General features: G+C 60.6%; 52 protein-coding genes and 2 pseudogenes (1 of these 54 running past the window's edge). 32 read left to right on the plus strand and 22 right to left on the minus strand.

What is annotated here, in order from left to right; all coding sequences use genetic code 11:
• The 3 genes from BLO97_RS10225 to BLO97_RS10235 all read left to right on the plus strand — a co-directional run.
• Positions 1–648: the 3' portion of an MraY family glycosyltransferase gene (locus tag BLO97_RS10225; RefSeq protein WP_092345781.1), read on the plus strand. It extends 369 nt beyond the left edge of the window; the window shows 648 of its 1,017 coding nt (coding positions 370–1,017); its start codon lies off the left edge, out of view; its stop codon occupies positions 646–648.
• A 116-nt stretch (positions 649–764) separates the two neighbouring features.
• Complete coding sequence (locus tag BLO97_RS10230; protein WP_092345783.1) at positions 765–2,759, plus strand: polysaccharide biosynthesis protein; 1,995 nt, start codon at positions 765–767, stop codon at positions 2,757–2,759.
• A gap of 114 nt (positions 2,760–2,873) precedes the next feature.
• Positions 2,874–3,209: a ComEA family DNA-binding protein gene (locus tag BLO97_RS10235; RefSeq protein ID WP_092345785.1), complete on the plus strand. Its 336-nt coding sequence runs from the start codon at positions 2,874–2,876 to the stop codon at positions 3,207–3,209.
• Positions 3,210–3,347: 138 nt separating this feature from the next.
• Here the strand turns inward: BLO97_RS10235 and BLO97_RS10240 are convergent.
• The 3 genes and pseudogenes from BLO97_RS10240 to BLO97_RS10255 all read right to left on the minus strand — a co-directional run bounded on the left by BLO97_RS10240 (position 3,348) and on the right by BLO97_RS10255 (position 6,454).
• Positions 3,348–4,856: pseudogene (locus BLO97_RS10240) on the minus strand (IS66 family transposase).
• An 18-nt stretch (positions 4,857–4,874) separates the two neighbouring features.
• Positions 4,875–5,227: pseudogene (tnpB, locus tag BLO97_RS32245) on the minus strand (IS66 family insertion sequence element accessory protein TnpB).
• Between the two features lie 123 nt (positions 5,228–5,350).
• A complete protein-coding gene (locus BLO97_RS10255) occupies positions 5,351–6,454 on the minus strand; it encodes an acyltransferase family protein (RefSeq protein ID WP_170862067.1) in 1,104 nt (367 codons plus the stop codon).
• Between the two features lie 393 nt (positions 6,455–6,847).
• On the opposite strand from BLO97_RS10255, the gene BLO97_RS10260 reads away from it, so the two are divergent.
• Entirely contained in the window at positions 6,848–7,699 is an 852-nt protein-coding gene (locus BLO97_RS10260; protein WP_092144866.1) for an urea carboxylase-associated family protein, read from the plus strand.
• A gap of 198 nt (positions 7,700–7,897) precedes the next feature.
• Here the strand turns inward: BLO97_RS10260 and BLO97_RS10265 are convergent, their stop codons facing one another.
• Both BLO97_RS10265 and eat read right to left on the minus strand, forming a co-directional pair.
• A complete protein-coding gene (locus BLO97_RS10265) occupies positions 7,898–8,065 on the minus strand; it encodes a DUF2897 family protein (RefSeq protein ID WP_014337248.1) in 168 nt (55 codons plus the stop codon).
• Positions 8,066–8,185: 120 nt separating this feature from the next.
• On the minus strand, positions 8,186–9,550 hold the full coding sequence (gene eat, locus BLO97_RS10270) for an ethanolamine permease (protein ID WP_092144864.1): 1,365 nt from the start codon (positions 9,548–9,550) through the stop codon (positions 8,186–8,188).
• Positions 9,551–9,944: 394 nt separating this feature from the next.
• On the opposite strand from eat, the gene kdpF reads away from it, so the two are divergent.
• From kdpF to BLO97_RS10300, 6 genes are all read left to right on the plus strand, one after another.
• On the plus strand, positions 9,945–10,034 hold the full coding sequence (gene kdpF / locus BLO97_RS10275) for a K(+)-transporting ATPase subunit F (RefSeq protein WP_063322338.1): 90 nt from the start codon (positions 9,945–9,947) through the stop codon (positions 10,032–10,034).
• A gap of 8 nt (positions 10,035–10,042) precedes the next feature.
• Positions 10,043–11,737 (plus strand): potassium-transporting ATPase subunit KdpA, encoded by a 1,695-nt coding sequence (gene kdpA / locus BLO97_RS10280; RefSeq protein WP_092345791.1) that lies wholly within the window; start codon positions 10,043–10,045, stop codon positions 11,735–11,737.
• Positions 11,738–11,747: 10 nt separating this feature from the next.
• On the plus strand, positions 11,748–13,802 hold the full coding sequence (gene kdpB, locus BLO97_RS10285) for a potassium-transporting ATPase subunit KdpB (RefSeq protein ID WP_092222928.1): 2,055 nt from the start codon (positions 11,748–11,750) through the stop codon (positions 13,800–13,802).
• Positions 13,803–13,991: 189 nt separating this feature from the next.
• Entirely contained in the window at positions 13,992–14,537 is a 546-nt protein-coding gene (kdpC, locus tag BLO97_RS10290) for a potassium-transporting ATPase subunit KdpC (RefSeq protein ID WP_063322335.1), read from the plus strand.
• A gap of 132 nt (positions 14,538–14,669) precedes the next feature.
• The gene (locus BLO97_RS10295; RefSeq protein ID WP_092345793.1) at positions 14,670–17,321 is read left to right on the plus strand and encodes a sensor histidine kinase; all 2,652 of its coding nucleotides are present in this window, start codon (positions 14,670–14,672) and stop codon (positions 17,319–17,321) included.
• A 64-nt stretch (positions 17,322–17,385) separates the two neighbouring features.
• Positions 17,386–18,084, plus strand: a complete 699-nt coding sequence (locus tag BLO97_RS10300; RefSeq protein ID WP_092345795.1) for a response regulator — start codon at positions 17,386–17,388, stop codon at positions 18,082–18,084.
• Between the two features lie 178 nt (positions 18,085–18,262).
• On the opposite strand, the gene BLO97_RS10305 is transcribed toward BLO97_RS10300, so the two are convergent.
• Positions 18,263–19,300 carry a patatin-like phospholipase family protein gene (locus BLO97_RS10305; protein ID WP_003199314.1) on the minus strand — a complete coding sequence of 346 codons (1,038 nt, stop codon included), beginning with the start codon at positions 19,298–19,300 and terminating at the stop codon, positions 18,263–18,265.
• Between the two features lie 207 nt (positions 19,301–19,507).
• On the opposite strand from BLO97_RS10305, the gene BLO97_RS10310 reads away from it, so the two are divergent.
• The 3 genes from BLO97_RS10310 to BLO97_RS10320 all read left to right on the plus strand — a co-directional run bounded on the left by BLO97_RS10310 (position 19,508) and on the right by BLO97_RS10320 (position 21,811).
• Complete coding sequence (locus BLO97_RS10310; RefSeq protein WP_057448452.1) at positions 19,508–19,798, plus strand: hypothetical protein; 291 nt, start codon at positions 19,508–19,510, stop codon at positions 19,796–19,798.
• 105 nt (positions 19,799–19,903) lie between these two features.
• Positions 19,904–20,665 carry a CHAD domain-containing protein gene (locus BLO97_RS10315; protein ID WP_092144852.1) on the plus strand — a complete coding sequence of 254 codons (762 nt, stop codon included), beginning with the start codon at positions 19,904–19,906 and terminating at the stop codon, positions 20,663–20,665.
• 348 nt (positions 20,666–21,013) lie between these two features.
• On the plus strand, positions 21,014–21,811 hold the full coding sequence (locus BLO97_RS10320; protein ID WP_092345797.1) for an acyl-CoA thioesterase: 798 nt from the start codon (positions 21,014–21,016) through the stop codon (positions 21,809–21,811).
• 27 nt (positions 21,812–21,838) lie between these two features.
• Here the strand turns inward: BLO97_RS10320 and BLO97_RS10325 are convergent, their stop codons facing one another.
• The 3 genes from BLO97_RS10325 to BLO97_RS10335 form a co-directional block, all read right to left on the minus strand.
• Positions 21,839–22,213 carry a terminase gene (locus BLO97_RS10325; RefSeq protein WP_092144848.1) on the minus strand — a complete coding sequence of 125 codons (375 nt, stop codon included), beginning with the start codon at positions 22,211–22,213 and terminating at the stop codon, positions 21,839–21,841.
• Positions 22,214–22,461: 248 nt separating this feature from the next.
• On the minus strand, positions 22,462–23,943 hold the full coding sequence (locus BLO97_RS10330) for a methyl-accepting chemotaxis protein (protein WP_072340551.1): 1,482 nt from the start codon (positions 23,941–23,943) through the stop codon (positions 22,462–22,464).
• Between the two features lie 153 nt (positions 23,944–24,096).
• The gene (locus BLO97_RS10335) at positions 24,097–24,906 is read right to left on the minus strand and encodes a TatD family hydrolase (protein WP_092345799.1); all 810 of its coding nucleotides are present in this window, start codon (positions 24,904–24,906) and stop codon (positions 24,097–24,099) included.
• A 236-nt stretch (positions 24,907–25,142) separates the two neighbouring features.
• Here BLO97_RS10335 and BLO97_RS10340 point away from each other — a divergent pair, with 236 nt between their 5' ends.
• The 3 genes from BLO97_RS10340 to BLO97_RS10350 all read left to right on the plus strand — a co-directional run bounded on the left by BLO97_RS10340 (position 25,143) and on the right by BLO97_RS10350 (position 27,657).
• Positions 25,143–26,564 carry an MltF family protein gene (locus BLO97_RS10340; protein WP_063322327.1) on the plus strand — a complete coding sequence of 474 codons (1,422 nt, stop codon included), beginning with the start codon at positions 25,143–25,145 and terminating at the stop codon, positions 26,562–26,564.
• 100 nt (positions 26,565–26,664) lie between these two features.
• Positions 26,665–27,099 carry a DoxX family protein gene (locus BLO97_RS10345; RefSeq protein WP_092222939.1) on the plus strand — a complete coding sequence of 145 codons (435 nt, stop codon included), beginning with the start codon at positions 26,665–26,667 and terminating at the stop codon, positions 27,097–27,099.
• A gap of 249 nt (positions 27,100–27,348) precedes the next feature.
• Entirely contained in the window at positions 27,349–27,657 is a 309-nt protein-coding gene (locus BLO97_RS10350; RefSeq protein ID WP_063322325.1) for a hypothetical protein, read from the plus strand.
• An 8-nt stretch (positions 27,658–27,665) separates the two neighbouring features.
• Here the strand turns inward: BLO97_RS10350 and greB are convergent, their stop codons facing one another.
• From greB to BLO97_RS10365, 3 genes are read right to left on the minus strand one after another with little or no spacing between them, the layout of a single operon-like run.
• Complete coding sequence (gene greB / locus BLO97_RS10355) at positions 27,666–28,163, minus strand: transcription elongation factor GreB (RefSeq protein WP_092144836.1); 498 nt, start codon at positions 28,161–28,163, stop codon at positions 27,666–27,668.
• A gap of 34 nt (positions 28,164–28,197) precedes the next feature.
• On the minus strand, positions 28,198–30,702 hold the full coding sequence (locus BLO97_RS10360) for an ABC transporter permease (RefSeq protein WP_092345801.1): 2,505 nt from the start codon (positions 30,700–30,702) through the stop codon (positions 28,198–28,200).
• Entirely contained in the window at positions 30,702–31,385 is a 684-nt protein-coding gene (locus tag BLO97_RS10365; protein ID WP_063322323.1) for an ABC transporter ATP-binding protein, read from the minus strand. Before BLO97_RS10365 ends, BLO97_RS10360 begins: the two co-directional genes overlap by 1 nt.
• Positions 31,386–31,395: 10 nt before the next feature.
• On the opposite strand from BLO97_RS10365, the gene BLO97_RS10370 reads away from it, so the two are divergent.
• From BLO97_RS10370 to BLO97_RS10380, 3 genes are all read left to right on the plus strand, one after another.
• Positions 31,396–32,001: an arylesterase gene (locus BLO97_RS10370; RefSeq protein WP_063322322.1), complete on the plus strand. Its 606-nt coding sequence runs from the start codon at positions 31,396–31,398 to the stop codon at positions 31,999–32,001.
• A 56-nt stretch (positions 32,002–32,057) separates the two neighbouring features.
• A complete protein-coding gene (locus tag BLO97_RS10375) occupies positions 32,058–32,351 on the plus strand; it encodes a hypothetical protein (RefSeq protein WP_003199347.1) in 294 nt (97 codons plus the stop codon).
• A gap of 166 nt (positions 32,352–32,517) precedes the next feature.
• The gene (locus tag BLO97_RS10380; protein WP_063322321.1) at positions 32,518–33,489 is read left to right on the plus strand and encodes a L,D-transpeptidase family protein; all 972 of its coding nucleotides are present in this window, start codon (positions 32,518–32,520) and stop codon (positions 33,487–33,489) included.
• A gap of 140 nt (positions 33,490–33,629) precedes the next feature.
• On the opposite strand, the gene oprI is transcribed toward BLO97_RS10380, so the two are convergent.
• A complete protein-coding gene (gene oprI / locus BLO97_RS10385) occupies positions 33,630–33,881 on the minus strand; it encodes an outer membrane lipoprotei OprI (RefSeq protein WP_003183784.1) in 252 nt (83 codons plus the stop codon).
• Positions 33,882–34,516: 635 nt separating this feature from the next.
• Between oprI and BLO97_RS10390 the strand changes: the two genes are divergently transcribed.
• Positions 34,517–34,798, plus strand: coding sequence for a GNAT family N-acetyltransferase (locus tag BLO97_RS10390; RefSeq protein ID WP_003199362.1), 282 nt, complete (start codon positions 34,517–34,519; stop codon positions 34,796–34,798).
• Positions 34,799–34,962: 164 nt separating this feature from the next.
• Here the strand turns inward: BLO97_RS10390 and BLO97_RS10395 are convergent, their stop codons facing one another.
• Positions 34,963–36,039, minus strand: a complete 1,077-nt coding sequence (locus tag BLO97_RS10395) for a 3-deoxy-7-phosphoheptulonate synthase (RefSeq protein WP_003199364.1) — start codon at positions 36,037–36,039, stop codon at positions 34,963–34,965.
• Between the two features lie 267 nt (positions 36,040–36,306).
• On the opposite strand from BLO97_RS10395, the gene BLO97_RS10400 reads away from it, so the two are divergent.
• From BLO97_RS10400 to cysB, 4 genes are all read left to right on the plus strand, one after another.
• A complete protein-coding gene (locus tag BLO97_RS10400) occupies positions 36,307–37,260 on the plus strand; it encodes a putative 2-dehydropantoate 2-reductase (protein WP_063322320.1) in 954 nt (317 codons plus the stop codon).
• A gap of 20 nt (positions 37,261–37,280) precedes the next feature.
• The gene (locus tag BLO97_RS10405; RefSeq protein ID WP_092222945.1) at positions 37,281–38,186 is read left to right on the plus strand and encodes a 5'-nucleotidase; all 906 of its coding nucleotides are present in this window, start codon (positions 37,281–37,283) and stop codon (positions 38,184–38,186) included.
• Between the two features lie 96 nt (positions 38,187–38,282).
• Entirely contained in the window at positions 38,283–38,783 is a 501-nt protein-coding gene (locus BLO97_RS10410; protein WP_014337270.1) for a universal stress protein, read from the plus strand.
• A 110-nt stretch (positions 38,784–38,893) separates the two neighbouring features.
• Positions 38,894–39,868, plus strand: coding sequence for an HTH-type transcriptional regulator CysB (gene cysB, locus BLO97_RS10415; protein WP_003199376.1), 975 nt, complete (start codon positions 38,894–38,896; stop codon positions 39,866–39,868).
• Positions 39,869–39,875: 7 nt separating this feature from the next.
• Here cysB and BLO97_RS10420 read toward each other — a convergent pair whose 3' ends face one another.
• Both BLO97_RS10420 and BLO97_RS10425 read right to left on the minus strand, forming a co-directional pair.
• Positions 39,876–40,358: a GreA/GreB family elongation factor gene (locus BLO97_RS10420; RefSeq protein WP_092345923.1), complete on the minus strand. Its 483-nt coding sequence runs from the start codon at positions 40,356–40,358 to the stop codon at positions 39,876–39,878.
• Positions 40,359–40,360: 2 nt separating this feature from the next.
• Positions 40,361–40,747, minus strand: coding sequence for a hypothetical protein (locus BLO97_RS10425; RefSeq protein ID WP_092144832.1), 387 nt, complete (start codon positions 40,745–40,747; stop codon positions 40,361–40,363).
• A gap of 120 nt (positions 40,748–40,867) precedes the next feature.
• Between BLO97_RS10425 and earP the strand changes: the two genes are divergently transcribed.
• Both earP and BLO97_RS10435 read left to right on the plus strand, forming a co-directional pair.
• Positions 40,868–42,001 (plus strand): elongation factor P maturation arginine rhamnosyltransferase EarP, encoded by a 1,134-nt coding sequence (gene earP / locus BLO97_RS10430; protein WP_092222948.1) that lies wholly within the window; start codon positions 40,868–40,870, stop codon positions 41,999–42,001.
• A 48-nt stretch (positions 42,002–42,049) separates the two neighbouring features.
• Complete coding sequence (locus BLO97_RS10435) at positions 42,050–42,619, plus strand: elongation factor P (protein ID WP_003199385.1); 570 nt, start codon at positions 42,050–42,052, stop codon at positions 42,617–42,619.
• 222 nt (positions 42,620–42,841) lie between these two features.
• On the opposite strand, the gene BLO97_RS10440 is transcribed toward BLO97_RS10435, so the two are convergent.
• The 3 genes from BLO97_RS10440 to BLO97_RS10450 form a co-directional block, all read right to left on the minus strand.
• Complete coding sequence (locus BLO97_RS10440) at positions 42,842–43,855, minus strand: alpha/beta hydrolase (protein WP_092345803.1); 1,014 nt, start codon at positions 43,853–43,855, stop codon at positions 42,842–42,844.
• A gap of 35 nt (positions 43,856–43,890) precedes the next feature.
• Positions 43,891–44,310, minus strand: a complete 420-nt coding sequence (locus BLO97_RS10445; RefSeq protein ID WP_003199389.1) for an organic hydroperoxide resistance protein — start codon at positions 44,308–44,310, stop codon at positions 43,891–43,893.
• A 343-nt stretch (positions 44,311–44,653) separates the two neighbouring features.
• Positions 44,654–45,115, minus strand: coding sequence for a MarR family winged helix-turn-helix transcriptional regulator (locus BLO97_RS10450; protein WP_092345805.1), 462 nt, complete (start codon positions 45,113–45,115; stop codon positions 44,654–44,656).
• Positions 45,116–45,262: 147 nt separating this feature from the next.
• Here BLO97_RS10450 and BLO97_RS10455 point away from each other — a divergent pair, with 147 nt between their 5' ends.
• A complete protein-coding gene (locus BLO97_RS10455; protein WP_063322314.1) occupies positions 45,263–46,012 on the plus strand; it encodes a sulfite exporter TauE/SafE family protein in 750 nt (249 codons plus the stop codon).
• On the opposite strand, the gene BLO97_RS10460 is transcribed toward BLO97_RS10455, so the two are convergent.
• Complete coding sequence (locus BLO97_RS10460; RefSeq protein WP_027912697.1) at positions 46,002–46,856, minus strand: LysR substrate-binding domain-containing protein; 855 nt, start codon at positions 46,854–46,856, stop codon at positions 46,002–46,004. The two genes, BLO97_RS10455 and BLO97_RS10460, sit on opposite strands and share 11 nt — an antisense overlap.
• Before the next feature lie 97 nt (positions 46,857–46,953).
• Here BLO97_RS10460 and BLO97_RS10465 point away from each other — a divergent pair, with 97 nt between their 5' ends.
• Both BLO97_RS10465 and BLO97_RS10470 read left to right on the plus strand, forming a co-directional pair.
• Positions 46,954–47,172, plus strand: coding sequence for a DUF1127 domain-containing protein (locus tag BLO97_RS10465; protein ID WP_063322313.1), 219 nt, complete (start codon positions 46,954–46,956; stop codon positions 47,170–47,172).
• Positions 47,173–47,236: 64 nt separating this feature from the next.
• The gene (locus BLO97_RS10470; protein WP_092345807.1) at positions 47,237–48,466 is read left to right on the plus strand and encodes a winged helix-turn-helix domain-containing protein; all 1,230 of its coding nucleotides are present in this window, start codon (positions 47,237–47,239) and stop codon (positions 48,464–48,466) included.
• Positions 48,467–48,520: 54 nt separating this feature from the next.
• On the opposite strand, the gene BLO97_RS10475 is transcribed toward BLO97_RS10470, so the two are convergent.
• Positions 48,521–49,867, minus strand: a complete 1,347-nt coding sequence (locus tag BLO97_RS10475) for a class II 3-deoxy-7-phosphoheptulonate synthase (RefSeq protein WP_003199400.1) — start codon at positions 49,865–49,867, stop codon at positions 48,521–48,523.
• Positions 49,868–50,009: 142 nt separating this feature from the next.
• On the opposite strand from BLO97_RS10475, the gene BLO97_RS10480 reads away from it, so the two are divergent.
• Both BLO97_RS10480 and BLO97_RS10490 read left to right on the plus strand, forming a co-directional pair.
• The gene (locus BLO97_RS10480) at positions 50,010–50,765 is read left to right on the plus strand and encodes a spermidine synthase (protein ID WP_003199402.1); all 756 of its coding nucleotides are present in this window, start codon (positions 50,010–50,012) and stop codon (positions 50,763–50,765) included.
• A gap of 707 nt (positions 50,766–51,472) precedes the next feature.
• Positions 51,473–53,146, plus strand: a complete 1,674-nt coding sequence (locus BLO97_RS10490; RefSeq protein ID WP_003199404.1) for a DEAD/DEAH box helicase — start codon at positions 51,473–51,475, stop codon at positions 53,144–53,146.
• A gap of 109 nt (positions 53,147–53,255) precedes the next feature.
• Here BLO97_RS10490 and BLO97_RS10495 read toward each other — a convergent pair whose 3' ends face one another.
• Positions 53,256–54,023 carry a DODA-type extradiol aromatic ring-opening family dioxygenase gene (locus BLO97_RS10495; protein ID WP_092144822.1) on the minus strand — a complete coding sequence of 256 codons (768 nt, stop codon included), beginning with the start codon at positions 54,021–54,023 and terminating at the stop codon, positions 53,256–53,258.
• A gap of 104 nt (positions 54,024–54,127) precedes the next feature.
• Between BLO97_RS10495 and BLO97_RS10500 the strand changes: the two genes are divergently transcribed.
• Positions 54,128–54,781 (plus strand): thiopurine S-methyltransferase, encoded by a 654-nt coding sequence (locus tag BLO97_RS10500; protein WP_092144819.1) that lies wholly within the window; start codon positions 54,128–54,130, stop codon positions 54,779–54,781.
• Positions 54,782–55,039 lie beyond the last annotated feature (258 nt).

Raw genomic sequence — 55,039 nt, forward strand, 5'->3', positions numbered from 1 at the left:
TTGTTTGGTCTTGAACTTGATTTGGCTTGGTTTGGGCACGTCTTGGCAGTGTTCTACCTGGTCTGGATGCTCAACCTCTATAACTTCATGGACGGTATCGACGGTATCGCTAGCGTCGAGGCGATTTGCACTTGCCTCGGAGCTTGTTTGCTTTACTGGTTGGCTGGCTTCGATAGCTTGATCGTGGCGCCACTGGTACTCGCAATGGCAGTGGGGGGATTTTTATACTGGAATTTCCCGCCCGCACGAATTTTCATGGGGGACGCAGGGAGTGGGTTCCTCGGGATCATTCTCGGTTTGTTGTCGTTGCAGGCAGCCTGGGCTTCACCCAAACTGCTTTGGGTCTGGCTAATTTTGTTGGGGGTGTTCATCGTCGATGCGACCGTCACCTTGATCCGACGCCTTCTACGAGGCGATAAGGTGTATGAAGCCCACCGCAGTCACGCATACCAATTCGCTTCGCGTCAGTATGGCCGTCATTTGCCGGTAACCGTGGCGGTGGTGGTGATTAACCTGTTCTGGCTCCTGCCTCTGGCGGCATCTGTCGTTTTGTGGAACATGGATGGCGCATTGGCTTTGATAGTGGCCTATCTCCCGTTGGGGTTGCTTGCCGCCAGGTTCCATGCTGGTGAGCTGGAGACGCCCTGATTTCATGGTAAGGTTCGCGTTTTTTCCTTATCGGTTGTCTAGGGGACGGAATTATAATTGCGTGCTTTATAGGAATGCATTTGTTTTAGGAGCTGGCCAAGGTGCGTGAAGGGGTTATGGATAAAATAAGATCGGCTTTGTTGGGGCTGCCTAGACGCCACAAGCGCGCAATCCAAGTAGCCACCGATGTGGTTTTGGTTTGGGTCGCCTTGTGGCTGGCATTTGTCGTTCGACTGGGTGTCGAGGCGTTGGCCAGCCCAATCGAGACACATTTGTGGCTTTTCGTAACCGCTCCGCTGATCGCTATTCCTATTTTCATTCGCTTTGGCATGTATCGCGCGGTCATGCGCTATTTCGGTAACGACGCGCTGATCACGATTTGCAAGGCGGTCAGCCTTTCGGCCTTGCTGCTGGCTTTGGTGGTGTATTGGTACAGCAACCACAAAACCGTGGTGCCACGCTCCATCATTTTCAACTATTGGTGGCTGAGCCTGATCATGATTGGCGGCTTGCGCCTGATGATGCGGCAGTACTTCCTGGGGGACTGGTTTACCGCAGCCCAGCATGTGCCCTTCACCAACCGTGACGACGGTCTGCCCAAGGTTGCTATTTATGGTGCCGGGGCCGCAGGTAACCAGCTCGTGGCCGCGCTGCGCATGGGGCGGGTGATGCGACCGGTCGCGTTCATCGATGATGACAACAGCATCGCTGACCGCGTGATCGCTGGACTACAGGTCTACGCGCCCAAGCATATCCAGAAAATGATCGACACAACCGGCGCGCAGGAAATTCTGCTGGCGGTGCCTTCCTCGTCACGTGGGCGCCGTCGGGAGATCTTGACGCTGCTTGAAGGTTTTCCCCTGCATGTACGCAGCGTCCCTGGGTTCATGGACCTGGCCAGCGGCCGGGTCAAGGTAGATGACATCCAGGAAGTGGACATCGCTGACCTTCTAGGGCGCGATCCGGTTCCCGCGCAACCTGATCTGCTAGAGCATTGCATCACTGGCCAGTCGGTCCTGGTCACTGGAGCCGGTGGCTCGATCGGCTCCGAGCTTTGTCGGCAAATACTGGCACTGAAGCCGACTACGCTGCTGCTGTATGAGCATAGCGAATTCAATCTCTATAGCATCCTGTCTGAGCTTGAGCCTCGAGTGGTTCGGGAGTCGCTGTCGGTTCGGTTGCTGCCTATCCTTGGATCGGTACGAGATCAGGACAAACTGCTGGACGTGATGAAGACCTGGAATGTCGACACGGTCTATCACGCCGCCGCTTATAAGCATGTCCCGATGGTCGAACACAACATTGCCGAAGGCGTCCTGAACAATGTGATCGGGACGTTGAATACGGCACAGGCTGCGTTGCAGGCAGGCGTATCGAACTTCGTGCTGATCTCCACGGATAAAGCGGTGCGCCCAACCAATGTAATGGGCAGCACCAAGCGGCTTGCAGAACTGACCTTGCAGGCCCTTAGCCGCGAACTGGCCCCCGTGTTATTCGGTGACAAGGCCAACGTTTCAAGGGTCAATAAAACCCGTTTCACCATGGTTCGGTTCGGCAACGTGTTGGGGTCATCCGGTTCGGTTATTCCTCTGTTCCACAAACAGATCAAGTCCGGCGGGCCGTTGACCGTCACGCACCCAAAAATCACGCGTTACTTCATGACCATTCCCGAGGCCGCTCAGTTGGTCATACAGGCGGGGTCCATGGGGTTGGGCGGAGACGTGTTTGTGCTGGACATGGGCGAACCGGTAAAGATCGTCGAGCTGGCGGAAAAGATGATTCACCTGTCTGGCTTGAGCGTCCGTTCGGAAAAGAACCCCCACGGCGACATTGCAATCGAGTTCACTGGCCTGCGTCCAGGCGAGAAGCTTTACGAAGAATTGCTGATTGGCGACAACGTCGTCGCCACCCAGCACCCGATGATCATGAGTGCCAATGAGGACCATCTGTCTTGGGACACGCTCAAGATCAAGCTAGCTGAGTTGCTGGCCGCCATCGAGCGCGATGACTACACCAGGGTCCGCCAGCTGCTTCGGGACACTGTCAGTGGTTACGCTCCAGACGGCGAGATTGTCGACTGGATCTATCAGCAACGCCGTCTCGAACCCTGATTGTTACATACGCTGTAACGTACACATTTTTGACAGCGGCACCTCATCGCCTAAGTTTGAGAGGCAGCTTCGGAAAAGCTGCTTCTCTCTTAACGATGTCATGGAGCGTCATTTATGCGTACAGGCTATTTCTACTCTCTGGTTTTTGCCTTTCTCACCAGCGCCTCGATTGCTGCTATCGCCGCCCCAGTGGTCAAGCCTGAGGTGGTTGCTACGCCGCAAGCAGTGGAGCAGCCAGCCAAAACGCAGAGTACCAAGGTGGATTTGAACGGGGCGGATGCTGCCACGCTGCAGCGCGAGCTGTCAGGGATAGGGAAGGGCAAGGCCGAGGCGATTGTTGCGTATCGGGAGAATAATGGGCCCTTCTCTTCGGTGGACGAATTGCTGGAGGTCAAGGGGATCGGCAAGGCGATTCTCGACAGGAATCGTGACAAGCTGGAAGTTAATTGAGCGCATGAAAAAGAAGGGCCGATCGAATGATCGGCCTTTTTTATATGGTGCGTCAGGCATGGCGCGTAGCGCCGTGACTGGCGCTGTTCGGTTGTAAGCGCTCCATAAACCCCACCGACTTGAAAGTGGGCGGCGCCGTCAGCTAGACGATGTCGGCGAACAGTTCCATGGCAGCAGGGCCTCGTAATCCTCAACCGAGGATGCCATTGGCAAGCGCTCAAGTGCGTGGCGCAGCCACACATAAGGCTCTTGGCCGTTGGCTTTGGCAGTCTCGACCAGGCTGTAAAGTTGAGCGCTGGCCTTCGCGCCTCTAGGCGTGTCGCTAAAAAGCCAGTTCTTTCTCCCGATCACGAAGGGGCGGATGGCTCGTTCGGCGGCGTTATTGTCGATAGGCAGGTAGCCTTCCTCGACATACCGTTCAAGCTTGTCCCAGTTGTTTGCCAGGTGGGTAACTGCCTTGCCAAGTGCATTCTGTGTAGTCACATAAGGCAGGATTTTGCGCAACCACTCTCTGAGTTGTCCCATTACGTGGCAGCTCAAGTCCTGGCGAGCTTTTTTGCGCGCCTCATCGCTTTTCTCTTTGTAAGCGATTTCGATACCGTACAGTTTGCTGATCAATTTCAATGCAATATCTGCGCGTCCCGTCTTGCCTTTGGGTTGCATTTTTTGTGCTTCAACGAACTTGCGACGAGCATGGGCCCAGCATCCCAGGCGCTCAATGCCAGGTTGAGCACCCAGCGCGTTGTAACCGGCGTAATCATTGGCCATGAGATAGCCACGATAGCCCTTGAGCAGACGTGCAGGTACTTCCTGCGCTCGGCCGGTGGAGTAGTCGAAAAGAATCACCGGCTTATCGGGCGGGCCGCCGGTTTGAACCCACATCCATGACTGGCTGCTCGGCTCTCGGCCAGGCTCTTTGAGCACCTGCACGCGAGTTTCATCGCAGTGGATGACACGGCTGGCCAACAGGTTGTCGCGCATTTCAGGAGTGGCTGGAAGTGCTCGCCGCACTGGATAACCCAGCGTGCCAAGGTCTGACGAGGAATATCGATGCCGTGGCGACCCAGTGCATTTTCAAAGCGGTGAAGCGGCAAGCCGTCCACGTATTTGGTGGTCAGCAGCATCGCCAGAACGCTTGGGCTGGCCATGCTTTTTTCAATCAACTGGGCCGGTTTATTGGCAGTGACCGGCGCCGTTTCGCAGTCGCGACAGCCGTAAACCTGACGTACGTGTTTGATGACCCGAATCTGCATCGGCACGATTTCAAGTTGCTCGCTGACTTCTTCGCCAATCACGTGTTTACGACAGCCACAGAAGCAGGTCAGTTCATGTTCGGGAAGTGCGTGGATGACTTCGATACGTGGCAGGTCAGCAGGCAGCGGCTTGCGTTTACCCCGACGCCTGATGGGTGAGACGACCTCTTCATCAGCATCTTCGCCGACAGGTTCGGCAACGCTTTCCGCTTCGTTGAAAAGGGCCATCTGTGGCATGGCAGAATCGACCGCTTGCTCAGACTTTCGACCAAACAAGCGCTGACGTAGCAGCGCGTTTTCTTCCTCAAGCAAACCAACCCGCGACTGCATCTTCGCAAGCATCTGCTTGAGCAATTGGGGATCGTCGGGGGAGATTATCGGGCATGGAGTGCATGCCCGGGATTATACCGAATCAGGCCACAAATCGAGGCGTCAAAACCTGATGAAGGCGGTTACGCCAGAGGTCAAAGCCGTCGAGCATCCAGTTGAGTTCTTGAACAGTCAGGACAATCGCCTCGTCGGTGGCATCAGGCGAAGTTTGGAATCGCTCGGACTCCAGGCGCTTTAGCCAAAGGCAGAACGCTCCCAGTACAAAATCTTCACTCGATTACGTGGCTTATTGAGGAAGACGAAGAGCACTGGGTCGAAAACGGCGACCTTGATGTCCAGCTCGACCAAGGCAGCCAGGCCGTCGATGGATTTTCGGAAGTCGACCGGCTTGGGGTACAGATACACTTTTTCGACTTTGGCGTCGGGTCGCATCATGGCGAACGGGCTCCTGAGAGAATCGGGAGCACAGTATCCGACATCAGCTAAGCGCTTGGATGTGGGGTTTATGGAGCGCTTACGATGCAAATCCGCCTCTACTCGATACTATTGCTCAGTCTCTCATTGTCCTGTTGTCGTCCTAACAGATAAATTATTTTGTCTCGATTGATTGGTTAAATGCCTCCCAAGATTAATGAAAGGCTTTTCAATGAGGCGGTAAATAAAATAACTTAAGGTGATCGTGAGTGGTAAGGTAATGATGCAGAAAAACTGTAATTTTTCATACGGTGTTGGACTGCTATAAAACAAGGGGAGAAGGTATTCTGAAGTGTAAAATAAGGCTGCACCATGCAGTAGATATACTGAGTACGAAATATCACCGATGAACTTTAATGCTGGTGTGGTATATTTTTGCGACTTTATATTCAGATTTAGTACTGACCAGCAAGCGATTCCGCATGTGAAGGTGAAGAATGCTCTATTGAACCCTGTGACGATGTTAATTTGATTGCCGTCGACAGGCCAGTATATGAAAGCTATGCAAGCAAAGACGAGTGCGGTCATGGGGTATAGGTTGTTCGCACTTACATGCGATTTTCTCATCATGCCGATGCCCACACCTATGGCGAAAAGAAATGCTTGGTTAAATGGGTTTATATATGTTACCCATTGTTGGGCTAGGCTCTGTTCGGGGGTTAATAAGTGGCTTGAGAAGTAAAAGTATATAGAGCCAAGGGCTAGGCTGGCGCAGAGATATGACCATTTATGTTTTGCGGATGCGACGAGGAATGGAAATAGAGCATAAAAAACCATTTCGTTTCCAATTGACCAGCCACCGACGGGAATGTAGTTTTTAGGATGATAATATCCAAAAGTAAGGGTGAGGTTGGATATGTATTTTTCCCAGTTGATAGTAAAATTTTGTGTTGCTAAATATAGATAAAGGCCCGTTAAAAGCGTGGCAATCCAGTAGAGAGGAGCAATTCTGAAAAAACGCTTTGTGACGTAGGTGAGTAGATTCTGGCGGGAAAACTTTAAGTCGGAGTATGCAAGATAGAGTGATATGCCGCTGATGATATAAAATGTCGATACTGCATATACCCCCAGTCTTCCTAGCGTGGTGCTGCTGTCGGGAGTTCCTATGCTCCAGCTCATGAAGTGATAAAACATCACGCATAAGGCAAGAAGGCCTCTCATGTAGTCAATGGAGTTTACTCGATGCATTAGTTGCTCGTCCGGCGTTGGTAATGCTGATATTAAGATGAAGCCCATTAGGCGGTGGGTAGTATCGCAGATTCTCGGCTTTTAACCCACACCGACTCATAGCTTGAAAGCGGCTTCGAAGATGTGACGCATAGATCCATGGTCATTGAGTGGTCTAGGTGGCACGAAGTGTGATTACCTAATGCGGAGAACCAACTGCTGAACAGTCCTGAGGCTTTTGAGCATGAACAGCGGACCTTCCTTATCCACTGATCAATCTGAAGTTACGCGCAGGCATAAGCATTGAGCTCTTGCTGTGGGGTTGCTCGCGGCGGTCGAAGGCGACAGAAGCGCGAGCAACTGCTTCTTCAACTGCTAACTCCCACCCATCACCCCTGATCAAGGACCCGCGCCATGTACAAAGACTACCCAGCCGCCTACCAGGTCAGCAAAGGTTCAGCCCTGCAGGTGGACAAACCCTTCTACGACCGCATCCGCACCCAGCAGGACAAGCGCACCCTGATCGAGCAGTTCGAAGTGCCGATCCGTACCGGTAAGGCCTGGCACGTACCCGCCGGTCATGTGTTCCGAGTCACGACTCCGGTGGGCCCGCAGGTAGGAGACTTCAACGTCTGGAACGCCCACGATCCACGGGAACGCCTGTGGGCGGCGCGCACGCGTCAGCTTCAGGGCGCCCACGTCAGTACCCATGATCGGTTGTGGTCGAACCTGCCATTCCTGCGGCCATTGGTGACCATCACCGATGACAGTCTGGCCGGTTATGGCATCGATGAGCATGGTGGCCGACTGCACGATCTGCTGGGTACGCGCTGTGATCCCTATGTGAACAAGATGCTGACGGGGGAGGATTTTCATCATCACTGTCACTCGAACCTGACCCGTGCGGTGTTGCCTCACGGCCTGACTGAGTTCGATGTGCACGACGTGCTGAATATCTTCCAGTGCACCGGGCTTAATCATGACGACATGTACTTCATGAAGGCCTGTCCGGCGCAGAAGGGCGATTACCTGGAGTTTTTTGCCGAGATCGATCTGTTGTGCGCCCTGTCCACCTGCCCGGGTGGTGACTTGTCGCTGGCGATGTGGGGGCCGGATGCGCAGGATCCCCTTAGCGTCTGTCGTCCTCTGGGGGTGGAGATCTATCGGTTGGAGGATTCATTGCTGGAGGGCTGGAGCCAACCTGAGCGGGCGGCATACAAAGGGTTGCATGGCTTGCAGATTGCCAAGGCGGATTGGGAGAAGTAAGGCGGCAGGGGCTCTTGTGGCGAGGGAGCTTGCTCCCGCTGGGCTGCGCAGCAGCCCCCAAATCATGACTCAATCAGCCTGGCGCACCGCGTCGGCAGGTTTGAGGGGGCGCTTCGCGCCCCAGCGGGAGCAAGCTCCCTCGCCACGGGTACGGAGTGTGAAGCTTCCTCACCACAAGAGTGGTGTGTGAGGCAGCGGTTAACGATCCTTGGCCTCCTTCGCATCCATTTCCGCATTGCGCTCGGCAACGCGCTTGCGTTGCTCATCGGTCAACTCGACCTTGTGGGCGGTGTCGCGCAGCATCATCAGACCACCAACGATCGAGCCGATTGCAACAATCAGAATCAACCAGGCATACCAGGGCATAGGGCTCTCCTTGAGGGGGCGATGGACGGACGAACATTTCGCCGATCCATCGCACCTACCACTTATGAGCGAAGGTTGCTCGCAGTGGTTCAATACTACGCCCGTTCGGTCGGCTTCACCTCAAAGCCCGGTCAGCATCGCATCGGCGGGAGCGTCTGCACGCAACTGTGCGGTGAGGATGAAGTAGACGAAACCCACCACCATGAAGCCAAGGAAGATCAGCCCGATCAGCGCGTTGAACCAGGCCATCGCCACCAGGCACACCACGGCCAATACCAGGGCGATGCCGGGTACCAGCGGATAGCCCGGTGCGCGGAAGGTGCGTTCCAGGTTGGGTTCGGTTTTACGCAGTTTGAACAGGCTGAGCATGCTCATGATGTACATGACGATGGCACCGAACACGGCCATGGTGATCATCGCCGCAGTCAGGGTCATGCCGCCGAGGTTGATCAGGCCGTCGCTGTAGATCGCTGCGATGCCGATCAGCCCACCGGCGATGATCGCCCGGTGCGGCGTCTGGAAGCGTGACAGCTTGGCCAGGGAGGCGGGCAGGTAACCGGCGCGGGCCAGGGCGAAGAACTGGCGCGAGTAGCCAAGGATGATGCCGTGGAAACTCGCCACCAGGCCGAACAGGCCGATCCACACCAGCATGTGCAGCCAGCCGGAGCTTTCGCCAACCACGGTTTTCATGGCTTGGGGCAGGGGATCGTTGATGTTCGACAGGGTGCGCCAGTCGCCGACGCCACCGGCAAAGAACATCACGCCCATCGCCAGGATTACCAGGGTCAGGATGCCGCTGATGTAGGCCTTGGGAATCGTGCGTTTCGGGTCCTTGGCTTCTTCGGCGGCCATGGCCGCGCCCTCGATGGCCAGGAAGAACCAGATGGCGAAGGGGATCGCGGCAAACATGCCGGCGATGGCCGGTGCGCCGAACACATCGGAACCGGCCCAGCCGTTCAGGGCAAAGCTGCTGAAACTGAACGCCGGGGCCACGACGCCCATGAACACCAGCAGTTCGGCCACCGCCAGGACGCAAACAATCAGCTCGAAGGTCGCGGCCAGTTTGACCCCGAGGATGTTCAGGCCCATGAACACGATGTAGGCGCCGACCGCTGCGTGTTTCGGGTCCAGGGCCGGGAACTGCACGTTCAGGTAGGCGCCGATGGCCAGGGCAATGGCTGGCGGGGCGAAGACGAATTCGATCAGTGTCGCCAGGCCGGCAATCAACCCGCCTTTCTCGCCGAAGGCGCGACGGCTGTAGGCAAACGGCCCGCCGGCATGGGGAATGGCGGTGGTCAGCTCGGTGAAGCTGAAAATGAAGCAGGTGTACATGGCCGCCACCATGAAGGACGTCACCAAAAAGCCCAGTGTCCCGGCCACGCCCCAGCCATAGCTCCAGCCGAAATACTCGCCGGAAATCACCAGGCCGACGGCAATACCCCATAAATGCAGGGTGCCCAGGGTGGGTTTGAGTTGTGTGTTCATCGGTGGCTCCCCTCGATCCATAGCAAAAGCGCTGGGGAGGGCAGTGCAGTGGGCGTGCCAGGGTGGCGGGGGCGGTCGTAATGGGTGAAATCGTGTCGTATCGGGGATGTTCCTTGCTTGATGTGCGCCTGTTGTGCGCCAGTTGGGGGCGTTGGCGCTGGTAATGCCGCCTTCGCGAGCAAGCCCGCTCCCACACTGGACTTGCGGTGAGCTCACACCGCGACCTCCTGTGGGAGCGGGCTTGCTCGCGAAGAGGCCCGCCCAGCCAATCATCCAGCCGATTTTTTTTACAGATTCTTTATCCCCCAACCGATCTCTCGATCTCGTTCCTTTACAGCCTACCTGCCGACAATCACTCCACACACGGCACGACGCCGTACCACGGAGAAATCCCATGAATGTTCTGGACGGGGTGTCGCTGCTGCTGGCAGGGGCGCTGTTCATTTATCTGCTGGTTGCGCTGTTGCGCGCCGATCGGAACTAGGAGCGGATATGCACGGTTATGACTACGGGCTGATCCTCGGCTTTTTCGCCCTGGTGCTGATTCCGGCACCGTTTCTGGGGCGTTTTTACTACCAGGTGATGGAGGGCCAGCGCACTTGGCTTTCACCGATCCTCGGTCCGGTGGAGCGCGGTTGCTATCGCCTGGCCGGTGTCGATTCCACCGCTGAGCAGAGCTGGCAGAAATACACCCTGGCCCTGCTCGCGTTCAACCTGGCGGGTTTTGCATTGCTGTTTGTGATCCTGCTGCTGCAGGGATATCTGCCCCTCAACACTGAGCAACTGCCGGGTATGGAGTGGACCCAGGCCTTCAACACGGCCGTGAGTTTCATGACCAACACCAACTGGCAGTCCTACAGCGGTGAAGCGTCGTTGAGCTACCTGAGCCAGATGGTCGGCCTGACCGTGCAGAACTTTGTCAGCGCCGCAACGGGACTGGCCGTGCTGGTGGCGCTGTGTCGCGGCATCGGGCGCAAGTCCGCCGCAACGCTGGGTAACTTCTGGGTCGACATGACCCGCGCCACCCTCTATGGGCTGTTGCCGCTGTGCCTGCTGCTGGCATTGTTCCTGGTCTGGCAGGGCGTGCCGCAGACCTTTGCGCACTATGTGCACGGGGTCACGCTGCAGGGCGCCGACCAGGTCATCCCGTTGGGGCCGGCCGCCAGCCAGATCGCGATCAAGCAACTGGGCACCAACGGTGGCGGTTTCTTCGGCGTCAACTCGGCGCATCCGTTCGAAAACCCGACGGCCTGGAGCAACCTGTTCGAAGTCGCCTCGATCATCCTGATTCCCGCCGCGCTGGTGTTCACCTTCGGCCATTACGTCAAGGACTTGCGCCAGAGCCGGGCGATCATCGCCTGCATGCTTGCTTTGTTCCTGATTGGCGGCGCCACGTCGCTGTGGGCCGAATACCAGCCCAACCCTGCCTTGGACAACCCGGCCGTCGAGCAAGCCGCGCCGCTGGAAGGCAAGGAAGCACGCTTCGGCACCACGGCCACGGTGCTGTGGTCGGTGACCACCACGGCAGCGTCCAACGGCTCGGTCAACGCCATGCACGACAGCCTCAGCCCGCTCAGCGGCATGGTGTCGCTGGTGAACATGATGGTCGGCGAGGTGATCTTCGGCGGCGTCGGGGCCGGGCTCTACGGGATGCTGTTGAACGTACTGATCGCAGTATTCCTGGCCGGCTTGATGATCGGTCGCACCCCGGAATACCTGGGCAAGAAGCTGGGCGCCCGGGAGGTGCAGCTGTTGGTGGCAACCCTGCTGGTGATGCCCGTGAGTGTGCTGGTGTTGGGTGCCGTCGCCGCGAGTCTGCCGGGGCCGGCCGCAGCGGTGAGCAACCCGGGTGCCCACGGTTTCAGCCAGTTGTTGTACGCCTACACCTCGGCGGGAGCGAACAACGGTTCGGCATTCGCCGGGTTCGGCGCCAACACACCTTTCCACAACCTGATGCTGGGCCTGGGCATGTTGATCGGTCGGTTCGGCTACATCCTGCCGGTGCTGGCGTTGGCCGGCAGCCTGGCCTTGAAGAAGACCGCGCCGATTGGCCAGAACAGCTTCCCCACTCACGGCCCGCTGTTCGTGACCTTGTTGACCGTGACCATTCTGTTGGTGGGCGGCTTGACCTTCTTGCCGACCCTGGCGCTGGGGCCGATTGCCGAACACCTGAGCATGGGCTTCTGAGGACCTGATGATGAATATGCCGATGAGCAAAACCGTCGCCGCCAAGGCACCGGAACAACCGAAGACCCACCTGTCGGCCCTTTGGCGGCCGGCGCTGGTGCAAGCCTTCGTCAAGCTCGATCCACGCCAGTTGCACCGCGCGCCGGTGATGCTGGTGGTGGAACTGACCGCGATCCTCACCACTGTGTTGTGCTTCATCCCCGACAGCGCCGTGCCGACATTTGTGGCTGCGCAAATTGCGTTGTGGCTGTGGTTCACCGTGCTGTTCGCCAACTTCGCCGAAGCCTTGGCCGAAGGCCGCGGCAAAGCCCGGGCCGACAGCCTCAAGGCCGGCAGCGAAGGTCTCAACGCACGTCGCCAGACCGCCAGCGGCTTTGAAATCATCCCCGCCACCCGGCTGCGCAAAGGCGACGTGGTGCGCGTCGAGGCCGGCGACATGATTCCCGGCGACGGTGAGGTGATCGAAGGCATCGCCGCGGTCAACGAGGCGGCGATCACCGGCGAATCGGCGCCGGTCATCCGCGAGTCCGGCGGCGATCGCTCGGCCGTCACCGGCAACACGCGGCTGGTCTCCGACTGGTTGCTGATCCGCATCACCAGCAATCCCGGCGAGTCCACCCTGGACCGCATGATCGCCTTGGTCGAAGGTGCCAAGCGCCAGAAAACGCCGAACGAGGTGGCGCTGGATATTCTGTTGATCGGTCTGACGCTGATCTTCCTGTTGGTGGTGGTGACGCTGCAACCGTTCGCCCATTTCGCCAACGCCAACCTGCCGCTGGTGTTTCTGGTGGCGCTGTTGGTGACGTTGATTCCCACCACCATCGGCGGGCTGCTGTCGGCCATCGGCATCGCCGGGATGGATCGGCTGGTGCGCCTGAACGTGATCGCCAAGTCCGGCCGCGCGGTCGAGGCGGCGGGGGACGTGCATGTGTTGATGCTGGACAAGACCGGCACCATCACCTTTGGCAATCGTCGCTGTACAGCGGTCTATGCCGCCGCCGGTGTGAGTGCCAAGGAACTGGCCGAAGGCGCGCTGTTCGCCTCGTTGGCTGACGACACCGCTGAGGGCAAGTCCATCGTCGAGTACCTGCGAGGTTTGCATCCACAGTCCGAGCCTGGCGTCGAAGCGCTGAGGGCCGTGCCGTTCAGTGCTGAAACCCGTTTGTCCGGCGTCGACTATCAGGGCCGCATCTACCGCAAGGGCGCCGTGGATTCGTTGCTGGACTTCATCGGCCTTGCACGCAATGAGTTGCCACAGGCATTGGCGCGGGAGGTCGACAAGATCGCCCAGAGTGGCGGCACGCCGTTGCTGGTGTGCGTGGACGGCAAGCTGCTCGGCGCGATCCACCTCAAGGACGTGGTCAAGCCGGGCATTCGCGAGCGCTTTGCCGAGTTGCGCAAGCTGGGGATCCGCACGGTGATGGTCACCGGCGACAACCCATTGACCGCTGCGGCGATTGCCGCCGAGGCCGGTGTCGATGACGTGCTGGCGGAGGCCACGCCGGAGAAAAAACTGGCGCGTATCCGTCATGAGCAAAATGACGGTCGGCTGGTGGCCATGTGCGGCGACGGTGCCAACGACGCCCCGGCCCTGGCCCAGGCCGATGTCGGCATGGCGATGAACGACGGCACCCAGGCCGCGAGGGAAGCGGCCAACATGGTCGACCTCGACAGCGACCCGACCAAGTTGCTCGATGTGGTGCAGATCGGCAAGGAACTGCTGGTGACCCGTGGCGCACTGACCACCTTTTCCATCGCCAACGACATCGCCAAGTACTTCGCGATCCTGCCGGCGCTGTTCGCTTCGATTTATCCACAGCTCGGCGTGTTGAATGTGATGCACCTGAGCAGCCCCCAGAGCGCGATTGTGTCGGCCATCGTCTTCAACGCCTTGATCATCGTCGTGCTGATCCCCCTGGCCCTGCGTGGCGTGCGCGTGCAAGCGGCAAGTGCGGCGGCGCTGTTGCGACGCAATCTGCTGATCTATGGCCTGGGCGGGATCGTGGTGCCGTTCGTGGGGATCAAGGCGATCGATATGTTGCTGACGGCGCTGCACCTGGTTTGAGGTGTGAGTGCATGTAGCTACTGAACTTTGTGGCGAGGGGATTTATCCCCGCTGGGCTGCGGAGCAGCCCCCAGGCCTGATACCCCGGGGTGTCAGGCAAAACGACGGCGATTGTTTTGGGGTTGCTGCGCAACCCAGCGGGGATAAATCCCCTCGCCACAGATGTATTTTCAACTGAGGAATTGTTGAATGCTTACCTTCATTCGCCCGGCCTTGAGCCTGTTACTACTGATGACCCTGATCACCGGTGTCGCGTACCCGCTGGTGGTCACCGGCGTGGCGCAAGTCGCGTTTCCCGCCCAGGCCAACGGCAGCCTGGTCGTCGATGCCGACGGCAAGGTCCGTGGCTCGACGCTGATCGCCCAGGATTTCACCGGCGATGCGTGGTTTCATCCACGGCCGTCGGCCGGTGCCTTCGCCACGGTTGCCAGCGGCGCCAGCAACTTCTCCCCAAGCAATCCGGCTCTGGCCTCGCGGGTGATCGATGACGCCCAAAAACTCCAGGTGCCCGGCCAGGGCCCGGTGCCGCTGGCCTTGCTGACCACCTCCGCCAGCGGGCTGGATCCGCACTTGCCTCCGGCGGCGATTGCCTATCAACTGGCGCGTGTCGCCGCAGCGCGCAACCTGCCGGCCTCGACCTTGCAGCAACTGCTCGACGACAACACCGAGCAATCCTTGGTGGGCCCGCCAGTGGTGAATGTGCTGGCGCTGAACCTGGCGTTGGAAAAACTGTAGAACCTGTGGGAGCGAGCTTGCTAGCGATGAGCGTGTATCAGTCGCTCTCAATGTTGGCTGACCTTCCGCTATCGCGAGCGAGCTCGCTCCCACAGGATGGCTGAACCTATTCGAAACAAGAGAATCCCCAGCATGAGCGACTCCGGCCGCGCCGACGCACTGTTAGCCAATCTGCCCCGTAACGATCGTGGCCGGCTCAAGGTCTTCCTGGGCGCGGCGCCCGGTGTCGGCAAGACCTACGCCATGCTGCAAGCGGCCCACACTCAACTGCGTCAAGGCGTGAAAGTCGTCGCCGGCGTGGTGGAAACCCACGGTCGTGCCGAAACCGAAGCACTGCTCGGCGGTCTGGTGCAGCAACCGTTGGTGCGTTCGGAATATCGCGGCGTCATGCTCGAAGAAATGGATCTCGACGGCCTGCTCGCGGCCCGCCCGGCCCTGGTGCTGGTGGACGAACTGGCCCACAGCAACGCCCCCGGCAGTCGTCATGCCAAACGCTGGCAAGACATCCAGGAACTGCTCGCCGCCGGCATCGATGTCTACACCACCGTCAATGTCCAGCACCTGGAAAGCCTCAACGACCAGGTGCGCGGCATCACCGGAGTGCAGGTGCGCGAGACGCTGCCGGACTGGGTCTTGCAGGAAGCCGATGAACTGCTGTTGATCGACCTGCCATCGCGCGAGCTGCTGGAGCGCCTGCGTGATGGCAAGGTCTATGTGCCGGAGCAGGCGCGAGCGGCGATCGATGCGTTTTTCACCCAGACCAACCTGACCGCGTTGCGTGAGCTGGCCATGCAGACCGCCGCCGCCCAGGTGGACAACGATTTGGCCCAGGGTTATCGGCAACTGGGCCAGGCCGCGCCGGCGGTGCGCGGACGCTTGCTGGTGGGGGTAGGCGCCGACGTGCAGGCCGAGCGTCTGGTGCGCCACGCCAGCCGCGTCGCCCAGCGCCGGCATCTGCCGTGGAGCCTGGTCCACGTAGACAGCGGCGTCGCGCACGACGAGTCATCGCGACAATATCTGCAAAATGCCCAGCAGTTGGCTGAACGCCTCGGCGGCGAAGTGGTGCTGTTGCGGGCCGGCGAAGTCGCCAAGACCTTGATCCAGCACGCCACCGAACGTCGCGCCACGCTACTGTTGGTGGGCCAGTCCCGGCCGCGTTTGCGGCGACGATTGTTCGGCGGTGGCTTGGCTTCACGCTTGCTGCGCGATGCCCGGGGACTGGAAATCAACGTGCTGGACAGCGATGAACAGCCCCGTCCCGCCCGCGTGCGTTCGAACGCCGTCCAGACTGGGTTCGACTATGTGCTGGCGCTGACGGCGACCGTGGCGGCCAGCGCGTTGGCCTGGGGTATTTCAGGGTGGCTGGCGCTGCCCAATATCTCCCTGGTGTTCCTCATGGCAGTGTTGCTGGTGGCGGTACGCAGCAGCCTCGGTCCGGCGCTGGCCTGCGCGGCGCTGTCGTTCCTGGCCTATGACTTCCTGTTCATCCCGCCGAATTTTTCCTTCACCATCCAGCGCGAAGAAGACGTGCTGACCCTGGTTTTTTTCCTGCTGATGGCGGCCCTGACCGGCAATCTGGCGGCCCGTCAGCGCCGACAATTGCAAGCCTTGCGCGACACCCAGCAGGAAACCGGCGAACTGCTCGACCTGTCGCGCAAACTCACTGCCGCCACCGACCGCCAGGCGGTGATCAGCGCCGCCGCGCAGCACCTCAACGGCCTGCACGACTTGCAGCTTTGCCTGCTCAATCGCGACGGCCAGCACGATTGGAAGGTCGAGACGGGCGAGCCGTTGACATTCACCGAGGCCGAACGTGCGGCGGCCGATTGGGCTTGGCAGCATGACCAGCCCGCCGGTGCCGGCACCGGGACGTTGCCCTCCGGACGCTGGTGGTGGTGGCCGCTGTCGGCGGAAGGTGGGCCACTGGGGTTGCTGGGGGTGTGCCCGAACGAAGGCAAGTCGCTGAGCGGCCAGCGTCGGCGTTTACTGGCGGCGCTCAGTCAACCATTGGCCCAGGCGTTGGCCCGGGCGCAACTGGCCCAGGACCTGGAAGCGGCGCGCCTGCACGGTGAAACCGAGCAACTGCGCAGCGCCTTGCTGGCTTCGGTGTCCCATGACTTGCGCACGCCGCTGACGTCCATGCGCGGCAGCATCGACAGCCTGTTGGCGCTGGGGGAGGCGATCCCTCTGGCCGATCGCCGTGAACTGCTCGAAGGCACCCGCGATGAGGCAGAGCGGCTGGATCGCTACATCCAGAACCTGCTGGACATGACCCGTCTTGGCCACGGCGCTCTGAAGCTGGCGCGAGACTGGGTGTCGCCAGCCGATATCGTCGGCAGCGCGCTGAACCGCCTGCGGGCGGTGTTGGCACCGCTGGCGCTCAGTGTCGAGGTGCCCGCTGAATTGCCCTTGCTGTATGTCCATGCGGCGTTGATCGAACAGGCCCTGGTAAACGTGCTGGAGAACGCTGCGCGATTCTCACCCGTTCACGGGCGACTGCTGCTGAGCGCCGGCGTGACCGACAGCGAAGTGTTTTTTGCGGTGGCTGACGAGGGGCCCGGGATCCCTGAGCAAGAGCGAGAGAACATCTTCGACATGTTCTATACCGCCGCGCGCGGCGATCGGGGCGGGCAGGGCACGGGGTTGGGATTGGCCATCTGCCAGGGCATGGTCGGTGCCCATGGCGGGCGAATCAGCGTGGCCGATGGCCTCGACGGGCTCGGCACCTGCATCACGTTGCACCTGCCCTTACAGGCACAACCGGGCATGGACGATGAAGCTTGAGCGGCGCTGCGTTACTCTCGTCCTACCTGCTTGCCTTTTCACCTGATTGCAACGAACGAGCGCCATGAGCCAGACCGCGACCCTTTTGGTCATCGATGACGAACCGCAGATCCGCAAATTCCTGCGCATCAGCCTGAGTTCCCAAGGTTACAAGGTGCTGGAAGCCGGCACCGGTGCTGAAGGGCTTGCCCAAGCGGCGCTGAACAAGCCCGATCTGCTGATACTCGACCTGGGCCTGCCGGACATGGACGGCCAGCAGGTGTTGCGCGAGTTTCGCCAATGGTCGACGGTGCCGGTGCTGGTGCTCTCGGTGCGGGCCAGCGAAGCGCAGAAGGTCGAGGCGTTGGACAATGGTGCCAACGATTACGTGACCAAGCCGTTCGGGATCCAGGAGTTTCTCGCCCGCATCCGCGCCTTGTTGCGCCAGGCCCCGGCTGGCGAGCCGCAGGAAGCCGCGCTGAAGTTCGGCCCGCTGACGGTGGACCTGGCGTATCGACGCGTGCTGCTGGACGGCAGCGAAGTGTCCCTGACTCGCAAGGAGTACGCCGTGCTGGCGCAACTGGCGCGGCACCCGGGGCGGGTCATTACCCAGCAGCAACTGCTCAAGGACATCTGGGGCCCGACCCACACCGAAGACAGTCACTACCTGCGGATCGTGGTCGGCCACCTGCGCCAGAAACTGGCCGACGACCCGACCCGACCGCGGTTCATTGTGACCGAGGCGGGGGTGGGGTATCGGTTGTTGGGGGAGGGTGGGGCTTAGCCTCGAACAGGCTTCAAGTCGTGCACTCATGTGGCGAGGGAGCTTGCTCCCGCTGGGCTGCGCAGCAGCCCCGATACAGCCAACTCAATGAACCTGATACACCGAGCGTGCGGTTTTGGGGGCGCTTCGCACCCCAGCGGGAGCAAGCTCCCTCGCCACAAGGGCTCAGCGATCGTGCTCAGTTCTGGTCACTCTCATACCGATCCAAAGTATCGCTGGCAATCTCCCGCCCCAGTGCGATCAACTCCGGTGCCTTGTAGAACTCGAAGAACCGGCACACCCGTTTCGGCACGTTGATCAGCACGTCCGGCGGGTAGCCGGCGATCTTGTACTGGGCCAGCGAGGTCTGCATCACTTCGAAGCTCTGGTTGATCAAGTCCAGCAACGAGGCCGGGCCGACGTTGTCGATGATGAACGAACCGGTGGCGGATTTCGGTGCGCCTTCGTTCTCTGGCGCGGCGGCCGGTTGTTGGCCTTCGGGCTCGGCCGAGTCGATCCACGGGTTGATGTCAGCGGCTTCGGCCTTCAAGGCTTCCTGCTCCAGCAGCAACAGCTGCTCGGCCTGCTTGCGGCGAAACGGCAGGCGCGATCCCAGGGAGCTGACCAGGGTGTCGAAGCGCCGCCGGAACGCGGCGGGGCGCGGGATCACCGGTAACCGATATTGTTTCTGGTTGGTGGCGTTGAGGTTGACCGCGATGATCAGGTCGCAGTGGCTCGATACCACCGGCACGATCGGCAATGGGTTGAGCAGGCCGCCATCCACCAACATGCGGTTGCCTTGCATCACGGGCGTGAACAGGCTGGGAATCGCCGCCGAGGCGCGCATTGCCTGATGCAGGCAACCTTCCTGGAACCAGATTTCCTGCTGGTTGGTCAGGTCGGTCGCGACGGCGGTGTAGGGGATACGCAATTGTTCAATGTTGATTTCGCCGACGATCTTGCGGATCTGTCCGAAGACCTTTTCGCCACGGATCGCCCCCAGGCGAAAACTGACGTCTACCAGGCGCAGGACGTCCAGATAATCCAGGCTTTCAATCCAGTTGCGGTACTCCTCAAGCTTGCCCGCCGCATAGATCCCACCCACGACCGCGCCCATGGAACAACCGGCGATGCAGGCAATGTCGTAGCCACGTCGTTCGATTTCTTCGATCACCCCGATATGGGCATAGCCCCGGGCGCCACCCGAACCCAATACCAATGCGACACGTTTTGTCATGACCCGGCCTCTTGTCGAACAGATTTCAACAATGCACCCATCGACGACTTGGCTCAATCGTTGTGGCGCACGCGTCGTTTTTTGACACGCCGTGACGGCATTTGCGTATGCTCGGCCACATTTGAATTTACGCGGTCAAGCAAGGCACTTTTCGCCGTTGCCACCGTCTTAATAGCACGACTGTTGACCTGACTTGAGGTGTTATTGATGAAAGCTCGGATCCGCCTGCCCTTGGTGGCTTCTTTGATGGTTTTGGCCCTGGCCGGTTGCGCAGGCAAAACCGCTTACCGCGACAGTTGTGGCAGCCAGCTCGACAGCGCCTGGCGTGAACTGGACCTGGCCAAGGCCGAAGGTTTTGCCGGCACCGTCAGCTACTCCAAGGCCCTGTCCCTGCTGACGGGCGCCAAGACCCAGCAGCAATTCGAAGCGTTCGAAGGCTGCGCCAAGAAAGCCGAGAAGGCGCGTTTCTACATTCGTGAGTCCCGCGCAGGACGATAACGGCAGCGACAAGCCATGAGCTGCAAGCTACAAGTGAAGGGCGCACACCGCTCCTCTCTTGAAGCTTGCAGCTCGACGCTTGGAGCTGCGTACGGAGTACGCCCCATGATCGATCGGCTGGTGGCCCGGATACTGGGCCTGGAAGTCCGCCTGTTGGCCTGTCAGGCCCGCTTGAATGCCCATACCGACAGCGAAGCGCTGCATGACTTGCGGACCACGGTACGCCGTTTGCGCAGCCTGCTTCGTCCATTGCGTGGTTTGCCCGGCGTCGAACAGCTGGAAACGGCTGCTTCGGCGGTCGGCAGCCTGACCACGCCATTGCGCGACCGGGAAGTGTTGGCCGCCTACCTGGAGCAGCATGGCCAGGCCGAGGCGGCGCGGCGACGCCAGGTGCAAATGGCCGAGGCTTACCCCGCCGTGGCCGCGAGTGTTGAACTGGCGCAGTTGCTGATGATCCTCGATGCCTTCCCGCGCTTCATTCGTGCCTCCCAGCGCGAGGGGTTGCTGAAGGGTTTGCGCAAACGCATCGAAAAGCGCTTGGAAAAACAGTGGAAGAAACTCGGCGAAGCCCTGCGCGATCCGGCCCATGACCGCCATCGATTGCGCCTGCTGATCAAGCGCGTGCGCTACGCCATCGAAGCCTACCCTGAACTCGACCGACTGCCCGAAGCGGCCCTGCCCCGGCTCAAATCCGCCCAGGCCGCACTGGGCGACTGGCACGATTGCTGGCAGTGGCTGGCCAGGGCCAAGGAAGAAACCGATCTGCACGCTTGTGTGCCAACCTGGCACGCTGCCATGGAAAAGGCCGAGGCCAAGTCCGACAAGGTGCTCGACAAGCTGATTGCCAGTTGCTTCGAAAAATCCTGAACCCAGCACATCCCCGCTCCCAGCGGTAATGCTGTTCACTTAAGAAAATGATGCACCTGTGGCGAGGGAGCTTGCTCCCGCTCGGCTGCGAAGCAGTCGTAAACCGGCGGGTGCGGTGTGTCTGATGCTGCGCATTTGGCAGATTCAGGGGCCGCTTCGCAGCCCAGCGGGAGCAAGCTCCCTTGCCACGGGTTTGTTGATTGCCTTAAGTGAACACCATTACGCTCCCACAGGGGAAATTCAAGATCCTCGGCTTTTCTGTCAGTCTCTTTGGCCGGAATGAGCCCTGTGCCGCCAGCCCGGGCTGGTTAAGATCCCTTCATCCTTTTCCCTGTTTTCGAGGTCGTCATGCGCTTTTCCGATTTGATCGATGCCGTGCGCCGGCAGCCAGGTGCGGTGAGCATCGCGCCTGAATGGGGCCAGGGGCGGGCCAGTTTTGGCGGGTTGGTGGCGGCGCTGCAATATGAGGCGATGCGTGCCCAAGTGCCGGCGGATCGCCCGGTGCGCTCGCTGGCGATCACCTTTGTCGGCCCGGTCGAACCCGATGTGCCTGTCAGTTTCGAAGTCGACGTATTGCGTGAAGGCAAGGCAGTGAGCCAGGTGCTGGGGCGCGCGGTGCAGAACGGCCAGGTGGTGACCGTGGTGCAAGGCAGTTTCGGCGCATCGCGCTCATCCGTGGTGGCGGTGCAGGCCGATCCCGCGCCAGAATTCAAAAGCGTGGAGCAATGCCAGGAACTGCCTTATGTCAAAGGCGCTACGCCGGAATTCATGCGTCACCTGGCAATGCGCTGGAGTGTTGGCGGCTTGCCGTTCAGCGGCAATAAATCCCGGAGCATGGGCGGCTGGGTGCGCTTGCGCGGTGATGTGCAGGAGGAGCCGCTGAACGAAAGTCATATCCTGGCCTTGGTGGACGCCTGGCCGCCGGCCTTGTTGCCGCACCTTTCGCAAATGGCCCCGGGCAGCACGCTCACGTGGACCATCGAGTTCGTCCAGCCGCTGCTGGACCTCACGACACTGGACTGGTGCAAGTACCTGGCCGAGATCGAGCATGCCCAAGACGGTTACGGCCATGTCGCCGCGAAGTTCTGGAGCGCCGATGGCCGCTTGATCGCCCTGAGTCGGCAGACGGTCACGATCTTTGGCTAAGGCTGCTCCGATCAAGATTTGCTTCGGTCAAGGCTTGCGGTTGTGACGGTGGCGCTCCCGCCAGGCGCGCCACCAGCCACCGCTGAGAAAGAACCGCGGAAAAGTCAGGAACTGTTCCACCAGCAGGCGTGACACGGCATCCTTGCGATCGCTGAACGGCTCGGAGGCCTGGGTCTCCAGGCTGTGTCCGTGACGTTGCAAGCCGAGTGCCGCGAGCAGACCGATGATGCCGATGGCGACATCGCCCAGGCTCAAGCTGAACACCCCCGACACAATCAGCAGAAAAGCGATGATGAACAGCGGCACGGCAATCAGGTGCAACACCAGGTTGGTGGGGTGGCGATGATTGTCTGGGTAGGCGCGCCATTGCCAGGCTGGAAGATTGGGGTGACGTTTGCCCATGATGCTATTCCTTGAACGAAACCGAATAACCCAAGGATAGGTCCGTGCGACCGGGGCGGCGAATGGCGGTTGGCTATCGAGGCGATAGGTGGCCATACAGTTTTGCTGTTGTGACGGGGGTGGGGGAAAGGCTTGCCCGCGATGCAGGCGCCTCGGTTCACCAAGGACCGCATCGCACCCATCGCGGGCAAGCCTTGCTCCCACAGAGGGAATCCCTTCACCACAAGGGAGTCGGGCAAGCCGGCGTTCTACAGTTTGAGCTGCCCGATCGCCTTGCTCAACTCGCCCGCCAACGTCGCCAGTTCATGGCTGGTGGTGGCTGAGTCGACGGTTTGGCGCACGGTGTTCTCGGTCACGTCGCGAATACTCACCACCGCCCGGTTCATTTCCTCGGCGACATGGCTTTGCTGTTCGGCCGCGACAGCGATCTGGGTGTTGCTCTCGCGCATTTGCGCCACCGCTGCGGTGATCTGTGCCAACGCATCGCCGGCCTCGCGGGCCTGTTGCACGCAATCGTCGGCCTTGAGCGAGCTCTCCTGCATGAAGTCCACCGCGTCTCGGGTCCCGGCCTGCAGGGCCGAAACCATGGTGGTGATTTCATCCGTGGAGGTCTGTACCCGCTTGGCCAGGTTGCGCACCTCGTCGGCCACCACGGCAAAGCCTCGGCCCATTTCTCCGGCCCGCGCCGCTTCGATGGCCGCGTTCAGGGCCAGCAGATTGGTTTGTTCGGCGATGCTGTGGATCACACTGACCACGCCGTTGATTTTCTGGCTGTCTTCGGCCAGGCGCTGGATCATTTCGGCGGTCTGCTGCACACCCGAAGACAACCCGGTGATCGACTGTTGCACCCGGGCGACCACGTCGTGACCGTTGCCGGCCAGGGTGTCGGCGGTTTTCGACAGGTCGCGGGTGGCGCCGGCATGCTGGGCGATGTGATAAACCGTGGCGGACATTTCGTTGATCGCCGTGGCTGCCTGATCGGTTTCGCTTTGCTGGCCGAGCATGCCGTGGCGAACATCGTTCATGCTCGACGCCAGGCGCGCGGCACCACTGTCCAACTGCCGGGCGGTGCTGGCAACGGTGTCGACCACCCGTTGATAACCGGCCTGCATGGCGTTGAACGCCGCCGCCATCTGGCCCACTTCGTCCTCGCAGGCCAGGGGCACGCGGGCGGACAGGTCGCCGGTTTTTTCCACGTGCAGCATCACGTCTTTGAGTGTGTTGAGCTGGCTGAGCAAAAAACGGATCAACAACTGCGAAGCGCCGAGCATCGCCAGCATCAACACGAACACGGCTGCTGCGTATTGACTGAAGCGTTCACTGAACACTTGGCTCAGGCTCACACCTTGGGCCAACACGGCGAGTCGTTGGCTTTCACCTCGATGGATCACTTGGGCGCCCAGCAGCGGGTCGTCGCCAAACAGCAGCGCGGTATCGAGTTCGACCCAGCCGTTGGCCTGGGCCAGCGAAGGCAACGGTTGTTCGTTGAGAACGGGGACCTGGTCGCGCGGGAATGCCAGGAGATAGTCGACCTTGGGCAAGGGCGTTCCGGCAGGCCAGGCATCCAGCAGGTGCGCCTGGGCCTGGGCGTTCGCCTGGGCCGCGTGGTTACGCGCCTGCTGTTCGAGGTGCACCGCGTAGAGCACCAGCAGCAAGGTGGTGACAAAGGCGACCGCATTGACCGCCCAGAATTTGTATTTCAGCGAGATATTGCTAAGCCAGGCACCCATGGAAGGTCTTCTCTGATAGCGGAAACAGCATTGGCAAGGTGCCATTATTCTGCCGCTACTCAGGTGACGGGATTTTGATGTGGGTCAACAGGCAACGAAGTCCCTGGGTCTTGATGTGGGCCAATAGTAACCAGCTCCCACAGGGGATGTGTGTTATTCGGAGATGGCCGGCAACCCAAAGAACGCCCGGGCGCAGGCGGTGCTGTGGGCTGCCAGGTCTTCCTGGGTTTCGCCCCGGTGCAAGGCTACTTCACGCAGGACCTCCGTCAGGTAGGCCGGTTCGTTGCGGCCATTCTTGGGTTTGGGCCGCAGCGTGCGGGGCAGCAGGTACGGCGCGTCGCTTTCGAGCATCAGTCGACCGCGGGGAATTTCGCGCACCAACGGGTGCAGGTGCGTGCCCCGGCGTTCGTCACAGATCCAGCCAGTGATGCCGATGTGCAGGTCCAGGTCGAGATAGCTGAACAACGCCTTCTTTTCACCGGTAAAGCAATGCACCACGGCTGCCGGCAACTGATCGCGAAAATCCCGGAGGATGTCCAGCAAGCGCTGATCGGCATCGCGCTCATGCAGGAACACCGGCAATTGCAATTGGATCGCCAAGGCGAGGTGTTCTTCCAGGACCTTTTCCTGTTGTGGCCGGGGGGAGAAGTCTCGGTTGAAATCCAGCCCGCATTCGCCCACCGCGCGCACGCGGCTGTGCATCAGCAGATCCTTGAGGTGTCGGGCGCTGTCGGCGGTCCAGTCGCTGGCGCTGTGGGGGTGAATGCCGGCGGTGGAAAACAGCCGCTCGCCCGTTTCGTCGAGGCGTTGGCACAGCTCCAGAGCCTGTTCGCTGCCCTCGATACTGGTGCCGGTCAAGACCAGTTGGCAGACCCCGGATTCATAGGCGCGCTCGAGCACCGCCTGATGTTTGTCGGCGAAACTGGGGTTGGTCAGGTTGACGCCGATATCGATGAGTTGCATGGTGCTACCTCGGCCCAAAGGCTGGAAAGCATATCAGAGCTGTAGATTTATAAGAAAAGCCAAGAACTACAACGAGTTGAGGCTGTCTGTTAAGGCCGCGAGACACATCGGGTTGGTATAAAAGCCATCACTGTGCCGGTCTTCCGCACTTTTTCAGCGCCCCAGGCGCTCTGTTTCTGTCGACTCAGCCTCGTTTTTCAAGGGAGGCGGTCCGCAGTATTCCTTCCGGAGAGTGGATGACACGTCCCCAGGTATTGCTACTGTTGTGTTGTTCGCTGTTGTTGCCAATGCCGGCCGAGGCGCGGCTGCCCGGGCCGGTGCAGGCGGTGGCGCCGGGCACGGTGCGCGACCTGGCGCAAATCCGCAGCAGCCGTGTGTTGAAGGTTTTGGTCAATCAGAGCCGCAACAGCTCCGGTGAAGTCCAGGGCCAACCCATTGGCGTCGAATACCATCGGTTGCGAGCCTTCGAGCAATACCTCAACGGCCACGCGCGGGATGGCCAGGAAATCACCCTCAAGATCATCCCCATGGCCAAGGACCAACTGCTCGGCGCTTTACAGCGCGGGGAGGGCGATCTGGTAGCACCGGGTGAGTTGCTCGAACTGCAGGCCGGCCATGCGGTCAGCGCCAGCGATCCGATTCGTACCGACGTGCCGTTGCTGCTGGTGGGTATCAAGGGCGAGAAGCGCTACACCCGTGTGGAGCAACTTTCCGGCAAGACCCTGGCCCTGCCCAACGGCAGCGCTGCGGGAGACTCGGTGAGCCAGATCAACCAGAAACTGGCGCTGCTCAAACTGCCGCCGGTGAAGGTCGAATGGGTCGATCCCACCTTGGCTGTAGAGGATGTCCTGGAAATGGTCCAGGGTGGGATTTTCCATTTGACCATCGTCGAGCAGCCCATCGCCGAGCGCTGGAGCAAGATCCTGCCCAAGTTGCGCTTCGACCGGCAGGTGCTGATCGGCGAGCCGAGTGACGAGTATTGGTTCGTTCGCCGTGACGCCGCCATGCTGCGGGCGAGCATCGACCGCTTCCTGGCGACCTACAAGGTGCCCGCCAACGAGGACGCGGCATTCCTGCGTATCTACCGGCGTTTGTACCAGGTCCACTATCCGCTGGCCCGGGCTGATCGCCAGCGTCTGGAAAAACTGCGCCCGGTGCTGCAAAAACATGCCGATGCCCAAGGCATGGACTGGCTCAACCTGGCGGCCCTGGCCTTCAAGGAATCAGCCCTGCAACCTAACGCCCGCAGCGGCACAGGCCCCACCGGCCTGATGCAGATCACCCCCTCGGCGGCTCAGCGGGTCGGCGTCGATAACATCCAGAACCTGGACGCCAATGTGCAGGCTGGCGCCAAGTACCTGGCCCTCATCCGCCGCAAGTTCTTTGCCAGCCCCAAGCTCAACGAGCGCGAACGCATGGCCTTCGTCCTGGCCGCTTACAACATGGGCCCCGAGCGCGTCCAAGGTATGCGAGCCGAGGCCCGACGGCGTGGACTGAACCCCAACCAGTGGTTTTTCCAGGTCGAACGCATTGCCATGGAGCAGGTGGGAATGGGCGCCGTCAGCTACGTTAATAGTGTCAATAAGTACTATTTGGCGTTTGATCGTGAACGAGAGTCGCTGGAACCTGGAGATCAAAAGGTCGCCCAGCGAAAATAATCGATAAATTCGATTTGTATCTCGTATTTTTTGCGCTTTTTGTACAAGTTTATTTGATTAATATGGCGACCAACAACCACACACCTAGGGATGAACCCGCATGAGCTCGTTGATCAATAAAGTCTTGTCTACCCGCGCTGGCTACGGCCTGACTGTCCTGCGCATCGCCGTTGGTGTCATATTCGCTGCCCACGGCTCGCAGAAACTCTTCGGCCTGTTCGGTGGCTACGGCCTTGCAGGCACGGCGCAGTGGATGGAAAGCATCGGCCTGACCCCGGGCTACGTGATGGCGACACTGGCAGGCGGTACCGAGTTTTTTGCCGGGCTGGCGCTGATCATCGGCCTGCTGGCGCGTCCTGCTGCACTGGGCCTGGCCTTCCTGTCGCTGGTGGCGATTTTCGCCGTGCACATCGGTAACGGCTTGTTCATGGCCAACAACGGTTATGAGTTTGCCTTGGCGTTGCTGGCGGGCAGTATTGCCGTGCTGATCGAAGGCGCGGGCAAGCTGTCGGTCGATCGCGCCATTGCGGGTTGATTGCACGATTTGAATTCGAGGCCCGTCTTGTACGGGCCTTTTTTATGGGAAGTGATTCTTGACACTGGCCAGTCAGCTTCTCTAGGATGCCGCTCATGCGCCGATTTAAACAGCTACTTGCGGGGCGCCAGGTGACTCAACCCAGTCGCCGATAGAAGCCGAAGACAAGGCTTCGAAATACCGCTAAAGCGCTGGTTCGGTGTTGCCTCTCACCTGCCATGCAGACTTTTGAGGCAGAGACACGACACGATGAACGCACCCAGCCCCCTAGTACGTCTTGCGCCGATCACGGCGAACCTTGTGCAACGCAACCCGAAAATTCTCCTGGGCGGCACTCACCAGCCAACGCTCTTGCGCTATCTCGACGGCTGGCCGCGTCGTAACCATGGGCCCGCAGCTTTCCTGATCCAGTTTGTCGAAGACGGCGAGTCACTGGCGCGGTTCGCCAATGACAGTTTCGACCTGGCCGTCATCCAGTCCCCCAGTGCGGCGGACGCTCCTCAAATGATCCGGCAGTTGACCCGTGTCGCCCGGCAGGGATTGATCACGCGCCGCTGAGGCGAGGATTACGGATACGAGATGTCCACGATGTAGACCCGTTTTTCGCCGGTAGGCGTCTGGACGCTGACCTCGGCATCCAGGGCCTTGCCGATCAGGGCTCGTGCCAACGGTGAGTCGATACTGATCAGGTTCTGTTTCAGGTCCAGCTCGTCCGGGCCGACGATGCGATAGCGTGATTCCTTGCCGTCCTCATCTTCGACCGTCACCCAGGCGCCGAAATACACCTTGTTCGGATCGCTGGGTTTTTCACTGACCACTTTGAGCGCTTCAAGGCGCTTGGTGAGGAAGCGCACGCGACTGTCGATTTCCCGTAGCATTTTCTTGCCATAGGTGTATTCGGCGTTTTCCGAACGATCACCCTGGGCCGCCGCCTCGCTGACCGCCTGGGTCACCTGTGGACGGCGCACATGCCACAGCTCATGGAATTCAGCGCGCATCCGCGCTTCACCCTCGGGGGTGATCAGCGCGGTGCCGGCAGTGCGGGGTGGGCGATAACGGCTCATGGCAACTTCTTGTAATAGCGAAACCGGGAGTCTATCAACCCTCGCGCAATACTGTCAGCGGGCTGGCATTGAGCGCTCGACGGGTGCCGAATACACCGGCCGCACCGATCAACAAGGCCCCCAGCAGCGGCAATACCAACAGCCAAGGATGCGGATGCCAGGGCAGGTCGAAGGCGTACCGGTAAAGCACCAGGCTCACCAGCTCCGACCCCAGGGCCGCGAGCAGGCCACTGACCGCGCCCAGCAGGCCGAACTCGATGCGCCGGGCCTTGACCAGCAGGGGCCGTTCGGCGCCCAGTGCGCGCAATAGCGCGCCTTGGCGTATGCGCTCGTCGAGGGTCGCCTGCAGGCCGGAAAACAGCACCGCCATCCCCGCTGCCAGCACGAACAGCAACACATACTCCACCGCCAGGGTCACTTGGGCCAGGATGCTGCGCAGTTGCTCGAGCAGGGCCTCGACTTGCAGGATCGTCACCGCCGGAAAGGCCCGGGACAGGTCGACGATCTGTTGGTCGTGGCCCGATGCCAGGTAGAAACTGGTGAGATAAGTCGCTGGCAGATCCTTCAATGTGCCGGGCTGGAAGATCATGAAGAAGTTGGGCTGGAAATTGTCCCAGTTGATCTCCCTCAGGCTGGTGACCTTCGCTTCACGATTGACGCCGCCCACGCTGAATACCAGGCGGTCGCCCAGCTTGATCTTGAGGTTCTCGGCCACTTTGCCTTCCACCGAAACCCCCGGGATATCGTCCGGTGGCTGCTGCGGCCACCAGGTCCCTGCGGTGACAACGTTGCCCGCCGGCAGGTCGGCAGCCCAGGTCAGGCTCAGGTCACGTTGCAGCGCCCGGTCACCCGCCGAGTCCTTGGTGACGAACTCCGTGGCCGGCTCGCCATTGATGCTGATGAGGCGACCGGGGACCACGGGGTAGAGCGGGGCAGATTGTGCGGACAATTCCAGCAGTTTGTCGGTGAAGGCCTGTTTGTCGTTGGGCAGGATATTCAGGGCGAAATAGTTCGGCGCGTTTTTCGGCAACTGGTTTTGCCAGGTGTCCAGCAATTCACCGCGCAACAACGCGATCAACGCCATGGACAACAGGATCAGGCCGAACGCCAAGGCCTGACCGGCGGCGGCCAAGGGATGGCGCAGCAATTGGCCGAGGCCCAGCCGCCAGGGCAGGGAAGCGCGGGCCAGCAGGCGACGCAGGCTCTGGAGCAGCAGCAACAACAAGCCGCCGAGCACCAGGGCGGCAACGACGCCACCGCCCAGCAGTGCGAAGGTGAGGACCAGGTCCAGGCTCAGGCGCCACATGATCAGGCCCAGGGCACCCAGCGCGGCACCGTAGATCACCCAGGAGCTGGAGGGGATCGGCAGCATATCCCGGCGCAGCACCCGCAACGGTGGTACCCGGCCCAGTGCAGCCAATGGCGGCAGGGCGAACCCCGCCAGGGCCACCAGCCCGGTGCCGATCCCGGCGACTGCTGGCAGCAGGCCACCCGGCGGAACGGTGGTGGGCAGCAGGTCGTGCAGCAGGGCGAACAGGCCCAGTTGGGCGATCCAGCCGAGCAGGGCGCCACTGATGCTGGCGAGCAGGCCCAGCACCGTCAATTGCAGGCTGAACAGCACCATGGTTTCCCGGCGTGACAGGCCCAGGCAACGCAGCAGTGCACTGGCATCGAAACGTCGGGTGGCAAAGCGGTTGGCCGAGAGCGCGACGGCGACTCCGGACAGCAATACGGCCACCAGGCTGGCCATGTTCAGGTAGCGCTCGGCCTTGCCTAGGGCACCACCGATCTGCCGGTTGCCGTCGCGGGCATCCTGCAGGCGCTGGTTGGCTTCAAGGCCAGGCTTGACCAGGTCGCGGTAGGTTTGCAGCGCCGATGCCGGGCCGCGCCACAGGTCGCGATAGCTGACACGGCTGCCCGGCTGGACCACGCCGGTGGCCTCCAGGTCTTTGAGGTTGATCAGCACTCGCGGGGTGAGGCTGTAGAAATTGCCGGCGCGATCCGGTTCATAGGTCAGCACTCGGGCCAACCGCAGGGTTTGGTTGCCAACGTCGATGCTGTCGCCGATCTTCAGGTCCAGTGCCGTCAGCAACCGTGCTTCGACCCAGGCCTCGCCAGGGTTCGGCCGTCCACCGGTTTCTTCCGGCGCGAACGGGGCGGGGCTGCTTTTCAGTTCGCCGCGCAATGGGTAGCGGTCATCGGCCGCCTTGACGCTGGACAGCTGGATGCCATTGTCGGTGGCCACGACACTGGAGAACTCCACGACCCGGGCGTGTTCCAGCCCCAGGTCGGTGCCGTTGCGGATCTGCTCCGGGCGGGCGGGGGAACTGCCTTCGAGCAACAGGTCGGCACCGAGGAATTCGGTGGCGCGCATCATCATCGCGCCGTTGAGGCGGGCACCGAAGTAACCGATGGCGGTACTGGCCGCCACCGCCACCAGCAGGGCGAAGAACAACACCCGCAACTCACCGGCGCGGGCATCGCGAAGCAATTGACGGACAGCGAGACTGAACAGGCGCAACAGCGGCAAGCGTGCCATCAAGGCTCCAGAGGGGCGACCATCTCGCCGGCTTCAAGTCGGATCAGGCGCCGGCAGCGATGGGCCAGGCGTTCATCATGGGTCACCAGCACCAGGGTCGTGCCGCGTTCCTTGTTCAATTCGAACAGCAGGTCGCTGATGCGCTCGCCGGTGTGGCTGTCGAGGTTGCCGGTGGGTTCGTCGGCAAACAGCACGTCGGGTTCGGCGGCAAAGGCGCGGGCAATCGCCACGCGTTGCTGTTCGCCGCCGGAGAGCTGGCGCGGCGAGTGAGTCAGGCGCTGGCCCAGGCCGACGCGCTGCAACAGTTGCGTGGCGCGTTCGCGGGCATCCTTGCGCCCGTCCAGTTCCAGCGGCAGCATGACGTTTTCCAGTGCATTGAGGCTGTCGAGCAACTGGAACGACTGGAAGACGAAACCGACGTGCTCGGCGCGGATCCGCGCACGCTGGTCTTCATCCAGAGTGCTGAGGGCCCGGCCGGCGAGCGTCACCTCGCCGCTGCTGGGCAGGTCGAGGCCGGCCAGCAGGCCCAGGAGGGTGGATTTGCCGGAACCGGACGCGCCGACGATGGCCAGGCTATCGCCTTTGTTCAGTTCCAGGCTGAGTTCGTGCAGGATGGTCAGTTCACCTTCCGCGCTGGAGACCACTTTGCTAAGGTCCGTCGCGGTGAGAATGCTTGAGCCCATGGAGAATCCGATGCGTGTGTGGTTTTTGAGTGCCGGCCTGGCCTTGATGTGCATGGCCCAGAACGCAGCGGCGGGTACAGTCCTGATCGTTGGCGATAGTATCAGCGCGGCTTTCGGCCTGGATACCCGGCAAGGGTGGGTGTCGTTGCTCGAACAACGGCTCAAGGCCGAGGGTTTTGACGATAAAGTGGTCAATGCCTCCATCAGTGGCGACACCAGCGCCGGAGGCCAGGCGCGGCTGCCGGCGCTGCTTGCAGCCCATAAGCCGGACCTGGTGATCCTGGAGCTGGGCGGCAACGATGGCTTGCGCGGTCAACCGCCAACACAATTGCAACAAAACCTTGCAGCGATGATCGACAGCGCTCGCGCCAGCGGTGCCCAGGTGCTTTTGCTGGGTATGCAACTGCCACCCAATTACGGACGGCGCTACACCGAAGCCTTTGCCCGGGTCTACAGCACCCTGGCCGAGGAGAAAAAAGTCCCCCTGGTGCCGTTTTTTCTCAAGGACGTCGGTGGCATCCCGACCATGATGCAAGGCGACGGATTGCACCCGTCCGTCGCGGCCCAGGGCAAGTTGCTGGAAAATGTGTGGCCGACACTGAAACCGCTGCTTTGACGCTTTTCTACCGGCGGGCTTTCGGCTAATGTGGCGCCCCCGATTTGGAGCCCCCGATGCCGCGTCCCGCCTGGTCCCTGTTTGCCTACCAACTGATCGAGCCTGACGAGCAGCTGGATCTGTTCGCCTGCCAGGAAGTGCGGGTGCACCTGGTGACCCGGCAGTTGGAACTCGGTGGCTCGGCCGATCGGACTCTCTGCGGCAGCCTGCTGCCGGCCCAACCGCGCTGGTCGAGCGTCGATCGCAAGATTTTCCAGGATCATCGCCTGTGCTCGTTGTGCCGGGCGATCCTGGAGTCCCAGAAGCGCGGCACATCGCCGATCTGGCCGGAGCTGCGGTTCGAGTTGTAATCTCTTCGCGCGTGCCATGACCCGCGGCTCCCACAGGGCGCGGGGTGAATGCCGAACAAAATGCTGTGCATCGGACGCTTGATTGCCGCTCTCCCCGAAATAACAGGTGGCAGTGTACAATCGCATGTTTCATAACCCCTTGTTCGATCTGCGAAGGATTTCCCGGATGTTGCCGCGCTTGCCTGCCGTCGCCCGCTGCCTGTCTCTTGCCGCCCTGTGTATGGCGGGCCACGTTGCCGCCCTGGAGCTGCCTCTGCCACCACCGGGTGAAGACATCGTGGGCCAGGTGCAGGTTATCAAGGCCAAATACGAAGACACCTTTGCCGACCTGGGCACCACCTATGACCTGGGCTACAGCGAGATGGTCGCCGCCAACCCGGGGGTCGATCCCTGGTTGCCGGGCGCAGGCACCGAGATCGTGCTGCCGACCCGTTTCATCCTGCCGCCGGGCCCGCGCGAAGGCATCGTGATCAACCTTGCCGAGTACCGTCTCTACTATTTCCCCAAGGGGCGGAACGTGGTCTACACCTTCCCGCTGGGGATCGGGCGTGAGGGCTGGGGATCGCCGATCGCCCACACCAGCATCATCGCCAAGACGCCGAACCCGACCTGGACCCCGCCGGCATCGATCAAGGCCGAACACGCCGCCGACGGCGACCCGCTGCCGAACGTCGTGCCCGCCGGCCCTGATAACCCGCTGGGGCCCTTCAAGTTCACCCTGGGCACCCCGGGCTACCTGATCCATGGTTCGAACAAGAAGTTCGGCATCGGCATGCGCACTAGCCACGGCTGCTTCCGCATGTTCAACAATAACGTGCTGGAAATGGCCGGCATGGTGCCGGTGGGCACATCGGTGCGGATCATCAACGACCCCTACAAGCTGGGGTTGAGCGGTGGCAAGGTGTACTTGGAGGCTCACACACCGTTGGACGACAAGGGCAACCCTTCGGTGGTGGACAAGCACACCTCAGTGATCAACGCGATGCTCAAGCGTGAAGACATCACCAGCAACTTGCGCATGAACTGGGACGTGGTGCGGGACGTGGTGGCGGCCGAAGATGGCATGCCGGTGGAAATCGCTGTTCCGAATACCTCGGCACCGATGGTCACGAGCGCGCCGATCGACTTGCAGCAATAAAGGACTCGACAACAACCCGCCGACGTTTCGCGATGTCGGCGGGTTTTTTATTGCTTGGGAAAACACCGGGCAGCCGCTCTCGAATCCAAAAAAAAGCCGACCCAAAAATGGGTCGGCTCGATAACAATCCCGGGGGACTATTACTTGCGGCTAGCTTTTTCCAGCATGCGCAGAGCACGCTCGTTAGCTTCGTCAGCAGTCTGTTGTGCTTTTTGAGCAGCAGCCAGAGCTTCATCAGCTTTACGGTAAGCTTCGTCTGCACGAGCCTGGGAGCGAGCTGCTGCGTCTTCGGTAGCAGTCAGACGTGCTTCGGTTTCTTTCGATGCGCTGCTGCAACCGGTAGCCAGAACTGCGGCCAGGGCCAGAGCAGAGAATTTCAGAACGTTGTTCATCGTGTTCCCCTTCAAGGACATTCTATTAGTGACTGTCTCCCCAGACTGAGGAGTTAGCCGGCGTACATACTACCCATTACTTGTAGTAAGTAAACTGACGTAGCGCAAGAAGCAAAAAAATTGTAGGCGGTGATTCTTTTTCGAGCAACTTTTCTAAGGGGTGTTTAAAAAATATACAGCCCAAAGCCCTTGGCTGGAGCACGTCGACGAAAAAAAGTTCCGTGGCGGCGGAGAACTCTAGCAGCCCTCGCTAACGTCGTTGTTTATTGATTCACCTACACTTTTGTACATTTTTTGTGCAATGCCCCAGGCATCTTTATTGGTATTGGCGGTGACTTTAACTACGCGCGCTCGTCTCAAGACTCAACAACTGGCGATGTTCAGCTATTGCACCGTGACCGACTACAGCGCGACGATGGCGCTCAATCGATAAACCCGACAAGGTTTACCCCTTCGATGACAGGCGTGCCTTGAGCATTTGCGTCATTGGTGCCTACTATTCACGACGTGCTCGGGTTTGAGCGGATCGATTTTGGCGCTCGGTGACCAGGAAGGCACGGGGTGGCGTAGATGTTCCTTCGCCGGAAAAACATCGGTAAGGTAGGGGTCGGCATTCAGACCCGCGAGGAGTAGTGATGAGCGAGGCGGTTACCATCCACCATGACCAGGCTGGTCATCAGTTCGAGACCAACGTGGACGGTCATCGTGCTTATCTGACCTATATGGACCTGGGCAAGCAGACCCTGGATATCTATCGCACCTTCGTGCCCAACGCCTTGCGCGGCCGGGGCATCGCGGCGGCGTTGACCGAAAGTGCGCTGCAGTACGCCGAAGAAATGGGCTACACGGTGATCCCATCCTGCTCCTACGTGGAGCGCTACATGGAGCGTCACCAGCGGCACGCGGCGAAACTCTGAGAAAAAGGATTCCCAATAAAAAACGCCGGGCTGAAGAGCACGGCGTTTTTTTATGCCTTGAGGAAAGTAAAGGATCGCAGGCTTCGCCAACTCCTACATCCCCGCTCCAAACATGTGCAGGAGCTGTGTAGGAGCTGTCGAGTGAAACGAGGCTGCGATGTTTTTTAACCGCGCTGACGCTTCGGCAGAACATCCTTGAGCTTGGCATGCATGCTGCGCAGGGTGTTCTCGGTGGCGCTCCAGTCGATGCAGGCATCGGTGATGGAGACGCCGTACTGCAAGTCGGCGAGGTCTTTCGGGATGGCTTGGCAGCCCCAATTCAAGTGGCTTTCGACCATCAGGCCGATAATCGACTGGTTGCCTTCCAGGATCTGGTTGGCCACGTTCTCCATCACCAGCGGCTGCAGTGCCGGGTCCTTGTTGGAGTTGGCGTGGCTGCAGTCGACCATGATGTTCGGCTTGATCTTGGCTTTGTTCAGCGCCTGCTCACACAGCGCGACGCTGACCGAATCGTAGTTCGGCTTGCCGTTGCCGCCGCGCAGTACCACGTGACCATAGGCGTTGCCCTTGGTGGTGACGATCGACACGCCGCCTTCCTGGTTGATGCCGAGGAAACGGTGTGGGCTGGAGACCGACTGCAAGGCGTTGATCGCCACGGTGAGGCCACCGTCGGTGCCGTTCTTGAAGCCCACCGCCGACGACAGGCCGGAGGCCATTTCGCGGTGGGTCTGGGATTCTGTGGTGCGCGCGCCGATGGCCGACCAGCTGATCAGGTCCTGCAAGTATTGCGGCGAGATCGGGTCCAGGGCTTCGGTGGCCGTGGGCAGGCCCATTTCCGCCAGGTCCAGCAGCAATTGACGACCGATGTGCAGGCCGTCCTGGATCTTGAACGAGTCATCCAGGTACGGGTCGTTGATCAGGCCTTTCCAGCCGACAGTGGTCCGGGGCTTCTCGAAATACACCCGCATGACCAGGTACAAGGTGTCGGAGACTTCCGCAGCCAGCACCTTCAGGCGCTCGGCGTATTCGTGGGCGGCCTTGATGTCATGGATCGAGCAGGGCCCGATGACCACGAACAGGCGATGATCGGTGCCGTCCAGGATGTTGCGGATGACTTCCCGGCCCTTGGTCACGGTGCGCAGGGCAGCGTCGCTCAGGGGAATATCGCGCTTGAGCTGGTCAGGCGTGATGAGGGTCTCGTTGGAGGCGACGTTAAGGTCGTTGATCGGTAAATCAGCCATCGTGTTACTCGTCAGGTCACGGGTGCCGGCCGCCAGCGATCCCCGCGCGGCGGTGCACAGCGGATTTTAAGCGCGTCGGGGAGCCGAACCTTATCGCGTTACGAGGGGGCTCGACAATGGGCTGGGACGGGTTTAATGCCCTATAGGCGGGGGAAAAGGCCTTGGCGATGGCTCAGCAGCAGATTCGTGAGCAGATGTAATGATGATTGCATGCCATGCTGCTCGCGCTGATAGTGTGCAGGGACTTTTACCAGGAGAGTTGCAAAGATGCAGGCAGGCGTGAAACCGCGGATCGGGATGATCGGCACCGGGGCGATCGGTGGGTTCTACGGCGTGATGCTGGCGCGTGCCGGTTTTGACGTGCACTTTTTACTGCGCAGCGAATTTGCCGCCGTGGCCGAAGCCGGTTTGCGGATCGACAGCGCGGTCCACGGTACGCTGGCCCTCAACCCCGTCCAGGCGTATCGCTCGGCAGCCGACATGCCGCCCTGCGACTGGCTGCTGGTTGGCGCCAAGACCACCAGCAATACCGAGCTGGCCCCGGTCATTACCCAGGCTGCCGCTGAGGGGGCAAAAGTCCTTTTGCTGCAGAACGGCCTGGATGTCGAAGACGATCTTCGCCCTTTGTTGCCCGATTCGTTGCACCTGTTGGGCGGCCTGTGCCTGATCTGCGTGCATCGCGTCGGCCCTGGTGTCGTCACCCACCAGGCCCTGGGCGCGGTCAACGTCGGTTATCACAGTGGGCCTTGCGCCGATCAGGCACAACGCATGGTGATCGTCGAAGAGGCGGCGACGCTGTTCCGCAGCGCCGGTATCGACGCCCAGGCCATGCCGGGCCTGCAACAGGCCCGCTGGCAGAAGCTGGTGTGGAATGTGCCGTACAACGGGCTTTCGGTCCTGTTGGGCGCCAGTACCACGCCGTTGATGGCCAACGACCATAGCCGCGAATTGATCCAGGCACTGATGGGGGAGGTGGTCCGCGGTGCGCAAGCCTGCGGGCATCATATCGCGCCGGGTTATGCCGAGTATCTGTTCACGATGACCGAGAAGATGCCCGATTACTGGCCGAGCATGTACCACGATTATTCCCACAAGCGTGTGCTGGAACTGGACGCGATCTACGGCCGGCCATTGGCGGCAGCGAAAGCGGCAGGATGTGAGCTGCCGAAAATCGAAGCCTTGTACCAGGCGTTGGCGTTCGTGGACCGATATAACCGCTGAGCGGGCGAAAGGGGAGCGGTATGGCAAGCAACATCGACGACAAACTGGTGCTGGCGATTTCGTCGCGGGCGCTGTTCGACCTGAGGGAAAGCCACAAGGTGTACTTGTCGAGTGGTGTCGAAGCCTATCGGCAATACCAGATCGAGCATGAAGACGAAGTCCTGGCACCCGGCGACGCCTTCGCCCTGGTGCAAAAGCTGCTGAGCCTTAACGAGCACCTGGGGCGTGCCCGGGTCGAAGTCATCCTGGTTTCGCGCAACAGCGCCGACACCGGCCTTCGGGTGTTCAACTCGATCCATCATTATGGGCTGGCGATCTCGCGCGCGGCTTTCGTGGGCGGTCGCAGCCCGTACCCGTACCTCAAGGCGTTCGGTTGTGATCTCTTTTTGTCCACCCACGCTGAAGACGTGCGCAGTGCCCTGGACGCCGGGTTTGCCGCCGCGACCATCCTGTCGGGTGGTGCCAGTCGCGCGGCCAGCGAGGAACTGCGCATTGCCTTCGACGGCGATGCCGTGCTGTTTTCCGATGAGTCGGAACGCGTCTATCAGGCCGATGGGTTGGAGGCCTTCCAGGCCAGCGAGCGACAGGCCGCCCGCGAGCCGCTGCGAGGCGGGCCGTTCAAGGGGTTCCTGGCGGCGCTCAATGCACTGCAGCGTGAGTTTCCCGAGGACGCCTGCCCCATTCGTACGGCGTTGGTGACGGCCCGTTCGGCACCGGCCCACGAGCGGGTCATCCGGACCTTGCGTGAGTGGGATATTCGCCTGGACGAGTCGTTGTTCCTGGGTGGCCTGACCAAGTCGGCCTTCCTCGAAGCCTTCGCCGCCGATGTTTTTTTCGATGACCAGACCGGCCATTGCGAACTGGCCCGGGAGGTGGTCGCCACCGGTCACGTGCCCCACGGTATCAGTAACGAAGTGAAGCCCTGACTGCCCTTGGTCCGGGACGTCAAGCCGCACGTCGCAGTCCCCTGGGCGCTGCTAAGCTGAATCAATCTCCGCCATTTTGGCACGCGAGGAGGTCACATGATTCGTTCGATGCTGTACGCCACAGACCTGGGCCTGTACGCCCCTTATGTGATGCAGCATGCCTTGGCGTTAGCACGGACGTTTGAAGCCGAGTTGTATGTGGTGCATGCGGTAGAACCGATGGGGCTGTTCGCCGAGTCGGTGTTGCAAAGCTATCTCGACGAGCAGGCGCTGAACGAATTTCACCGCCAAGGTCTGAATACGGTGATGGCCAATATCGAACAGCGGGTGCTCGACAGTTTCCGCGAGGAGTTGGGGGAAGGGCAGCAGGACTTGAAACTGATCAAGTCGGTCAGGGTGTACCAGGGCGATCCTTCCCAAGTCATCCTGGAGCAGGCTGCGAAACTCTCCGTCGACTTGCTGATCGTAGGCAGTCATTGCCAAGGGGCAAGCGGTGAAACCCCCTTGGGCAGAACCGCTGCACGGGTATTGCAGTTATCCCGGGTGCCGGTCTATCTGGTACCGCTGGTACAGCGCCGACGCCAGGGAGAGGCCTGAGGCGAAACGATGGCTTTTTATAAAAAGTTCTAGATTTATTGTCAAAACCTTTCATATAGTTATATATCGTCGCTGATGCCCGTGGCGTCCAACTGCTTTGAGGGATACATATGAAGCTTCAACAACTGCGCTACATCTGGGAAGTGGCGCACCACGACCTCAACGTTTCCGCTACTGCCCAAAGCCTCTACACATCGCAACCCGGCATCAGCAAGCAGATCCGCCTGTTGGAAGATGAACTGGGCGTCGAAGTCTTCGCCCGCAGTGGCAAACACCTGACCCGCGTGACGCCGGCCGGTGAGCGCATCATCACCACGGCTGGCGAGATCCTGCGCAAGGTCGAAAGCATCAAGCAGATCGCCCAGGAATTCTCCAACGAGAAAAAAGGCACCTTGTCGATCGCCACCACCCACACCCAGGCCCGTTATGCGCTGCCGCCGGTGATCAGCAACTTCATCAAGCAATACCCCGACGTGGCGCTGCACATGCACCAAGGCTCGCCAATGCAGATCGCCGAGATGGCGGCCGACGGCACGGTGGATTTCGCCATTGCCACCGAGGCCCTGGAACTGTTCGGGGACCTGGTGATGATGCCGTGCTATCGCTGGAACCGCTGTGTGGTCGTGCCCCAGGGCCATCCGTTGACCAAGCTGCCGAAGCTGACCCTCGAAGCCCTGGCCGAATACCCGATCGTGACCTACGTATTCGGTTTCACGGGTCGTTCCAAACTTGACGAAGCCTTCAGCCATCGTGGCCTGACGCCCAAGGTGGTGTTCACCGCCGCCGACGCCGACGTGATCAAGACCTACGTTCGCCTGGGCCTGGGTGTGGGCATCGTCGCGAAGATGGCCGTCGATACCAAGCTCGACAGCGACCTGGTGGTACTGGATGCCAGTGAGTTGTTCGAATCCAGCGTGACCAAGATCGGTTTCCGTCGTGGCACTTTCCTGCGGGGGTTCATGTGCGATTTCATCGAGAAGTTTGCACCGCACCTGACCCGGGAAGTGATGGCCAAGGCCATCCAGTGCCACAACAAGCAAGAACTTGAAGAGTTGTTCGACGGCGTCGAACTACCGGTGCACTAAGACCCTTCTAGATCGCCTCGGTGACAGCGAACTGTTGCCGGGCGCCCGCTACCAAGATCTCTACTTCATCCCCTTCGAACTTGCCCAAAAGGCCGCGGCCCAGCGGTGAGCGAGGGGTGATGACGGTGATCGGCTGGCCCACCAGCGAGACCTTCAAGCCCGCCGCATCCGGCCCCAGGAACAGCCATTGCTGACGGCCGTCCTCATCCTCTAAACCAATCAACGTGCCCACCTGAATGCCGCGCTGTTCGTCGTATGGCCTTAGTGTCAGGTTCTGGCAGAGGGCGAGGGCCTGGCGTATTTCTTCCACGCGCCTGGCTTGCCCGGCAGCGAGGTAAGAAGCTTCAAGGCCCAGGGTGTCGTACTTGTTCTCGGCGATGTTTTCTTCGTGGGTCGCGGTTTCGTAGGCGGTCTGCGCGGCGCGTTCGGCGATGTCGAGATCAATTTTGAGCTTGTCGAGAATCAACTGGTGGACGGTCTGTTTGTTCATGGTCATTCGCAGAATTGCAGGACGTTGGCGCGGCTTTTCTCACTGGGTGCATTCTGGTCCTGTTGCAGCCAGAACTGGCACTTGGGGTTGGACTGGTTGCGCGGATTGTTGCGGGACTGATCGAGCGCCTGGCGCTGCTCGTTCCTCTGCAGGTTCTGCTGGTACTGCTCGAACATCGGCGTGGGCGGCTCTGGTGGTGGTTGCACCACCGGTGGTTGCGCCAGTTGATGGACGGCGGCGGCCACGGGTGCCAGTTGTTCGTTGAACAGAAATCTGGACAGTAGCCAGCCCGTCAACACGATGGCGAGGAACCCCAGCCACAGGCCCAGGGCGATGCTGAAGGTCAATTGCAAAGCCGTGAGGCGCGAGGGTGTCGGGTGATCGGGCATGGCTGCTTCCTGGCAGGGGCATGGGCAGGCGATATTGTCGCATGAAGATTAATCGCCGTCGGCTCTTCTGCGTGATCGGTTTATTCGGGACAATCAGGCCTTTGCCACAGGGAGTCGGGAATGACTGTGCGTTGGGATATTTTTTGCACCGTCGTCGATAACTTTGGCGACATTGGTGTCACATGGCGTCTGGCTCGGCAGTTGGTGGCCGAGCATCGATGCGCGGTGCGGCTATGGGTCGACGACCTGCGTGCCTTCGAACGAATTTGCCCGGAAATCGACATCACCCTGTCCGAGCAATGGCAGCAGGGCGTGCAAGTGCGTCACTGGCCCGAGGAGTGGGCGCCCACCGAAGCCGCCGACGTGGTGATCGCCGCGTTTGCCTGCCAACTGCCGAGCGCCTATATGGATGCGATGGCTGCGCGCCAGACGACGCCCCTGTGGATGAACCTCGATTATTTGAGCGCCGAGGACTGGGTGATCGGTTGCCATGGCTTACCGTCAGTCAAATACAAGCACGTGCAGAAATATTTCTTTTTCCCCGGCTTTCGGGAGGGAACGGGTGGCTTGCTGCGCGAGGCCGGCCTGCTGGAGCGCCGCCGGCAATTTCAGCAGGATGCCGAAGCGCAACGCAGTTTCCTGCAAGGATTGGGCGTGGAGCGGGCGCCGCAAGCCTGTCTGATCTCGCTGTTTGCCTACGAGAACGCCGGGCTGGCGAGCTGGTTTGACGCGATGGCAGCCGATACCCAGGCATTTCATGTGCTGGTTCCCGAAGGGCGAGTGTTGGGCGACGTCGAGTGTTGGCTCGGAGTCGAAGGCCTGAAGGTCGGTGCGCTGCATCGACGCGGTGCACTGACGGTGCAGGTGCTGCCGTTCGTTCGCCAGGATCAGTACGACCAGTTGCTGTGGTGCTGTGATTTCAACGCCGTGCGTGGCGAAGACTCCTTCGTGCGCGCGCAATGGGCTGGTCGGCCGCTGCTCTGGCATATCTACCAGCAGGAAGAAGACGTCCACCTGGAAAAGCTCGAGGCATTTCTCAGGCTCTACAATCAGGGGCTTTCACCGGCTGCGCAAAAAGCGATCAGCGGTCTTTGGCGGGCCTGGAATGCCGGCCAGGACATGACCGAATATTGGAAAGCCACCCGTGAACAGCAGCAGGAACTGGCCGGACATGCCCAGGCGTGGTGTCTGGAACAGGCCTCGCGAGCCGATCTTGCCGCAGCGCTGGTGAAGTTTTATGTAAATTGGATATGATACGCGGCCTAGATTTTTGTAAATCCCATCCAAATTCGGATATTCGCAATGAAAACTGGTAAAGAACTGAAACCCGGGACCGTGATCCGTCTCGAAAACGATCCTTGGCTGGTTCAGAAAGCTGAGTTCACCAAGTCGGGTCGTAACAGCGCGATCATGAAGACCAAGCTGAAGAACCTGCTGACCGGTTACAAGACCGAGATCGTCTACAGCGCCGACGACAAACTGGACGACGTGATCCTCGACCGCAAAGAAGCGACCCTGTCCTTCATCAGCGGCGACACCTACACGTTCATGGACACCACTGACTACACCATGTACGAGCTGAACGCCGAAGACATCGAAAGCGTTCTGCCGTTCATCGAAGAAGGCATGACCGACGTCTGCGAAGCCGTGTTCTTCGAAGAACGCCTGGTTTCCGTAGAACTGCCGACCACCATCGTGCGTCAGGTTGACTACACCGAAGGCTCCGCTCGCGGTGACACTTCCGGCAAGGTGATGAAGCCTGCCAAACTGAAGAACGGTACCGAGCTGTCGGTCGCTGACTTCATCGAAATCGGCGACATGATCGAGATCGATACCCGCGAAGGCGGTTCCTACAAAGGCCGCGCTAAATAAGCGAAGCCTTGTGTATGAAAAAGCCCGACCATTGAGTCGGGCTTTTTTATTTCAAGTGCCACAGCAGAACCCTGTGGCGAGGGAGCTTGCTCCCGCTGGGCTGTACAGCAGCCCCAAACCCAGACAACGCAATTATCCAGTCATACCGCATTTGCCCATTTTACGACTGCTGCGCAGCCGAGCGGGAGCAAGCTCCCTCGCCACAAAGGCTCCGGGGCCCAGTTATTTCAAGTGCTGCTTGAGCTCTTCGGACACCTGCAACATCGCCGAACGCACCGCTGGCACCTGGCTGACCACGTTGAGCAAGCCATAGTCGTGGATCATGCCGTTGTAGCGCACGGCGGTGACGGGTACACCGGCCGCGTCCAGCTTGCGGGCATAGGCTTCGCCTTCATCGCGCAAGACATCAGCCTCGGCGGTCTGCACCAGTGCTGGCGGCAGACCCTTGAGTTGTGCGGTGCTGGCCCGCAGCGGCGAGGCATAGATCTCGCCGCGTTGCCCGGCATCGGTGGTGTAGTTGTCCCAGAACCATTTCATCATGTTTTTACTGAGGAAGTGCCCTTCGGCGAACTGGTTGTAGGACGCCGTCTCGAAGCTGGCGTCGGTCACCGGCCATAGCAACGCCTGGAAACGGATCGCCGGCGTGCCTTTGTCTTTCGCCATCAGGGCCACGACCGCCGCCATGTTGCCGCCGACGCTGTTGCCCACCACGGCCAGGCGCTTGCCGTCGACGTTGATCTGCTTGCCGTGTTCGGCCACCCATTTCGTGGCGGCGTAGGCCTGGTTGATCGCCACCGGGTAATGCGCCTCGGGTGAGGGCGTGTAGTTGACGAACACCGCGACAGCGCCCGAGCCCGCCACCAGATCTCGAACCAGGCGTTCGTGGGTCGGGAAGTCACCCAATACCCAGCCACCGCCGTGGAAGAACATGAACACGGGCAACTCACCCTTGACCCCGGCCGGGCGAACGATGGTCAGGCTGATCGGCTGGCCATCGACCTGGATGGTTTTCTCGCTGACGTCGGCCTTGGGCAAAGTCAGTTTCACCCCCGCCTGGGCGCCCACCAATACGGCGCGGGCGTCCTTGGGCGACAGTTGCTCCAGGGGCTTGCCAGTGCCGGCATTCAGCACGTCGAGAAACGCCTGGGTGTTGTGTTCGACGATGCTGTCGGCGAAGGCACTGCTGACGCTGAGGGCGAGAAGGGTGCTGGCAAAGGCTTTGCTGAGCGTGTTCATGTGCATCTCCTTAGGTTCGGGTCCAGGGTTGGTGGTCAGACGGTCACGTGCAGGCGCACATCAACGTTGCCGCGGGTGGCGTTGGAGTACGGGCAGACTTGGTGAGCCGCATCCACCAGGCTTTGCGCGTCGGCCTGGTCCAGCCCTGGCAGGCTGATGTGCAGGTCGATGTCGAGGCCGAAACCGCCGGGGATCTGGCCGATGCCGACATGGGCGGTAATCGAGGCGTCGTCCGGGATCTTGCGTTTGCTCTGGCTAGCCACGAATTTCAGTGCGCCGATGAAGCAGGCCGAGTAGCCGGCGGCGAACAGTTGCTCAGGGTTGGTCGCCGCACCGCCTGCACCACCGAGTTCCTTGGGCGTGGCGAGTTTGACGTCGAGGATGTTGTCACTGGAGATCGCACGACCATCACGGCCGCCGGTGGAGGTTGCGATTGCGGTGTAGAGAGTTTGCATGATGAGAGCCTCGTTTCTAGGGTGGTGTTATCGCGCTAAATGTTTGCGCGCTAATTAGGTGTGAGGCAAATGTATAGCGCTAATATTTTGCGCGCAAGATAAATTTTTGAGGTGAGTTGAATTTGCGCCACTGAAAGGGCGTGTAACCCTTGAGCTAGAGCGTTTCAGCGCAGCAAAAAAAATTTAGATGGGCGAGTTAGAGATCAAGGAGCTGCAGGATCCCCGCCATCGCGAGCAAGCTCGCTCCCACATTAGATTTGCGTCGAAGGCAGATTTATAGCCACTGAGCATCAAGTGTAGGAGCGAGCTTGCTCGCGATAGCGGTGGGTCAGTTGGAGGTTAGTCAGAGGCTGTCTTGCAAATGCCCGCGCAGTGCCTGCAGGTCAAGTTGCAGCTTCTTCAACTGCTCCAGGGTCAGGCCGCTGGCGGCGAGGATGCATTGGGGGATGTCGAGGGCTTTTTCGCGCAGGGCGCGGCCCTGTTCGGTGAGTTCGACAATCACCACACGTTCGTCTTCACGGCTGCGGGTGCGGCTCAGCAAGCCCTCGACCTCCAGGCGCTTGAGCAGTGGCGTCAGCGAGCCGGGGTCTGTCAGTAGGCGCGTGCTGATTTCACCGACGGTCAATCCGTCCTTTTCCCACAACACCATCATCGCCAGGTATTGCGGATACGTCAGGCCCAAGGCCTGTAGCAGCGGCTTGTAGACTTTGGTCATCAGCAGCGACGTGGAGTGCAGGGCGAAACAGACCTGGTTGTCGAGTAGCAGGGCTTCGCAGGCTTTGGGGGTGTCGCGCAGGGTGTTCATGGCAGAACCTTCAATCAATGATCGATACGAATCTAGCGGGCGAATCTTTAATGCACCAGATAATTCTGATATTTCGGATGGATGTTACGTTTCCCCGCTGGCGCCGACTGCGTAGGATAAGCGCCCTGAGGAAAAGGGGAGTCTTCTGTGTTCGAATTTGCACTGTTCTTGGTCTTTGGTGCCGTGTTGGGCACCTTGGGGGGATTGTTCGGGATCGGTGGTGGCCTGATTGCCATTCCGGTGCTGGGCGTCTGGTTCGGCCTCGACCAGCAAATGGCCCAAGGGACAGCGCTGGTCATGGTGGTGCCCAATGTGATGCTTGCGTTGTGGCGCTATCACCAGCGCAATCGCATCGAATTGCGCCATGTCCTGCCGTTGGCTTCCATGGGGTTCTGCTTTGCCTGGCTGGGTTCGATCTGGGCCGTGGGGATCGACGCGAACAGCATGCGGATCGGCTTCGTCGCGTTCCTGATCGCGCTGACACTCTACAACATGGCCCGCATGTTCGCCGCCAACGCACCGGCTTCGGCGCAGATGCGTTATGGCTGGCCATGGCTCGCCGTGCTTGGGGCGGCGTCCGGTACCATGGGCGGCCTTTTCGGTGTTGGCGGGGCCGTGGTCGCGACGCCGATCCTGACCAGTATTTTTGGCACCAGCCAGGTGGTCGCCCAAGGGTTATCCCTGGCACTGGCCTTGCCCAGCACCGGCGTGACCCTCGCCACTTATGCGTTTCACCATGAGGTGGACTGGAGCATCGGCCTGCCGCTGGCCGTCGGTGGCCTGCTGAGCATCAGTTGGGGGGTGAAAGTCGCCCACGCCTTGCCGGAGCGGCTGTTACGCGGGCTGTTTTGCGGTTTCCTTGTGCTGTGCGCGGTGCTGCTCGCCTTTAAAGTTTGAAGCCTTCGACGATGTGCTCGGCCAGGCACTCGGTGATCGGCGATGGGTTATGCAGGTTGCGGATCAGCATGATGCTGGCCTCGGGCAGTTCCGGCAGGTCTTCAGCTTCGCCCAGTACCCGCATGTCCGGGGTCAGCAGGCTTTCCAGTTGCGCCGTGATTGCCAGGCCGGCGCCCACCACCGCCATGAGCGCCGACAGGCTCGAGCTGTTGTATGCCACGCGATAATCGCGACCCATGGCATCCAGCGCATTGCAAGCCCATTGCCGGCAGAAACAGTCACTGTTGAACATCGCCAGCGGCAGCGGTGTTTGTTCATGGACATTGAAGCAAGCGGCTTCGGCCCAGACAAAGCGTTCCTTGCGCAGCAACTGGCCGATTTCGTCCCCCGGTTTGCGGGTGACGATGGACAGGTCCAGGTCCTGGCGCAGCAGCAACTGCTTGGACGATTCGCAGTGCACTTCAATTTCGATCAGCGGGTAGAACTGGGCGAAGCGTTGCAGGATGCCTGGCAGAAAGCGCATCACGTAATCGTCCGGCGTGCCGATGCGCACCGTGCCAACCATGTGCGGTTCACGCAGGGTATTGAACACTTCGCTGTGCAGCTTGAGGATCCGCCGCGCGTAACCCAACAGCACCTGGCCTTCAGCGGTGAGCTTGACCTGGCGTCCGTCACGCTCGAACAACCGTCGTTGCAACACGTCTTCTTCCAACCGCTTCATCTGCATGCTGACGGCAGACTGGGTGCGATTGACCAATTCCCCGGCCCGGGTGAAACCGCCTTGGTCGGCGATGGCGACAAAGGTACGCAGCACTTCCGTATCGATGCTCGGGTAACTCGACAATTGATCAATCTCCGAGATGTATTGCATAAGAAACATTCGTTGGATTGATCTTATCGTTAGCGCGAGACTTGATCCATCCCCAACGGAGGACATCACGATGAAAGGTCAAAAAGGTTATCTACTGATAGACAAACTCTCCCACGGCTTTTCCGTCAGCGCCCTGCTGCACAAGTTTAGCCGCTGGTACGAATTGCACCACGAGCGCGAACTGCTGGCCGGAATGAGCGACGAGGCGCTCAAGGACATTGGCGTGAGTCGTGCCGATGTGGAGCGGGAAGTGGTTCGGCCATTCTGGGACGACCCAATGCACAAATGAGCCATCCTTTCCTACACAAACCCCTTATTGGTGAGGTAGGTTGCGAGCAGACAAGGAGATCTCCATGCCCGCGACTCTGTCCTTTACCCTCAAACAGGCCCGGCGTCTGGCGTTGGCCGCCCAAGGATTCGATGGGCGCTCACCGCCAGCTTCGGTGCAACCCTCACGCCTCAACCGCCTGATCGAACGCCTCGGCGTCCTGCAGATCGACTCAGTCAATGCGTTGGTGCGCGCGCATTACCTCCCGCTGTTCTCCCGTCTCGGTCACTACAATCGCGATTTGCTTGATCAAGCAGCCTGGAGCCAGGGCCGACGTCGTACGCTGTTCGAGTACTGGGGGCATGAAGCCTCGCTGCTGCCGATGTCGATGTATCCGCTGATGCGCTGGCGCATGAATCGGGCGTCGGGTGGCGAAGGGATTTATCAGCAGTTGGCGCGTTTCGGCCAAGAACGCCAGGATGTCATCCGCCGCGTTCTGGCGTCGGTCCAGGAGCAGGGCGCCCTGGGTGCGGGCAGCTTGTCTACGCGTCAGGAAAAGGCCGGGCCTTGGTGGGACTGGAGTGCGGAGAAACATGCGCTGGAGTGGCTGTTCGCCGCAGGCGAAGTCACGGTGGCGGGGCGGCGCGGGTTCGAACGGCTCTACGACTTGCCCGAACGCGTACTGCCGGCCTCGATCCTGCAGCAACCGTTGCCGGACGAGGCCCAGGCCCAGCGCGCCTTGCTGCTGCATGCAGCTGACGCCTTGGGCATTGCGACAGAGAAAGACCTGCGCGACTACTTTCGCCTCGCTCCGGCCGACAGCCGCGGGCGCCTGGCTGAGTTGGAGGAGGCCGGAGAGCTGCTGCGCTGCCAGGTGCAGGGCTGGAAACAACCGGCCTGGTGTCGACCCGCGGCGAAAATCCCTCGCAAAGTCGCCGCCAGTGCCTTGTTGTCGCCGTTCGACTCGCTGGTCTGGGAGCGCGACCGCACCGAGCGGTTGTTCGACTTTCGCTACCGGTTGGAGATCTACACGCCTGTCCACAAGCGGGTGTATGGCTATTACGTGTTGCCGTTCCTGCACAATGAACGCATCGCCGCTCGGGTGGACCTGCGGGCGGAGCGGGCCCTGGGCCGGTTGGCGGTGCATGCGGTGCACGAGGAAGAGCCGGGGTTGGACGAGGAGGGGGTGCAAGCCTTGGCGGTGAACCTGCGGCGCATGGCCGATTGGTTGGGGTTGGAAAGGGTCCAGCTCAATTGTCAGCGGGTGGGTGGGGTTCGGTTGGCGGTGGCATTGGCCCAGTTAAGTGGTGACTGACCCGACGCTATCGCGAGCAAGCTCGCGATAGCAGTCCAACCGGCGAAGAAGAACCTACCGCCGAACCTGCTTCAATGTCTCGGCAATCAAAAACGCCAGCTCCAGCGACTGATCGGCGTTCATCCGCGGGTCGCAGTGGGTGTGGTAGCGGTCCGATAGTCCATCCTCGGTAATCGGGCGCGCGCCGCCGATGCATTCAGTGACGTTTTGCCCGGTCATCTCGATGTGAATTCCGCCGGCATAGGTGCCTTCGGCTTCGTGGACCTGGAAGAACTGCTTCACTTCGCCGAGGATCTGCGCAAAGTCCCGGGTCTTGTAGCCGCTGCTGGCTTTGATGGTGTTGCCATGCATCGGGTCGGAGCTCCACAACACTTGCTTGCCTTCACGCTGCACGGCGCGCAATAGCGGCGGCAAGTGTTCGCCGACCTTGTTGGCGCCCATCCGGGCGATCAGGTTCAGTCGGCCGGGGTCGTTCTGCGGGTTGAGCACGTCGATCAGGCGGATCAGGTCGTCAGGGTCCATGCTCGGGCCGACCTTGACCCCGATCGGGTTGTTCACCCCGCGCAGGAATTCGACATGGGCGCCGTCCAACTGACGGGTACGGTCGCCGATCCACAGCATGTGGGCCGAGCAGTCGTAATAGTCGTTGGTCAGGCTGTCACGGCGCACGAAGGCTTCTTCGTAATTGAGCAGCAACGCTTCGTGGGCAGTGAAAAAGCTGGTTTCACGCAGTTGCGGCGAGCTGTCCATGCCGCAGGCGCGCATGAATGCCAGGGTTTCGTCGATGCGGTCGGCCAGGTGGCTGTATTTTTCCGCCAGGGCCGAGTTGGCGATGAAGTCCAGGTTCCACTTGTGCACCTGGTGCAGGTCGGCGAACCCGCCCTGGGCGAAGGCGCGCAGCAGGTTCAAGGTGGCGGTGGACTGGTGGTAGGACTGCAGCAACCGCTCCGGGTCCGGTACGCGGCTTTTCTCGTCGAAACCGATGCCGTTGACGATGTCGCCCCGGTAGGCCGGCAGGGTCACGCCGTCGATGGTTTCGTCGTTGGCCGAGCGCGGCTTGGCGAACTGCCCGGCCATGCGCCCAACCTTGACCACCGGGCAGCCGGCGGCAAAGGTCATGACGATCGCCATCTGCAAAAGGACCTTGAAGGTGTCGCGGATCTTGGCCGCCGAGAACTCGGCAAAGCTCTCGGCGCAGTCGCCGCCTTGCAGCAGGAACGCCCGGCCTTGGGTCACCTCGGCGAACTGACGGCGCAACTCCCGGGCTTCGCCGGCAAACACCAGTGGCGGATAGCTGGCCAGGGTCTGCTCCACCTGCAACAGGTGCGCGGCGTCGGGGTAGCGGGGTTGTTGCTGGATCGGCAAGGCGCGCCAGCTGTCAGGGCTCCAGGGTTGGCTCATCGTGATCTCTAGGTGATTTACGCTCGGACGGCCATGTTATCAGCAAATTAGTGCGTGACCTGCTCCGGTTGCTTCGCGGACAATCGCGCCTTTGTCCCGTATCCGCAGGCTCAAGCCGGCACGGTCACCATCAGGAGATGAAATGACAGAGGAGCGCGTCGAGCATTTGCTCGCCGAGGTGCACGACGAGTTCGGCATGATTCGCGTATTCGAAGTGGCCGATTATCGGTTTCTCGAGTTTGGCGATGCCATCGAGCAGAGTTGCGTGTTCACAGCCGATCCGAGCTGGCTCGAATATGACTATACCCGCGCCATGCTCATTGGCGCGTTGTGTCACGAGCAGCCGGAAAGTGCACTGTTTCTGGGGCTGGGCGCTGGTACGTTGACCCAAGCCTGCCTCAAGTTCCTGCCGTTGGAAGATGTCGAGGCCATCGAATTGCGCCCCGACGTGCCGCGCCTGGCCATCGAATACCTGGGGCTGGATGACGATCCGCGACTGTACATCCGTGTTGGAGATGCACTGGAACTGCTTGAAAGCGCTGAGCCTGCGGACCTGATTTTCGTCGACCTCTATACCGATGTCGGTCCTGGCGTCGGGCACCTGGCCTGGGGCTTCCTGGAAAACTGCCAGAAACGCCTCAACCCGGGCGGCTGGCTGGTGATCAACCAATGGGCCACCGACGACGGCAAGCCATTGGGCGCGGCACTGTTGCGCGGTTTGTACCACCGGCATTATTGGGAGCTGCCGGTGAAGGAGGGCAATGTGATCCTGATCGTGCCGGCGGACCTGGATCAGGAGCTGGACATGCAAGGACTGGTGGCCAGGGCCGAAGGGCTGGCGCCACGCTTGGGGTATTCGTTGCAGTCATTGATCAAGGCGATCCGGCCGGCGACCTGATCAAAGGCCCCCAAAACCTTTTGACAAGTGAGTTCCCCTGTGGCGAGGGAGCTTGCTCCCGCTGGGCTGCGCAGCAGCCCCTCTCAAGCTCACTCAATCAACCTGATCCACCGCGTCGCCGGGCTCCAGGGCCGCTGCGCGCCCCAGCGGGAGCAAGCTCCCTCGCCACGGGGAATTCGGCACGGCGTGGGTTAAGGGAATGCCTCGAGTCAGTGTCAGTCTCAAGAGCAAATCGGTTGATCGACCGGGATGCTTTTGTGGCGAGGGAGCTTGCTCCCGCTGGGTCGCGAAGCGGCCCCCTTCGATTTCAGATATCAACCCAGGCGTCTGCTTCGCAGCCGAGCGGGAGCAAGCTCCCTCGCCACCAAGGGCAAAGTTGTCTGGAGGTGAACCGTTTTAGCCGGCTGTCCCAAGGCCCAGGCCAACGAGCCCCATAACGGTATCTGGCAATAAAAAAAGCTCCCTTTTCGGGCGAATTCCGGTATAGTGCGCGCCGGCCTTTAGCCGGGCCGCGTCAAGGTAGCGCAATTCCCCGAAGTCAGCTTCGGTTGCATGTCCGCACAACGGATGCTTCCACGACGTTCTTTTTCATTCATTCGTTTTCGCAAATCCCCGCCGACAAAGCAGCCAGGGCGACTCTTGAGTCTCAACACGGCATGCGCAGCTTTGGAGCATGGGTCTTTGCGGATGCACTTAGAGGCAGACCCATGACCCAGGAAACCGGCGGCTTCGCCGCTTTTAATCTCAACCCGAACATTCTTGCTGCCGTCACTGCGACCGGCTACGAAGAACCTTCGGCGATTCAGCAGCAATCGATCCCGATCATCATGGCCGGCCACGACATGATTGGCCAGGCGCAAACCGGTACGGGTAAAACCGCTGCGTTCGCCCTGCCGATCCTGCATCGCATCGATCCTGCCAAGCGCGAACCGCAAGCCCTGATCCTGGCGCCAACTCGTGAGTTGGCGCTGCAAGTAGCAACCGCTTTCGAAACCTATTCCAAGCAGATGCCTGGCGTTACTGTTGTGGCCGTTTATGGCGGTGCCCCGATGGGCCCACAACTGAAAGCCATCCGTAATGGCGCGCAGATCGTTGTCGCTACTCCGGGTCGTCTGTGCGATCACCTGCGTCGTGACGAAAAAGTCCTGGCCACCGTGAACCACCTGGTTCTCGACGAAGCCGACGAAATGCTCAAGCTGGGTTTCATGGATGACCTGGAAGTCATCTTCAAGGCCCTGCCAGCGACCCGCCAGACTGTATTGTTCTCGGCTACCTTGCCGCAATCGATCCGTGCCATTGCCGAGCGCCACCTGCGCGATCCGCAACACGTAAAGATCCAGACCAAGACCCAGACCGTCACCGCGATCGAACAGGCTCACCTGCTGGTTCACGCCGACCAGAAGACTTCCGCCGTTCTCAGCTTGCTGGAAGTGGAAGACTTCGACGCCCTGATCATGTTCGTGCGTACCAAGCAAGCGACCCTGGACCTGGCCAGCGCCCTGGAAGCCAAAGGCTACAAAGCCGCAGCGCTGAACGGTGACATTGCCCAGAACCAGCGTGAGCGCGTGATCGACTCCCTCAAGGATGGCCGCCTGGACATCGTTGTGGCGACCGACGTTGCTGCCCGTGGCCTGGACGTTCCGCGCATCACCCACGTATTCAACGTGGACATGCCGTACGATCCGGAATCCTACGTTCACCGTATCGGCCGTACTGGCCGTGCTGGTCGCGAAGGCCGTGCGCTGCTGCTGGTCACCCCGCGTGAGCGTCGCATGCTGCAAGTAATCGAGCGTGTAACTGGCCAGAAGGTAGCTGAAGTTCGCCTGCCGGACGCCCAGGCCGTTCTCGATGCCCGCATCAAGAAACTGACCAACAGCCTGTCGCCACTGGTGGCTGACGCCGAATCGACCCACGGTGATCTGCTCGATCGCCTGACCGCCGACATCGGTTGCAGCCCGCGCGCTCTGGCCGCTGCACTGCTGCGCAAGGCCACCAATGGCCAAGCGCTGAACCTGGCTGCAATCGAGAAAGAGCGTCCCCTAGTGCCGAACAACGCACCGCGTGGCGATCGTCCTGAGCGCACCGGTGATCGTCCGGACCGTGGTGATCGCGAGCGTCGTGCTCCGATTCCGCTGGCCGAAGGCCGTGCCCGCTGCCGTACCGCGTTGGGTGCCCGTGACGGCATCGCCGCCAAGAACCTGCTGGGTGCCATCCTCAACGAAGGCGGCCTGGCTCGCGAAGCGATCGGTCGCATCCAGGTGCGTGACAGCTTCAGCCTGGTGGAACTGCCGGAAGATGGTCTGGAGAAATTGCTGACCAAGCTCAAAGACACTCGTGTGGCTGGCAAGCAGCTCAAGCTGCGTCGCTATCGCGAAGATTGATCAGCTCTTGGGCTGATTGATCGAGCATGAAAAATCCCCGACTGGTTCGGGGATTTTTTATGCCTGTCGTTTGGTGTGCCGTCAGGGGGCGTGGATGGAGGCCAATCAGTCAATCGAACCGATAGATGTCCATCCCCAGCGTCCCCATCGTGAACCCCGCATGGACAACGCTGAACTTGCCCCCCGCACCCCGGGCAAAATACAGCGGCAGCAAGTGCTCATCGCTGGGATGGCTGCGCACGGCGTTCGGCGCCTGGCGACGGTAATCATGCAGCGCGGCCTCGTCGTCGGCCGCCAGCTTCTCAACCATCCAGTCGCGAAAGGCCTTGGCCCAGGGCTCAATGCTGTCGGGGCCGGCGTTCCAGTCCAGGTCGCGCAGGTTGTGGGTGATGCTGCCGGAACCGATCAGCAAGATGCCTTGCTGACGCAGGCTCGCCAGGGCCTGGCCGACCTGTGTCTGCAACATCGGTCCCTGGCGGCTGGGCAGGGAAACCTGCACCACCGGGATGTCGGCTTCTGGGTACATCAAAGACAATGGCACCCAGACGCCATGGTCGGACGGCCGTTGAGGGTCGAGGCGTGCCGGAAGGTTCGCGGTGTTGAGCACGGCTGCGATTTGTGTCGCCAGTTGAGGATCGCCAGGCGCGGGGTACTGCACCTCATACAAGGCTGGTGGAAAGCCGCCGAAGTCGTGCCAGGTGCGCGGCTGCGGATTGGCGCTGACCAGCAATTCGTTGCTTTCCCAGTGGGCGGACACGATGACGATGGCCTTGGGCTTGGGCAATTGAGCGGCCAGGCGAGCCAATGCCGGACCGCTGTCGCCGGGCTCCAGGGCGAGCATCGGTGAGCCATGGGAGATAAACAGGCTGGGCAGCATGAAGGGGCTCCTGAGCGTTAAGATGTGATCATCTTCCGTCAGGTCAATGATCTAAATCTAATATAAGTTTTAGCCCGTTTTTATCGAATTTCTTGGAGTTAATCATGGAGCCCGAGTTTTGGCACAAGCGCTGGTCATCGAACCAGATTGGTTTTCACTTACCGGAGGTGAACCCGTACCTGCAACGGTTTTGGCCGCAACTGGGCCTGGCCCAGGGCAGTCGGGTGCTGGTGCCATTGTGTGGCAAAAGCCTGGATCTGCTGTGGCTTGCCCATCAGGGGTACTCGGTGCTGGGCGTGGAGTTATCGGAAAAAGCCGCCAATGATTTTTTTCTTGAACATCGGCTTGAGCCGAGCGTGAGTGAAGAGGGTGTGTTCAAGGTCTTCCGTGCCGGGGGCATCGAAATCCGCTGTGGTGATTTCTTTGCCTTGAGTGCTGCAGATGTGGCCGATTGCACGGCGTTGTACGACCGCGCTGCGTTGATTGCCTTGCCAGTGGCGATGCGAGAGCGGTATGCGGCCCATCTGCAGAAGATCTTGCCCAATGGCGTCGGATTGTTGATTACCCTGGATTACAACCAGGATGAAATGCCTGGCCCGCCTTTCTCCGTGGGCAATGATGAGGTGCTGAGGTTGCTGGGTAATGCCTGGCGACTGGAGGTCTTGCAGGAGCAGGATGTGCTGGGGGAGAGCTGGAAGTTCTTGCAGGCTGGGGTGAAGCGGCTGGATGAGCGGGTGTATCGGATTTCCAATCGTTGACGGATGAAGCTGTGGTGAGGGAACCCCCTGCTTTTGTGGCGAGGGAGCTTGCTCCCGCTGGGCTGCGCAGCAGCCCCTCTCAAGCTCACTCAATCAGCCTGATCTACCGTGTCGCCGGGTTTTAGGGCCGCTTCGCGCCCCAGCGGGAGCAAGCTCCCTCGCCACGGGGAATTGGGTACGGCGCGGGTTAAGGGAATGCCTCGAATCAGTGTCAGTTTCAAGAGCAAATCGGTTGGTCGAGCGGGATGCTTTTGTGGC

This window comes from Pseudomonas sp. NFACC05-1 (genome assembly GCF_900100135.1).
In the GTDB taxonomy this organism is placed as follows: Bacteria; Pseudomonadota; Gammaproteobacteria; order Pseudomonadales; family Pseudomonadaceae; genus Aquipseudomonas; species Aquipseudomonas fluorescens_Q.

Coding starts and splice junctions, on each gene's coding strand:
- kdpC (WP_063322335.1), top strand. CDS start 13,992: ATGCTTACCTTCATTCGCCCGGCCTTGAGCCTGTTACTACTGATGACC.
- greB (WP_092144836.1), bottom strand. CDS start 28,163: ATGAGCCGTTATCGCCCACCCCGCACTGCCGGCACCGCGCTGATCACC.
- BLO97_RS10445 (WP_003199389.1), bottom strand. CDS start 44,310: ATGCAAACTCTCTACACCGCAATCGCAACCTCCACCGGCGGCCGTGAT.
- BLO97_RS10300 (WP_092345795.1), top strand. CDS start 17,386: ATGAGCCAGACCGCGACCCTTTTGGTCATCGATGACGAACCGCAGATC.
- BLO97_RS10235 (WP_092345785.1), top strand. CDS start 2,874: ATGCGTACAGGCTATTTCTACTCTCTGGTTTTTGCCTTTCTCACCAGC.
- earP (WP_092222948.1), top strand. CDS start 40,868: ATGACTGTGCGTTGGGATATTTTTTGCACCGTCGTCGATAACTTTGGC.
- BLO97_RS10500 (WP_092144819.1), top strand. CDS start 54,128: ATGGAGCCCGAGTTTTGGCACAAGCGCTGGTCATCGAACCAGATTGGT.
- BLO97_RS10265 (WP_014337248.1), bottom strand. CDS start 8,065: ATGCCCTGGTATGCCTGGTTGATTCTGATTGTTGCAATCGGCTCGATC.
- BLO97_RS10390 (WP_003199362.1), top strand. CDS start 34,517: ATGAGCGAGGCGGTTACCATCCACCATGACCAGGCTGGTCATCAGTTC.
- BLO97_RS10375 (WP_003199347.1), top strand. CDS start 32,058: ATGCCGCGTCCCGCCTGGTCCCTGTTTGCCTACCAACTGATCGAGCCT.
- kdpF (WP_063322338.1), top strand. CDS start 9,945: ATGAATGTTCTGGACGGGGTGTCGCTGCTGCTGGCAGGGGCGCTGTTC.
- BLO97_RS10315 (WP_092144852.1), top strand. CDS start 19,904: ATGATCGATCGGCTGGTGGCCCGGATACTGGGCCTGGAAGTCCGCCTG.
- BLO97_RS10450 (WP_092345805.1), bottom strand. CDS start 45,115: ATGAACACCCTGCGCGACACCCCCAAAGCCTGCGAAGCCCTGCTACTC.
- BLO97_RS10295 (WP_092345793.1), top strand. CDS start 14,670: ATGAGCGACTCCGGCCGCGCCGACGCACTGTTAGCCAATCTGCCCCGT.
- BLO97_RS10495 (WP_092144822.1), bottom strand. CDS start 54,023: ATGCTGCCCAGCCTGTTTATCTCCCATGGCTCACCGATGCTCGCCCTG.
- BLO97_RS10380 (WP_063322321.1), top strand. CDS start 32,518: ATGTTGCCGCGCTTGCCTGCCGTCGCCCGCTGCCTGTCTCTTGCCGCC.
- BLO97_RS10350 (WP_063322325.1), top strand. CDS start 27,349: ATGAACGCACCCAGCCCCCTAGTACGTCTTGCGCCGATCACGGCGAAC.
- BLO97_RS10480 (WP_003199402.1), top strand. CDS start 50,010: ATGACAGAGGAGCGCGTCGAGCATTTGCTCGCCGAGGTGCACGACGAG.
- BLO97_RS10325 (WP_092144848.1), bottom strand. CDS start 22,213: ATGGGCAAACGTCACCCCAATCTTCCAGCCTGGCAATGGCGCGCCTAC.
- BLO97_RS10370 (WP_063322322.1), top strand. CDS start 31,396: ATGCGTGTGTGGTTTTTGAGTGCCGGCCTGGCCTTGATGTGCATGGCC.
- BLO97_RS10330 (WP_072340551.1), bottom strand. CDS start 23,943: ATGGGTGCCTGGCTTAGCAATATCTCGCTGAAATACAAATTCTGGGCG.
- BLO97_RS10420 (WP_092345923.1), bottom strand. CDS start 40,358: ATGAACAAACAGACCGTCCACCAGTTGATTCTCGACAAGCTCAAAATT.
- BLO97_RS10465 (WP_063322313.1), top strand. CDS start 46,954: ATGAAAGGTCAAAAAGGTTATCTACTGATAGACAAACTCTCCCACGGC.
- oprI (WP_003183784.1), bottom strand. CDS start 33,881: ATGAACAACGTTCTGAAATTCTCTGCTCTGGCCCTGGCCGCAGTTCTG.
- BLO97_RS10360 (WP_092345801.1), bottom strand. CDS start 30,702: ATGGCACGCTTGCCGCTGTTGCGCCTGTTCAGTCTCGCTGTCCGTCAA.
- BLO97_RS10305 (WP_003199314.1), bottom strand. CDS start 19,300: ATGACAAAACGTGTCGCATTGGTATTGGGTTCGGGTGGCGCCCGGGGC.
- BLO97_RS10410 (WP_014337270.1), top strand. CDS start 38,283: ATGATTCGTTCGATGCTGTACGCCACAGACCTGGGCCTGTACGCCCCT.
- BLO97_RS10405 (WP_092222945.1), top strand. CDS start 37,281: ATGGCAAGCAACATCGACGACAAACTGGTGCTGGCGATTTCGTCGCGG.
- BLO97_RS10435 (WP_003199385.1), top strand. CDS start 42,050: ATGAAAACTGGTAAAGAACTGAAACCCGGGACCGTGATCCGTCTCGAA.
- BLO97_RS10310 (WP_057448452.1), top strand. CDS start 19,508: ATGAAAGCTCGGATCCGCCTGCCCTTGGTGGCTTCTTTGATGGTTTTG.
- cysB (WP_003199376.1), top strand. CDS start 38,894: ATGAAGCTTCAACAACTGCGCTACATCTGGGAAGTGGCGCACCACGAC.
- BLO97_RS10365 (WP_063322323.1), bottom strand. CDS start 31,385: ATGGGCTCAAGCATTCTCACCGCGACGGACCTTAGCAAAGTGGTCTCC.
- BLO97_RS10470 (WP_092345807.1), top strand. CDS start 47,237: ATGCCCGCGACTCTGTCCTTTACCCTCAAACAGGCCCGGCGTCTGGCG.
- BLO97_RS10345 (WP_092222939.1), top strand. CDS start 26,665: ATGAGCTCGTTGATCAATAAAGTCTTGTCTACCCGCGCTGGCTACGGC.
- BLO97_RS10395 (WP_003199364.1), bottom strand. CDS start 36,039: ATGGCTGATTTACCGATCAACGACCTTAACGTCGCCTCCAACGAGACC.
- BLO97_RS10340 (WP_063322327.1), top strand. CDS start 25,143: ATGACACGTCCCCAGGTATTGCTACTGTTGTGTTGTTCGCTGTTGTTG.
- BLO97_RS10260 (WP_092144866.1), top strand. CDS start 6,848: ATGTACAAAGACTACCCAGCCGCCTACCAGGTCAGCAAAGGTTCAGCC.
- BLO97_RS10230 (WP_092345783.1), top strand. CDS start 765: ATGGATAAAATAAGATCGGCTTTGTTGGGGCTGCCTAGACGCCACAAG.
- BLO97_RS10475 (WP_003199400.1), bottom strand. CDS start 49,867: ATGAGCCAACCCTGGAGCCCTGACAGCTGGCGCGCCTTGCCGATCCAG.
- BLO97_RS10425 (WP_092144832.1), bottom strand. CDS start 40,747: ATGCCCGATCACCCGACACCCTCGCGCCTCACGGCTTTGCAATTGACC.
- BLO97_RS10335 (WP_092345799.1), bottom strand. CDS start 24,906: ATGCAACTCATCGATATCGGCGTCAACCTGACCAACCCCAGTTTCGCC.
- kdpA (WP_092345791.1), top strand. CDS start 10,043: ATGCACGGTTATGACTACGGGCTGATCCTCGGCTTTTTCGCCCTGGTG.
- BLO97_RS10255 (WP_170862067.1), bottom strand. CDS start 6,454: ATGCATCGAGTAAACTCCATTGACTACATGAGAGGCCTTCTTGCCTTA.
- BLO97_RS10320 (WP_092345797.1), top strand. CDS start 21,014: ATGCGCTTTTCCGATTTGATCGATGCCGTGCGCCGGCAGCCAGGTGCG.
- BLO97_RS10440 (WP_092345803.1), bottom strand. CDS start 43,855: ATGAACACGCTCAGCAAAGCCTTTGCCAGCACCCTTCTCGCCCTCAGC.
- kdpB (WP_092222928.1), top strand. CDS start 11,748: ATGAATATGCCGATGAGCAAAACCGTCGCCGCCAAGGCACCGGAACAA.
- eat (WP_092144864.1), bottom strand. CDS start 9,550: ATGAACACACAACTCAAACCCACCCTGGGCACCCTGCATTTATGGGGT.
- BLO97_RS10490 (WP_003199404.1), top strand. CDS start 51,473: ATGACCCAGGAAACCGGCGGCTTCGCCGCTTTTAATCTCAACCCGAAC.
- BLO97_RS10400 (WP_063322320.1), top strand. CDS start 36,307: ATGCAGGCAGGCGTGAAACCGCGGATCGGGATGATCGGCACCGGGGCG.